Origin of the sequence: Paraclostridium tenue (assembly GCF_039521565.1) — a bacterium.
GTDB lineage: Bacteria > Bacillota > Clostridia > Peptostreptococcales > Peptostreptococcaceae > Paraclostridium > Paraclostridium tenue.
The window spans coordinates 1-57671 of sequence record NZ_BAAACP010000015.1 but is presented as its reverse complement, the minus strand read 5'-3'; the positions used below and the strand labels follow the sequence as shown (position 1 = coordinate 57671).

The 57671-nt window shown below is 25.7% G+C and carries 54 protein-coding genes, 1 pseudogene and 3 riboswitches (1 of these 58 running past the window's edge); of the genes and pseudogenes, 42 read left to right on the top strand and 13 right to left on the bottom strand.

Translation table 11 applies throughout. From position 1 onward, the window contains the following. Together ABFX13_RS11710 and ABFX13_RS11705 are read right to left on the bottom strand one after the other, a co-directional pair. A protein-coding gene (locus ABFX13_RS11710) for a DUF1002 domain-containing protein (protein WP_346046196.1) crosses the window boundary here: on the bottom strand, positions 1–393 show its 5' end (the start). Its footprint begins 843 nt before the window's first position; the window shows 393 of its 1236 coding nt (coding positions 1–393); the start codon lies at positions 391–393; its stop codon lies off the left edge, out of view. A 325-nt stretch (positions 394–718) separates the two neighbouring features. Then, positions 719–1573 carry a CAP domain-containing protein gene (locus ABFX13_RS11705; protein ID WP_346046194.1) on the bottom strand — a complete coding sequence of 285 codons (855 nt, stop codon included), beginning with the start codon at positions 1571–1573 and terminating at the stop codon, positions 719–721. A gap of 343 nt (positions 1574–1916) precedes the next feature. Here ABFX13_RS11705 and ABFX13_RS11700 point away from each other — a divergent pair, with 343 nt between their 5' ends. The 4 genes from ABFX13_RS11700 (at position 1917) to ABFX13_RS11685 (ending at position 7216) form a co-directional block, all read left to right on the top strand. Further along, on the top strand, positions 1917–2429 hold the full coding sequence (locus tag ABFX13_RS11700; protein WP_346046192.1) for a type I restriction enzyme HsdR N-terminal domain-containing protein: 513 nt from the start codon (positions 1917–1919) through the stop codon (positions 2427–2429). 412 nt (positions 2430–2841) lie between these two features. Then, entirely contained in the window at positions 2842–3726 is an 885-nt protein-coding gene (locus tag ABFX13_RS11695) for a sigma-70 family RNA polymerase sigma factor (protein ID WP_346046190.1), read from the top strand. A 144-nt stretch (positions 3727–3870) separates the two neighbouring features. Beyond that, positions 3871–5553 carry a dynamin family protein gene (locus tag ABFX13_RS11690; protein WP_346046188.1) on the top strand — a complete coding sequence of 561 codons (1683 nt, stop codon included), beginning with the start codon at positions 3871–3873 and terminating at the stop codon, positions 5551–5553. Beyond that, positions 5546–7216: a dynamin family protein gene (locus tag ABFX13_RS11685; protein WP_346046186.1), complete on the top strand. Its 1671-nt coding sequence runs from the start codon at positions 5546–5548 to the stop codon at positions 7214–7216. The genes ABFX13_RS11690 and ABFX13_RS11685 overlap by 8 nt, the downstream gene beginning before the upstream one ends. A 41-nt stretch (positions 7217–7257) precedes the next feature. Here ABFX13_RS11685 and ABFX13_RS11680 read toward each other — a convergent pair whose 3' ends face one another. After that, a complete protein-coding gene (locus ABFX13_RS11680; RefSeq protein WP_346046184.1) occupies positions 7258–7476 on the bottom strand; it encodes a hypothetical protein in 219 nt (72 codons plus the stop codon). A gap of 276 nt (positions 7477–7752) precedes the next feature. Between ABFX13_RS11680 and ABFX13_RS11675 the strand changes: the two genes are divergently transcribed. The 17 genes from ABFX13_RS11675 to ABFX13_RS11595 all read left to right on the top strand — a co-directional run bounded on the left by ABFX13_RS11675 (position 7753) and on the right by ABFX13_RS11595 (position 22483). Next, positions 7753–8370, top strand: a complete 618-nt coding sequence (locus tag ABFX13_RS11675; RefSeq protein WP_346046182.1) for a DedA family protein — start codon at positions 7753–7755, stop codon at positions 8368–8370. A gap of 121 nt (positions 8371–8491) precedes the next feature. Further along, entirely contained in the window at positions 8492–9877 is a 1386-nt protein-coding gene (locus ABFX13_RS11670; RefSeq protein WP_346046181.1) for a YfcC family protein, read from the top strand. Between the two features lie 90 nt (positions 9878–9967). Beyond that, positions 9968–11446, top strand: coding sequence for a YjjI family glycine radical enzyme (locus tag ABFX13_RS11665; protein WP_346046179.1), 1479 nt, complete (start codon positions 9968–9970; stop codon positions 11444–11446). Then, positions 11446–12285 carry a YjjW family glycine radical enzyme activase gene (locus tag ABFX13_RS11660; protein WP_346046177.1) on the top strand — a complete coding sequence of 280 codons (840 nt, stop codon included), beginning with the start codon at positions 11446–11448 and terminating at the stop codon, positions 12283–12285. The genes ABFX13_RS11665 and ABFX13_RS11660 overlap by 1 nt, the downstream gene beginning before the upstream one ends. A gap of 144 nt (positions 12286–12429) precedes the next feature. Next, positions 12430–12972 carry a signal peptidase I gene (gene lepB / locus ABFX13_RS11655; RefSeq protein ID WP_428833878.1) on the top strand — a complete coding sequence of 181 codons (543 nt, stop codon included), beginning with the start codon at positions 12430–12432 and terminating at the stop codon, positions 12970–12972. 370 nt (positions 12973–13342) lie between these two features. Next, complete coding sequence (locus tag ABFX13_RS11650) at positions 13343–14743, top strand: oxaloacetate decarboxylase subunit alpha (RefSeq protein WP_346046173.1); 1401 nt, start codon at positions 13343–13345, stop codon at positions 14741–14743. 17 nt (positions 14744–14760) lie between these two features. Next, entirely contained in the window at positions 14761–15060 is a 300-nt protein-coding gene (locus ABFX13_RS11645; protein WP_346046171.1) for an OadG family protein, read from the top strand. A gap of 46 nt (positions 15061–15106) precedes the next feature. Beyond that, positions 15107–15463 carry a biotin/lipoyl-containing protein gene (locus tag ABFX13_RS11640; protein WP_346046169.1) on the top strand — a complete coding sequence of 119 codons (357 nt, stop codon included), beginning with the start codon at positions 15107–15109 and terminating at the stop codon, positions 15461–15463. Between the two features lie 35 nt (positions 15464–15498). Further along, a complete protein-coding gene (locus tag ABFX13_RS11635) occupies positions 15499–16623 on the top strand; it encodes a sodium ion-translocating decarboxylase subunit beta (protein ID WP_346046202.1) in 1125 nt (374 codons plus the stop codon). Between the two features lie 168 nt (positions 16624–16791). Beyond that, on the top strand, positions 16792–17334 hold the full coding sequence (locus ABFX13_RS11630) for a biotin transporter BioY (protein ID WP_346046167.1): 543 nt from the start codon (positions 16792–16794) through the stop codon (positions 17332–17334). Next, a complete protein-coding gene (locus ABFX13_RS11625; protein WP_346046165.1) occupies positions 17328–17714 on the top strand; it encodes a DUF1284 domain-containing protein in 387 nt (128 codons plus the stop codon). Before ABFX13_RS11630 ends, ABFX13_RS11625 begins: the two co-directional genes overlap by 7 nt. Before the next feature lie 20 nt (positions 17715–17734). Then, a complete protein-coding gene (locus ABFX13_RS11620; RefSeq protein WP_346046163.1) occupies positions 17735–18031 on the top strand; it encodes a hypothetical protein in 297 nt (98 codons plus the stop codon). Between the two features lie 134 nt (positions 18032–18165). Further along, the gene (locus ABFX13_RS11615) at positions 18166–18840 is read left to right on the top strand and encodes a response regulator transcription factor (protein WP_147543430.1); all 675 of its coding nucleotides are present in this window, start codon (positions 18166–18168) and stop codon (positions 18838–18840) included. Beyond that, complete coding sequence (locus ABFX13_RS11610) at positions 18827–20059, top strand: sensor histidine kinase (protein ID WP_346046161.1); 1233 nt, start codon at positions 18827–18829, stop codon at positions 20057–20059. Before ABFX13_RS11615 ends, ABFX13_RS11610 begins: the two co-directional genes overlap by 14 nt. Before the next feature lie 134 nt (positions 20060–20193). Continuing rightward, on the top strand, positions 20194–20508 hold the full coding sequence (gene trxA / locus ABFX13_RS11605; protein ID WP_346046159.1) for a thioredoxin: 315 nt from the start codon (positions 20194–20196) through the stop codon (positions 20506–20508). Positions 20509–20592: 84 nt separating this feature from the next. Further along, on the top strand, positions 20593–21471 hold the full coding sequence (locus ABFX13_RS11600) for an NAD(P)/FAD-dependent oxidoreductase (protein ID WP_346046157.1): 879 nt from the start codon (positions 20593–20595) through the stop codon (positions 21469–21471). Between the two features lie 166 nt (positions 21472–21637). Beyond that, the gene (locus ABFX13_RS11595) at positions 21638–22483 is read left to right on the top strand and encodes a DegV family protein (protein ID WP_346046155.1); all 846 of its coding nucleotides are present in this window, start codon (positions 21638–21640) and stop codon (positions 22481–22483) included. Positions 22484–22531: 48 nt separating this feature from the next. Here ABFX13_RS11595 and feoB read toward each other — a convergent pair whose 3' ends face one another. Both feoB and ABFX13_RS11585 read right to left on the bottom strand, forming a co-directional pair. Further along, the gene (gene feoB / locus ABFX13_RS11590; protein ID WP_346046153.1) at positions 22532–24658 is read right to left on the bottom strand and encodes a ferrous iron transport protein B; all 2127 of its coding nucleotides are present in this window, start codon (positions 24656–24658) and stop codon (positions 22532–22534) included. Positions 24659–24678: 20 nt separating this feature from the next. Then, positions 24679–24906, bottom strand: a complete 228-nt coding sequence (locus tag ABFX13_RS11585) for a FeoA family protein (protein WP_346046151.1) — start codon at positions 24904–24906, stop codon at positions 24679–24681. Positions 24907–25074: 168 nt separating this feature from the next. Here ABFX13_RS11585 and ABFX13_RS11580 point away from each other — a divergent pair, with 168 nt between their 5' ends. Both ABFX13_RS11580 and ABFX13_RS11575 read left to right on the top strand, forming a co-directional pair. After that, positions 25075–25527 (top strand): metal-dependent transcriptional regulator, encoded by a 453-nt coding sequence (locus ABFX13_RS11580; protein ID WP_346046144.1) that lies wholly within the window; start codon positions 25075–25077, stop codon positions 25525–25527. Positions 25528–25547: 20 nt separating this feature from the next. Then, entirely contained in the window at positions 25548–25982 is a 435-nt protein-coding gene (locus ABFX13_RS11575; RefSeq protein ID WP_346046142.1) for a hypothetical protein, read from the top strand. 241 nt (positions 25983–26223) lie between these two features. On the opposite strand, the gene ABFX13_RS11570 is transcribed toward ABFX13_RS11575, so the two are convergent. Next, entirely contained in the window at positions 26224–26601 is a 378-nt protein-coding gene (locus ABFX13_RS11570; protein ID WP_346046140.1) for a Fur family transcriptional regulator, read from the bottom strand. A gap of 187 nt (positions 26602–26788) precedes the next feature. Beyond that, positions 26789–27334 (bottom strand): NADH peroxidase, encoded by a 546-nt coding sequence (locus ABFX13_RS11565; protein ID WP_346046138.1) that lies wholly within the window; start codon positions 27332–27334, stop codon positions 26789–26791. 199 nt (positions 27335–27533) lie between these two features. On the opposite strand from ABFX13_RS11565, the gene ABFX13_RS11560 reads away from it, so the two are divergent. Beyond that, positions 27534–29213, top strand: a complete 1680-nt coding sequence (locus ABFX13_RS11560) for a ribonuclease J (RefSeq protein WP_346046136.1) — start codon at positions 27534–27536, stop codon at positions 29211–29213. 50 nt (positions 29214–29263) lie between these two features. Here the strand turns inward: ABFX13_RS11560 and typA are convergent, their stop codons facing one another. From typA to ABFX13_RS11545, 3 genes are all read right to left on the bottom strand, one after another. After that, complete coding sequence (typA, locus tag ABFX13_RS11555) at positions 29264–31090, bottom strand: translational GTPase TypA (RefSeq protein ID WP_346046134.1); 1827 nt, start codon at positions 31088–31090, stop codon at positions 29264–29266. Positions 31091–31291: 201 nt separating this feature from the next. Further along, positions 31292–32713: a spore germination protein gene (locus tag ABFX13_RS11550; protein ID WP_346046131.1), complete on the bottom strand. Its 1422-nt coding sequence runs from the start codon at positions 32711–32713 to the stop codon at positions 31292–31294. A gap of 185 nt (positions 32714–32898) precedes the next feature. After that, complete coding sequence (locus tag ABFX13_RS11545) at positions 32899–33510, bottom strand: acetate uptake transporter (RefSeq protein ID WP_346046129.1); 612 nt, start codon at positions 33508–33510, stop codon at positions 32899–32901. Positions 33511–33764: 254 nt separating this feature from the next. Here ABFX13_RS11545 and ABFX13_RS11540 point away from each other — a divergent pair, with 254 nt between their 5' ends. The 3 genes from ABFX13_RS11540 (at position 33765) to ABFX13_RS11530 (ending at position 36714) form a co-directional block, all read left to right on the top strand. Continuing rightward, positions 33765–33956: a DUF1450 domain-containing protein gene (locus ABFX13_RS11540; RefSeq protein WP_346046127.1), complete on the top strand. Its 192-nt coding sequence runs from the start codon at positions 33765–33767 to the stop codon at positions 33954–33956. 315 nt (positions 33957–34271) lie between these two features. Beyond that, positions 34272–34469 (top strand): hypothetical protein, encoded by a 198-nt coding sequence (locus tag ABFX13_RS11535; RefSeq protein WP_346046125.1) that lies wholly within the window; start codon positions 34272–34274, stop codon positions 34467–34469. A 511-nt stretch (positions 34470–34980) separates the two neighbouring features. Then, on the top strand, positions 34981–36714 hold the full coding sequence (locus ABFX13_RS11530) for a methyl-accepting chemotaxis protein (protein ID WP_346046123.1): 1734 nt from the start codon (positions 34981–34983) through the stop codon (positions 36712–36714). An 84-nt stretch (positions 36715–36798) separates the two neighbouring features. Here ABFX13_RS11530 and ABFX13_RS11525 read toward each other — a convergent pair whose 3' ends face one another. Further along, positions 36799–37323, bottom strand: a complete 525-nt coding sequence (locus ABFX13_RS11525) for a 2'-5' RNA ligase family protein (protein WP_346046120.1) — start codon at positions 37321–37323, stop codon at positions 36799–36801. A 193-nt stretch (positions 37324–37516) separates the two neighbouring features. Here ABFX13_RS11525 and ABFX13_RS11520 point away from each other — a divergent pair, with 193 nt between their 5' ends. The 4 genes from ABFX13_RS11520 to eam all read left to right on the top strand — a co-directional run bounded on the left by ABFX13_RS11520 (position 37517) and on the right by eam (position 40693). Further along, the gene (locus ABFX13_RS11520; protein ID WP_346046118.1) at positions 37517–37705 is read left to right on the top strand and encodes a hypothetical protein; all 189 of its coding nucleotides are present in this window, start codon (positions 37517–37519) and stop codon (positions 37703–37705) included. Between the two features lie 162 nt (positions 37706–37867). After that, positions 37868–38485: a HutD family protein gene (locus ABFX13_RS11515; protein ID WP_346046116.1), complete on the top strand. Its 618-nt coding sequence runs from the start codon at positions 37868–37870 to the stop codon at positions 38483–38485. A 129-nt stretch (positions 38486–38614) separates the two neighbouring features. Then, positions 38615–39253 (top strand): isochorismatase family protein, encoded by a 639-nt coding sequence (locus tag ABFX13_RS11510; protein ID WP_346046114.1) that lies wholly within the window; start codon positions 38615–38617, stop codon positions 39251–39253. 177 nt (positions 39254–39430) lie between these two features. Further along, positions 39431–40693: a glutamate 2,3-aminomutase gene (gene eam / locus ABFX13_RS11505; protein WP_346046111.1), complete on the top strand. Its 1263-nt coding sequence runs from the start codon at positions 39431–39433 to the stop codon at positions 40691–40693. An 85-nt stretch (positions 40694–40778) separates the two neighbouring features. Here the strand turns inward: eam and ABFX13_RS11500 are convergent. Then, positions 40779–42407, bottom strand: a pseudogene (locus ABFX13_RS11500) (Na/Pi cotransporter family protein). A gap of 334 nt (positions 42408–42741) precedes the next feature. On the opposite strand from ABFX13_RS11500, the gene ABFX13_RS11495 reads away from it, so the two are divergent. The 9 genes from ABFX13_RS11495 (at position 42742) to ABFX13_RS11455 (ending at position 52844) form a co-directional block, all read left to right on the top strand. Beyond that, positions 42742–44013: an alkaline phosphatase family protein gene (locus tag ABFX13_RS11495; RefSeq protein WP_346046109.1), complete on the top strand. Its 1272-nt coding sequence runs from the start codon at positions 42742–42744 to the stop codon at positions 44011–44013. A gap of 173 nt (positions 44014–44186) precedes the next feature. Beyond that, complete coding sequence (locus tag ABFX13_RS11490; RefSeq protein WP_346046107.1) at positions 44187–45074, top strand: ABC transporter ATP-binding protein; 888 nt, start codon at positions 44187–44189, stop codon at positions 45072–45074. Positions 45075–45076: 2 nt separating this feature from the next. Beyond that, positions 45077–45823 (top strand): ABC transporter permease, encoded by a 747-nt coding sequence (locus ABFX13_RS11485; protein WP_346046105.1) that lies wholly within the window; start codon positions 45077–45079, stop codon positions 45821–45823. A 33-nt stretch (positions 45824–45856) separates the two neighbouring features. Further along, on the top strand, positions 45857–46882 hold the full coding sequence (locus ABFX13_RS11480) for a hypothetical protein (RefSeq protein WP_346046103.1): 1026 nt from the start codon (positions 45857–45859) through the stop codon (positions 46880–46882). 180 nt (positions 46883–47062) lie between these two features. After that, positions 47063–47785 (top strand): response regulator transcription factor, encoded by a 723-nt coding sequence (locus tag ABFX13_RS11475; RefSeq protein ID WP_346046101.1) that lies wholly within the window; start codon positions 47063–47065, stop codon positions 47783–47785. Between the two features lies 1 nt (position 47786). Beyond that, complete coding sequence (locus ABFX13_RS11470; protein ID WP_346046099.1) at positions 47787–49196, top strand: sensor histidine kinase; 1410 nt, start codon at positions 47787–47789, stop codon at positions 49194–49196. A gap of 222 nt (positions 49197–49418) precedes the next feature. Beyond that, positions 49419–49778 carry a hypothetical protein gene (locus ABFX13_RS11465; protein ID WP_346046097.1) on the top strand — a complete coding sequence of 120 codons (360 nt, stop codon included), beginning with the start codon at positions 49419–49421 and terminating at the stop codon, positions 49776–49778. 90 nt (positions 49779–49868) lie between these two features. Beyond that, on the top strand, positions 49869–50366 hold the full coding sequence (locus ABFX13_RS11460; RefSeq protein ID WP_346046095.1) for a fascin domain-containing protein: 498 nt from the start codon (positions 49869–49871) through the stop codon (positions 50364–50366). Between the two features lie 282 nt (positions 50367–50648). Beyond that, a complete protein-coding gene (locus tag ABFX13_RS11455; RefSeq protein WP_346046093.1) occupies positions 50649–52844 on the top strand; it encodes a bifunctional diguanylate cyclase/phosphodiesterase in 2196 nt (731 codons plus the stop codon). Positions 52845–52891: 47 nt separating this feature from the next. Here the strand turns inward: ABFX13_RS11455 and ABFX13_RS11450 are convergent, their stop codons facing one another. Beyond that, the gene (locus ABFX13_RS11450; RefSeq protein WP_346046091.1) at positions 52892–53221 is read right to left on the bottom strand and encodes a hypothetical protein; all 330 of its coding nucleotides are present in this window, start codon (positions 53219–53221) and stop codon (positions 52892–52894) included. 219 nt (positions 53222–53440) lie between these two features. Here ABFX13_RS11450 and ABFX13_RS11445 point away from each other — a divergent pair, with 219 nt between their 5' ends. Next, positions 53441–54898, top strand: coding sequence for a DEAD/DEAH box helicase (locus ABFX13_RS11445; protein WP_346046088.1), 1458 nt, complete (start codon positions 53441–53443; stop codon positions 54896–54898). 69 nt (positions 54899–54967) lie between these two features. Beyond that, positions 54968–55050: riboswitch (cyclic di-GMP riboswitch) on the top strand. A 33-nt stretch (positions 55051–55083) separates the two neighbouring features. Further along, positions 55084–55167, top strand: a riboswitch (cyclic di-GMP riboswitch). A gap of 33 nt (positions 55168–55200) precedes the next feature. Continuing rightward, a riboswitch (cyclic di-GMP riboswitch) is annotated at positions 55201–55284 on the top strand. 45 nt (positions 55285–55329) lie between these two features. Further along, the coding region (locus ABFX13_RS11440; protein WP_346046084.1) for an MSCRAMM family protein at positions 55330–57671 on the top strand (2342 nt) is incomplete at its 3' end.

Genomic DNA, 57671 nt, shown 5'->3' with positions numbered 1-57671 from the left:
AGCTATAACACAGTTAGCATCAGTTATACCTAAACTTGCAAGAGTACTTGCTATCATAGCTGAAGTAACCCATGTTATATTAGCTGTTTTAACATTTATTCCACTTCCAGCTTTAGTAGGCTCAACATAAGCACATGAATAAGTTTTAGTTCCTATTTGAGAATTAGGTGCTATGCCTTCTAAATATTTTCTTTCTTCTTTATTGTTAACTTCTAATATTACCGCATCGTTTTCATTTACGCCGAAGTATTTTAACATAGTTTTTCTTTGCTCAGGTGATAAATTTGCACCTAATGTAACAACTCTTGCTGTATCAGCAAATACTAAGCTCATACTTCCTAAAATCATAGTACAACATATAACAATGGAAGTTATTTTCTTTTTTAAACTCATAATTAATCTCCTTTAAAACAATTTAAATAGATACTAATATAATAAAGCATTTTATAAATTTTGACGATTACAAAATTATAACATTTTTAAAGTGTTAACTCAAATACTATATTTATATTAAATAATGCTTAGAAAATATAACTTAAAATTTAGTTTATATGATGAGTAAGATTTAGGATAAACAAAAAAATGTTTTTATTAAATATGTTTAAATCAAATTATAAAAAGAAAATAGATTTTTAACTGAGTTTATAATAGTTGATTTAATAATTAATTAAATAAAAAGGTATAGTTTATGACTATACCTTTTTTTAATACAATTACACTATCTTCCTATGAACATTTGAGTCCAATATATAGATGATCCATTTGATGCTATACCTACACCTAATTCAGTGAAATCAGGGTTTAATATGTTTTTTCTATGTCCAGGAGAATTCATCCATGAATTCATTACTTCTTTTGGTGTTTTTTGTCCCATGGCTATATTTTCACCAGCTGCACGATAGCTTATTCCAAATTGCTTCATCATATCAAAAGGAGAACCATAAGTTGGAGATGTATGATCAAAGTAATTTTTATCTATCATATCTTGAGATTTTTTAGTAGCTACGTTTGATAATTCATTATTAAATTTAAGTGGTTGTAAACCTCTGTTAGTTCTTTCTACATTTACTAAATCTAATACTTCTTTTTGGAAGCTTGCAAAATTTCCTGATGGAGTAGAAACTTTATTCTCAGTAGGAGTAGTCTCAGGTTTAGACTCTGGCTTTGCTGATGAAGTATTTGATGATTTATTTTGAAAATTACTAGTATTCACTGTATTAGTAGATGTTTTATTCTCAGTAGAAGTAGTTTTAGAATTAGATTTTTTATTAGAGTATGTAGTATCTTCTACCTTTATATTTGAAGTATTATCTATATTATTAGATAAATTAACTTTACTACATTTTAAATTACCGTTTATTAAATCTTGAATTAAATAGTTTAAAGGCTTTATTGGAGCAGAACAATCTTTTCCTTTAACATATATGCGTATATATTCTTTATGTACAGCTTTCTCGCAATATAGTTTTTTATTGATTGTTTCATTTGATGCTGCATTAACAGGAAGTGTAGCGCAAGCACTTAATACAGATACTACACCTAATGATAATAATGTTTTTAATCTTTTGTTCATATAAGTCACCTCTTTTGAAATATTTATAAATGAATTTTCTAAAAATGTTACTATTTTGTAACCTTAAGGGTATGCTTACCCCTTGGATATTTATTATCATAACACATATACAAATAAATATATAATGTAAAGTTATGTAAACAATATATATAAATTACAATTATGTAATAAAATAGGGTATAAATTAAAAATAAAGAGTAAAAAATATATTGATGGGTATAAGGTTAATAAATCTTAAAAATTAGATAAAATAAGCAAGATATCTAGTTATTTTATTAAAATAGCTAAAAATATGTTATACTATAAAAAGGTAATTATGGTAAAAGCTGAAAGGAGAAAATTTATGTCAAAAGAATTAGTAAAAGACAGAGTTATAAAATACTTAATGGAAGATTTATATGTTCCACAAGAGATGATAGATACAGATGTAGCATTATCAGAGTTTGAAGAAGGTGCAGAAGGTGTTATAGATATAATGGTAAATGTAAAAGATAGCGATGATTTTTATGCACCAGTTATGATAATAAAATGTTTAGATGAAGAGACTCCACTTCAAGGAGAAGAAGCTCAAGAAGCAGTAAATTTCTTAGAAGATGTAGATAATATAACTTTAGCAGGAAGAGCTGTTTTAACTAATGGAAATGAAATGATGTATGCAAATTGGACAGGAGAAGAGTATGATACAGAAGAAGCTCTTCCAGAATATGATGTAATGGTAAAAGAGTTTTTTGATATGGAAGAACAAATAAAAGAACATGAAGCAAGTCATGAATGTGGATGTGGACATGATCATAGTCATGGTGATGATCATGAATGTTGTGGTGGAAGCTGTGGATGTGGACACGATCATAAATAATAAACATTGTCTTAAATTTGTGATGATAAAGGGGATTAGCTTGACTAATCCCTTTTATTAATGGTATTATAAATTTGTTATAATCTCATTAATATTTTACCGTAATATAGGGGCAAGCTATTATTGGATTTATTAATTGGGATTTAACTTTGTCGTTCGAGGATAAAAGACTGCACATTGTGCAGTCTTTTGTTCTTTTTATAGATAAATTCAGTTAATATAATATTATTTTTAAAAAATATAAAAAAAATCAAGGATTTTACAAGGTGAGTGTAGAATAATAGATACAGGAATTTGTTGACAAGTAAAAAGTATTTTTTTTATAGTGCTTACATAAAATTAACATGAGGATGAAACTATAGGAACTTTTTAAACTTGATTAACAAATTATTAGAGATAGAAGGGGTAGATTATGGGGGCTAAAAGAGAAAATACTTATGAAAATTATATTTATAGTGATTCATCAAATTCATCAAATGCTATGAAAATGTACTTAAAAGAGATTGAAGAGTACAAAATGTTGTCTGCAGTAGAAGAAATTGAGTTAGCGAAAAAAATAGATGAATCATTTATAGGAGCTAAAGAAGAATTTATTAATGCAAACTATAGACTAGTTGTTAGTATTGCTAAAAAATATAGAAAAGAAAATATAGATATGCTAGATTTAATTCAAGCAGGAAATATAGGACTTATAAAAGCTGTAGAAAAGTATGATTATAAAAAAGGATATAAGTTTAGTACTTATGCCACATGGTGGATAAAACAAAGTATAACTAGATATATAGACGATTGTGAAAATACTATTAGAATACCTGTTCACCTTCATCAAAGAATTAACTTTGTTAAAAGAAAAAAACAAGAGCTATCGTTAGAACTTCAAAGAGAGCCAAAGATAGAAGAATTAGCAATTGCATGTGATATAGAAGTTGAAAAAATTATAGATTTACTAAAAAGAGACAAAAATATAGTATCGCTAGATACCCCTATAAAAGAAGATGAGGATAGTAGTTTAGTTGAGTTTATACCATCAGATGCATATTTTGAAGATGTAGTTATGCATGAGGTAGAACAACATAATCTACGAGAAAAAATAGATGAATTATTAACAGGCCTTAGTGAACAAGAACAAAAAGTTTTAAGAATGAGGTTTGGATTAGATGATGATATACCTAAAACTTTAGAAGAAATAGGAAAGGTATTTGGAGTTACTAGAGAGAGAATAAGACAAATAGAAGCCAAAGCTATTAGAAAGTTAAGGCATCCAAGCAGATTAAAGCAATTAAAGCATTTTTATTAAAATAAAAAAACATGTATATAATTTAAATTATATACATGTTTTTTTATGCTTAAAATAATTTTTAAATTAAATAAATCATAAAAACTTATATGTCATTAATATAATTATCTATATAAAAGAAACTCATTTTCGAGGATTGATACTATGAATTATTTAAATAGAGATGAAGTTTATGAAGAAATAACTTACAACATTAAATTAATAAATCAAAATATAGAAAATATAAAGATGCAAATTTTTAGTAAATCAAGTTATACATATGAGCTTATAACTATAGTGGAAAAAGAAGTTAAAAAAACTTTTAAAAGCATAAAAGAACTTAAAAATCCATTTTTATTATTTATTATAGGTCCAGGAAAATATGGAAAATCAACCATTATAAATTCCTTATTAGAAGATAATATACTACAAACTAAAGATATTCCCAACACATGGAAATTAGATTCACTTATACATTCAAATGATAGAAAAATTGAAATTATTTATGAGAATGATGATATTGAAAGTTTTGATTATGAAAAAGGCAATGAAATACTAAAAAATGAAGAAAATAAATTTAGAGATTCAAAGATGATTGTAAAAAGTAAGTTTGATAAATATAAAAATGGCAAAAAATTAGGAATTGAACAACTAAAATTATATAAAAAATATCTAGAAGATAAGCATTTATATAAATCAAACATATTAGAAGTCAGACATTATATAAATAAAGAAGGTATATTAAATGATTTTATAATAGTAGACACACCAGGGTTAAATCAAAGTTTATTAAAAAATACAAAAAAACGTATGATAGATTATTATAAACGAGCAGACGGAGTTATTTGGGTTTTAGATAGTCAAAATATAGTCTCAAAATCAACCAATGACCTATTAAATGACCTAAAAGAAAATTATGTAATAGACAATAAAACCAATAACATAATTTGCGTAGTTAATAAAATTGATATTATAAAAAAGCAAGAAAAAGATTTTTTTAAAGTTAAAGATAAAATAAGTCAAATATATTCTAATTACTTTAGAGATATAGTTTTAATATCATCAAAAGAAGCTATAAAAGGATATATAAAAAATGACAAAAATCTTATAGAATCTAGTAACATAGAAACTTTAAAGGATAGTATAAATGTAAACTTTAAACGACATTCTGAAGATATGCAAATAAAATCTAAATTTAAAAATTTAAAGATTATGAGCAAAAAAATAGAAAAAGAGATAGATAATTACAAGCGAAATTTATATTCTGACATATATAAATTTGATGAAGCAAAGAGAATATTAGATGAAGAAATTGATAGAATCAGAAATTACTTATTAAATCATATTAATAAGTTTTTATCTTTTGACAATTTAATATCTAACAATATAAAAATTGAGATGAAAAATTTAGAATATATAATTATAAGTGAAATTACTAAAGTATATAACTACTTAAAAAATATATCTATATTTGATACAGATTATATTGAATACAAGCTAAATTTGCAAGTTAACAAATCTAAAATGAAAGAAATCGTAAATTTAGAGAACTTGATATTAGAGTATAAAATAAATAACAATAAAAATGTTATTGATTTAAATATAATTAATAAACAACGAAATAATGAAAGAAAAGTTTATATAATTAAAAATAACATAAATACATTAAAAATTAGAATAAATGAAAATAAATTGAAAAAAATTATAGAATTAGAACAGATTATAATTAATAACATAAATATATCATTTAGAAGAAAGTATACAGATTATGAATTAATAAAAAATCATTTAATATATATAAATAATATAGATAGTATATTAAAAAAATGGGGGGATGACAATGGATAGTTTAAATAGTTACATTGAAGAAATTAAATATACTTTAATAGAATCTCCAATTAGAAATTATTTATTAAATGAAAGGAATATACCATTTAAAAAAATTATAGCTCATAATCTAGAAGATGTCATGAATAATTTGGATGTACTTTTAGATAAGCCATTTACAACTTTTAAAATAGTTATTATGGGAGAAGTTAAATCGGGCAAATCTACATTAGTAAATTCTATTATAGGAAAAGAAGTTTCGGAAGTAGATGTATTAGAAGCTACATCAAATATAATAAATTTACATTATAATAGTGAATATAGTTACAATATAGATTGTAACTGTGTAAATATAGGTGTTAATTCAAAATTTTTAAAAAATATTAATATAGTCGACACACCAGGGTTAAAAAGCATAACAAAAGAAAATGAAAAAAAATCTATAAAATATATACAAAGTGCAGATTTAATATTATTTATATTTGACTCAACTCATATAGGCCAGGAGGATATTAAAGAAGCTGTTGATTTAATTTCATCTTATGGGAAACCTATAGTAGGTATATTAAATAAAGCAGATTTATTAGAAAGTGATTATGAAGAAATTTTAAATTATATTAATGATGAATATAGTGTATATATAGATAAATTTTTTATAATATCATCTTACCTAGAATATCAACATACCATAAGTAAAAATGCTACAGTCAAAGAAAATGATATAGTAATAGATTATCCTAAGATATTAAAAGATAACTTTAGTAAACTTTTAGAATTTTTAAATGAAGTTAGTAATAAAAATGATAGTTTAAAAATAGAAAGTGTAAAATCTTCAATAGAGGCTTTAAAATATAAGGAAAAAATTTATCACTATGATTATTTAAAATCATTAGAAATGCTAGAATCTGAAATAATAAATCATAAAAAATTGCTTGAAGATAAATTTGATTATATACAATCTAAAATGGAATTTGAAGTAAATGAGTGGATAAATAAAGTATTTTTATCTGAAGAAATAAATAAAATAAATAAAAGTATGGATATAGCTAATGATTATATAAATGATAATTATATAAATAGTGTTATAAATAATAAAAAGTTAGAATTAGATGAATTATTTTTTAAGGAATGGGATGAATGTATAAAAGAAGTAAATTATATAACAAATAAGAATATAAGGGAATTTATAGATACTATAGATTATAAAAATTACAATATAGAATTACCAAAAGTAATATTAAATGAAGAAAATATAAATATAAATGAAATGTTAGCTACCATAGGAACCGGAGCTATACTTGGAGCTACATCAGGTAGTGCCTTAGCAATGTATGCGGCAGTCGTAGGAACATCGGCACAGAGTTTAACTGTAGGAGCTGCAATGCTTACTTATTGTCCACCTTTACTTTTAGCAGGTACTTTAACAGGTGGAATAGGTAAAGTTATATATGATAAATTGAAGAAAGAACAGTTAAGCAATGAAATAATAAAAGATATAGAAAATTTTAAAGAAAGTATAAAAGATGATATAAAAGATAGGTTACTACAAATTTATAGTGAAGCTAGTAAAGAAATAATAAAAGCAAATCAAGGTATATTTGAAAATTCTAAAGAGATATATATAAGTGAATATGAGATAGAAGAATTAAAAAATAAATTAAGTGAATATATAAATCAATTATAAAAAATATAAAGCGTTAATTAATAATTAACGCTTTATATTTTTTAACATTTATTATATATTTTGTATAAAGAAAAAGCTATATTACTTGTAAGTTTATTAAAATTATTATCATAACTTAGCATGTACTTTCTTATGTAAAATGAACTAAAATCAAGTTTACTTTTTATAGCTAAATTTGAAATATAGCTATATCTTATGCAAACTGTAGATAAAAAATAAATTAAAAACAACATAAATAAAATTAAAATGAATATAGACATATATACCCCCCAAAAAGTTTTATAAATACATATTCCTATAATTAAATTGTACAACCAATAATATAAAAATTCAAAACATTATGAAAGACAATATCTGACTAAAATTTATATAAAATTTAATTAAACAACATAAAAAACGAAATGAAAGGATTTTGAAAATTTTATATAAGTAAATAAGTATATTGATGCGTTTATCGTTATTATGGTATTATAATAAAATATAGTACTGTTTAAAACATAGTAGTATATAAATTTAATTAATAAGAGGTGAAGGAGATGAATTTAAAGTTATTAATAGAAGAGTTTATTATAAATTATGGTCTAATAAGTATTTTTATAATAGTAGCTTTAGAATATGCAAATCTTCCTCTGCCTAGTGAATTAGTTTTACCATTAATAGGTATATTTGCATTTGAGTATGATATGAATTTTATACAAGTTTTAACTGCATCTGTATTAGGAGGACTTAGTGGTTCTATAATAAACTATTACTTAGGATTAAAATTAGGTAAACCATTAGTAGATATGTTGGCTACTAGGTTTCCAAGTACTAAAAGATCTATTAGAGCATCCTATTCATGGATAAAAAAATATGATAAATCGTCAATTATGATATCTAGGTTAATACCAGTTGCTAGAACTTTTATTTCAATAATTGCAGGTGTTATAAAAATGAACATAATAGCTTTTATAATATATTCGACTATAGGAATAAGCTTATGGAATTTAATACTAATATCAGCAGGATATATATTAAGTGATAAATTGCATATAATAATATCTATATTAAAGAAGTACTCTTTATTTGTAATTTTTTTGATAATTATTATTTTAGGCTTTTATATATTAAAGAATAAATTAAATAATAAAAATAATAAAAAAAAGACACGATAGTGTCTTTTTTATAAAGATAAATTTGGTTGTATAATAGCTATTTAAATAATAATTTAATACATTACAAATTATATTAAAAATTCCACATTTAATTAAATATTTTTAAATAGGAGATATTATTATGCATAAGTTTAAAATTAAAATACCACATACCTTTACTATAATATTTTTACTTATAATAATAGTAGCAATTCTAACGTACATTATTCCTAGTGGAGAGTTTAAAAGGATTGATTTAGGTGGAAGGATAGTAGTAAAGTCTGGAACATACCATAGGGTAGATTCTAATCCTCAAGGAATAAAAGATATATTTATGGCCCCTATTAATGGTTTTGTAGATGCAGCAGAGGTTGTTGGATTTGTATTATTGGTAGGAGGGGCTTTTGGGATAGTAAACAAAACTGGAGCTGTAGAATCAGGTATAAACCAAATCGTAAGTAAACTTAAAGGATGGAAGGTTTTGATAATACCTGTATCTATGATACTATTTGGATTAGGTGGTTCTACATTCGGGATGAATGAGGAAACACTTCCTTTTTATATGATATTTATACCAATTATGATAAATTTAGGGTACGATTCATTAACTGGAATAAGTACAGTATTTTTAGGTTCAGGAACTGGAATTATAGCATCCACTATAAATCCATTTTCAGTAGGAATAGCTCAGGCATTAGCTAATGTAGTGCCAGGATCAGGTATATTTTATAGAATTATTATCTTTATAGTACTCATGACTATATCTATAACATTTTTGATGATTTATGCTAATAAAATTAAAAAAGATCCAAAAAAATCACTAGTATATGAATATGATACAAACAATAAAAAAGATTTTATACTAGATGAATCAGATATAAAGCCATTTACTCTAAAAGAAGGGATTGTTTTAACGATATTTATTAGTGGGATGATTATCATGGTTTATGGAGTCTTAAATATGGACTGGTATATACCTGAAATAGCTATGATATTTTGTATAATAGGTGTTTTTTCCGGAATACTTGGAGGACTTAAGCAAAAAGAAATAATAGATTCATTTTTAGCAGGAGTTTCAGCTTTACTCTCTGCAGCACTTGTTATAGCATTAGCTCGTGGAATTGTTATAGTAGCACAAAATGGACATATAATAGATACATTATTAAATTATTCTGCCAATGCTTTAAGTAAATTGCCAAAGTTTATATTTATAATTTTATCTTTTTTACTTGAATCATCATTAGCATTTTTAATACCATCATCTTCAGGCTTAGCATCGCTTACTATTCCAGTATTAGCACCACTTTCTGATTTAGTGGGAGTTTCTAGTCAATTAATAATAATGGCTTATCAATTTGGTGCAGGGCTTATAAATTTAATAACTCCAACATCTGGAGTATTAATGGGTGCATTGGCTTTTGCGAAAATACCATGGTCTAAGTGGGTAAGATTTTTAGTCCCTTTATTTGGGATTATGATAATAGTATGTATTATATTTTTAACTATTGGATTGTATATAGGATTTTAAAATATATTTAATAAATGTTTATTAGTATTAACAAAAGCTTAATAGTATGGTAGAATTAGTACAATAAATATAAAAATGGGGGATTAAGTAATGAATAGTATAGAACAAATATTACATTCTATGGATATGCAATATCATGAGAAGAGAGCAAATTTAGCAAGATTAGCAGAAGACTCTTTATCTCCTTTAAAAATAAGTGATGAAACTAAATCGTATTTAGATAGAAAAATATTATGTGATATGAATGAAGGAACAAGACCTTATAGACCAAGGTACATATTACCGGATTATGTTAAGTTTATGAAACAGGGTAGTGAATATTTAGATATAAAACCACCAACGGATTTATATGAAGCAGTTGATGCATTAATAATAATTTATAGATATGTTCCTTCTATAACAGGATATCCAGTATATGTTGGTCAAATAGATGATGTACTTGAACCGTTTATGGATACTGTAAGTGAAAAAGAAGCATATAATTTAATAAAGATGTTGCTTATAAATATAGATAGAACTTTACCAGATGCTTTTGTGCATATGAATATAGGACCAAAAGATACTAGAGTTGGTAGATTAGTAATACAAATAGAAAGAGAACTTAAAAAAACTATACCTAATGTTACTTTAAAATGTAGCGAAGAAACTCCAGATGATCTTATAAAATATGGAATAGAATCAGCTCTTGAAAATATAAAACCATATTTTGTAAATCACAGATTAATGACTAATGATTTAGGGGAAGATTATGGAGTTGTTAGTTGCTATAATTCATTAAGAATAGGTGGAGGAGCACATACTTTAACAAGACTTAATTTAAAAGCTTTAGCTATGGAAAGTGAAAATTATGAAGATTTTATGGATGACAAACTTCCAAAAGCAGTAAAAGCATTATGTGAGCTTACTAATGCAAGAATAAAATATTTAGTAGAAGATGTAAAATTCTTTGAAAGTTCATTTTTAGCAAAAGAAGGGCTAATAGATTTAAATAAATTTACATCAATGCCAGCTATATATGGAACATTTGAATGTGTTGAAATATTCACAGGAAAACAAATGGGACATGATGAAAAAGCTAATGATGTAGCTGAAGAAATATGTAAAAAATTTGCTGAATTAGCAAAAAATGAAGAAGCTATTTATTGTGGAGGAACTAATGGTAAGCATGGAGTACATGCACAAGGGGGACTAGAATCCGATACTGATACAACACCAGCTGTAAGAATAAAATACGGATGTGAACCTAATATATTTGATCATATAAATTTATCAGCAAGACTTCATAAGTATTTTGATACAGGATGTAGTGATATATATTTATTTGATGAAACAGCTAAAAATAATATAGATGGAATGTTAAGAGTTGTAAAAGGTGCTCTTGAAAGTGGTATAAGAGTTTTATCTATAAATAGTGATTCTTCAGAGTTTGTTAGAATAACTGGATATCTAGTAAAAAAGAGTGATATAAAGAAATTTAATGAAGGTGAAAACTTAAGAGAAGATTCTGTTTTATTAGGAGCGTTAACTATGAAAAATGGAATAGAGGATAGAAAGGTTAGAAATATTTAATGAAAGCTCCTGTAAATAAAATTATTAACATGAGTTTTATAGATGGTCCAGGATGTAGAATAAGTGTATTTTTACAAGGTTGCAATATGAAATGTATATATTGTCATAACCCAGAGACTCAAAATATATGTATTTCTTGTAAAAAATGCTTAGATGTGTGTAAGGTAGGAGCTATTAAGTTTAATGATAAAATTATTTATGATAAAGATATTTGTATAAATTGTGATGAGTGCATAGGGATATGTAAAAGTTATGCATCACCTAAAATTACTTATTATACACCAAATGAACTTTTTGATTATATAAATAAGTATAAAAATTTTATAGACGGAATAACTTTCTCTGGAGGAGAATGTACTTTGTATAGTGATTTTATAATAGAATTTACTAATATAGTACATAAAAAAACTAACCTTAATGTATTTGTAGATACTAATGGATATATAAATGAAAATGATATTAATAATCTTTTAGATTGTGTAGATGGATTTATGTTTGACTTGAAAGCATTTGATAGTGATACACATATAAAAGTTACAGGTGTAGAAAATAACTTAGTTTTAAATAATATAAATAAATGTTCTAAATCTAATAAACTTTATGAAATAAGAACTGTTTTATTAGAAAATATAAACGATAATGAAAATATATTTTCAAAAGAACTTAATTATATAAAAAACTTAAATAACTATACTAAATTTAAATTAATACCGTTTAGAAGATATGGAGTTAGAGGGGAACTTTCTAATTTTAGAGATTATCCGAAAGAAAAATACATGAAATACTATGAGAAAGCGAAAGAAGTATTAAAAGATAGAATGCTAAATCCTATAATTTAATAAAATAAGTATATATGTAACCCTAGGTAACAAAATGTTAGCTAGGGTTTTTTTATGCAAGAATATAGAGTACGAAAGCTAGAAAATATCAAAGGACATATATTTATAAAAATAGAAAGCTAAATACATAAATAAATATATGGGGTGATTATATTGAAAGCTAAAATTATAAATAAAACTGTTGAATGGATAAAAGTTATAACATTAGCTATATGTATGGGGCTTATAGTAACTTATTTTATTGTACCAACTGTAGTTAGTGGAGAATCCATGTATCCAACATTAAATACCGAAGATTATTTAATAATAAATAAATTTGCTTATAAAAAAAATATGCCAAATAGAGGGGATATAGTAGTTTTTAAAACTGAATTAAAAGATAATAAAGGTAGCAAAAAAAGTTTGATTAAAAGAATTATAGGCTTACCTAAAGAACATTTGATTATAAAAAATGGAAAAGTCTATATAAATGATAAATTAATTGATGAACCTTATATAAATGATGATTATACTTGTGGTGATGTAGATGTTGTTATACCTGATGACTGTTATTTTGCTATGGGAGATAATAGATTATTAAGCAAAGATAGTAGAGATAAAGACGTTGGACTGGTAAATAAAAGTGATATTATAGGGAAAGTTGGAGTTAGATTATTTCCATTTAAAGAAGTTGGGATAGTAAATTAAAATTAAATATTTAATTTTCTTTATAGGGTATTCAAGTGAGTATCCTATATTTTTTATTAAGCTAAAGTTTTTAATTTTAAAGATGAGATTAAAATAAAGTTTAAAAAATTGATAAAAAATAATATTATTTAAATAATACTAAAATATATGAAAAGTTAAATTAATTTTATCATTTAAAATAGTTTGTTAATATATATAAATAAAAAAGATACGTCAAATACTTAACAAAAAATAACCTTTAAAAAAAATATGCTAAAAAAATATAAAAAAATACTAAAAATGCTTTAGAAATTAAATAAAGCAGTATATAATATAAGCGAGGTAAAATTTATATTGGGTATATATTTTTATTTAGGAGTGTGAGGATATAGTGAGTCAGTTAAAAATAACTGAAACAGCATTAAGAGATGGGCATCAGTCTTTAATTGCTACAAGGTTAACTACAGAAGAAATACTACCTATATTAGAAACTATGGATAAGGTAGGATATCACTCTATGGAAGTTTGGGGTGGAGCGACATTTGATGCATGCATACGTTTTTTAAACGAAGATCCATGGGAAAGATTAAGAGAAATAAAAAAAAGAGTTAAAAATACTAAATTACAAATGCTTTTAAGGGGACAAAATCTTTTAGGATATAGAAACTATGCCGATGATTTAGTTGATAAGTTTATTAAACTTTCTTTGGAAAACGGTATCGACATAATAAGAGTATTTGATGCTTTAAATGATGTAAGAAATATAGAAGCATCTATGAAAGCTATAAAAAAATATGGTGGACATTGTCAATGTGCAATATCATATACAACAAGTGATGTTCATACTACAGAGTATTATTTAAAATTATTAAAAACTATGGAATCTATGGGGGCTGATTCTATATGCATAAAAGATATGGCTGGGGTTTTAACACCATATAATGCTTATGATTTAGTAAAAAAAATGAAAGAGATAACTAATTTACCTATAGAACTACATACGCACTGTACAAGTGGTATAGCTGATATGATATATATGAAGGCCGTAGAAGCTGGAGTTGATATAATAGATACTGCAATATCTCCATTTTCAGGAGGTACATCTCAACCTCCAACTGAGTCTTTAGCAGTAACATTTAGTGAAATGGATAGAAATCCAAATTTAAATATGGAAGCTTTATTAGAGGTTGCAGAGTATTTTAAACCTATAAGAGATAAGTATATGGAAAACGGTACTTTAAACCCTAAAGTATTGTTGACAGAACCTCAAACGTTAAACTACAAGGTTCCAGGTGGTATGTTATCAAACTTACTATCTCAATTAAAACAACAAAATGCAACAGAAAAATATGAAGATGTTTTAAGAGAAGTTCCAAGAGTGAGAGCAGATCTTGGATATCCACCATTAGTTACACCTATGAGTCAAATGGTAGGAACTCAAGCATTATTTAATGTATTAACTGGAGAAAGATATAAATTAGTACCAAAAGAAATTAAAGATTATGTAAAAGGACAATATGGAAAAGCACCAGCACCTATTGATGAAGAAATAAAGAAAAAGATAATAGGTGAAGAAGAAGTTATAACTATAAGACCTGCAGATCTTTTAGAACCAGAATTTGAAAAGATAAAGTTAGAAGCTGGAGAATTAGTTAAATGTGATGAAGATGTATTAACATATGCATTATTCCCACAAGTAGCACCAAATTTTTTAGAAAATAAGTATAATCCAAAAAAAGAAGAAGTATTAAGTGAAGAAAATAAAATTCACTATATAACAGTAACTATGTAGAAAATGGGTGATAATTAATGTTTGGTAATGAAATAAGTATAATGGAAGCCATTAATATAACTATATCAAGTATGACTATAGTATTTTTGACTTTGATATTGATATCTCTTGTACTATCTTCATTTAAATATATATTTAAAACAAAACCAAAAGTTAAAGAAGAATTAGTAAAAAGAGATTTACCAGTGAGTCAAGATAGTACTTACTACGATGATGAAGAAGATAGAATAGTAGTTGCACTTGCAGCATCTATAATGGCAGGAGAGGGGAAAATAAATCCTAATCTTCATGTAAAGAAAATAACTAGAATAAAATAAATTATTTATATAAATATATAATAAAATATTTGAGGGAGAGATAAAAATGAGCGCTAAGACATATCATATAAAATTAAATGGAAAAGTTTATGAAGTTGAAATAGAAGAAGTTCAAAAGGGACAAAATCCAGAGCCTACAGTTCAAAAGACACCACAACAACCTAAAAAAGAAGTAGCGTCTAATGGTTTAGGAGAATCAATAGATGCACCAATGCCAGGAACTATAGTAAATATAATGGTTAAAAATGGGGAGTCAGTTAAGAAAGGTCAAGTAGTAGCTATACTGGAAGCTATGAAGATGGAAAATGAAATAGTAGCTCCGATAGATGGAACAGTTGTTTCTGTTGATGTAGAAAAGGGTCAGAATGTAAACCTTGGAGATAGCTTAGTACAAATAGGATAATCGTATAATAAATAGGGGGCGTTGATGTGTTAGAAATGTTACAGACTTTCTTTGCAAATACGGGATTTGCAATGGTAGATTATAGACAAATAATAATGATTTTAATAGCTTGTATATTTTTATACTTAGCTATAGCTAAAGGATATGAACCATATCTTTTAATACCAATATCTATAGGTATGTTACTTGCTAATATGCCAGGTGTTGATTTAATGAAAGCAGCTACAGACTCTGAAAATGGAGGGTTATTATATTACTTATATCAAGGAACTAAACTAGGAATATATCCGCCACTAATATTTTTATGTATAGGGGCTAGTACAGATTTTGGACCAATAATTGCAAATCCTAAAACACTTTTATTAGGGGCTGCAGCTCAATTTGGAGTATTTTTTGCATTTATGGGAGCTATACTTTTAAAATTTACAGGGCCAGAAGCTGCATCTATAGGAATAATAGGTGGAGCAGATGGACCGACAGCAATATTTTTAACAGGAAAATTAGCTCCACATTTATTAGGAACAATAGCATTAGCAGCTTATTCATATATGGCATTAGTTCCAGTTATACAACCACCTATAATAAGAGCTTTAACTACTAAAGAAGAGCGTATGGTTAAAATGGAACAATTAAGACCAGTTTCTAAAACTGAAAAAATAGTATTTCCTATAGTTATAATGATTTTAGTTATAGGGTTACTACCAACTGCAGCACCACTTATAGGAATGCTTATGTTTGGAAACTTAATAAAAGAAAGTGGAGTAGTTCCAAAATTAGTTGAAACTGCTACAGGACCATTATTATATATAATAACTATAATACTTGGTTTAACAGTTGGAGCTACAGCTAATGCAAAAACTTTCTTAACGCCTCAAACATTAGGAGTAACAGCTATGGGACTTGTTGCGTTTTCAGTAGGGACAGCAGCAGGCGTATTATTTGGGAAAATAATGTATAAGGTTACTAAAGGTAAGGTTAACCCGATGATAGGTGCAGCAGGGGTTTCTGCAGTTCCTATGGCAGCTAGAGTAGTTCAAAAGGTAGGACAAGAAGAGAATCCTTCAAATTTCTTACTTATGCATGCTATGGGACCAAATGTTGCTGGAGTTATAGGTTCAGCAGTAGCAGCAGGAGTTCTTTTACAATTATTTGTTAAATAGAAATTTATAAAGCTATTTCAAATTAAACTGATTATTATTTAAAGTTTATTTGAAATAGCTTTTTTAGTTAACTTTATAAATAAAAAAGTTGACATTTGAAAGGATTAATCGTTACAATTAAAATGTAAACTAACAATATGAAAAAGGTTAACTAAGGGGGGATAAGTAATGAAACTAAGTACTAGAGATTTAATAATTTGTGCAATATTTGCAAGTATAACTGCTATTTTAGCTCAAATTTCTATACCACTTCCATTTTCCACAGTTCCACTTACAATGCAAGTTTTTGCAGTAACTATAAGCGGTATAATATTAGGAGCTAAGAAAGGGTTTATATCACAATTGATATATGTTATATTAGGAGCTATAGGAATGCCTGTATTTGCAGGCATGAGTGGAGGAATGGGCGTAGTTTTTGGGTATACTGGAGGCTTTATAATTTCATTTCCAATAATGGCATTAGTTATAGGTTATGTAAGTGAAAGAAATGATAAAGTTTATTGGATAATTATTTCTATGATTTTAGCATTAGTTATAAATTATTCAATAGGAACTTTATGGTATTCATTTGTAGCAGGTGTTGGAATTATACAAGGATTTACAGTTTGTGTAGTACCATTTTTAATTGCAGATATAATAAAGATATGTTTAGCTACTACTATAGGCATAAGTGTTAAAAGTAGAATAAAAAAAGAGGTATATTCATGTTAAAAATAAGACCACATCACTTTTTATGCATGAAAGCTTTTATAGGAAGAGGATATAGTAAAGATTTTACAGAAAATATGATAGATACGATAAATAATCTAAAAGAAAATAAAAATCAAAAGATAGAGGTTGTAGTTGATTTAGATAAGTTATGTTCAAAATGTCCTAACAATATTAAAAATAAAATATGTAATACTAATGAAAGTGTAGTTCAAATGGATAAAAAGGTGATGAAATACTTTAATATAAAAACAGGAGTATATGAATATGAAGAAATTATAAATTTAATATATAATAATATAAATGAAGATATAATAAAAGATATATGTGGAAATTGTAGTTGGTATAAAGTAACAAACTGCAAAGATTTGATATTATTATAATTAAAGGAGTAATTTAGCAAATGACAAGTAATATATTTGATATAAGTGATATAATATCTATAGTTATGGCAATGATTGAAGATATTAAAAATGAAGAGCTTTATGGAGTTGAAAATGATGATTTAAATTTACCTTTAAACATAAGTAATAAGATAGATTATTTAAATGAAGACGAGTGTGAAGAGTTTTTCAATTTAATAGAAGAAGTAACTAATAAAGTATATAATCTTAAAAACGGAGAACTTCATGAATTAAATCTTCTACATAAAGAAATAATAAAATTTTCAAATGAAAATCTTAAAAAATATTTAGCATAGTAATTAAGTATAAAAATAGACTATCTAGGACTTTAGATAGTCTATTTTTATATACATATAGTAAAGTTTTTATATTGGTAAATATTTATATTTTATACTAAAATAATAGATATAAATATAAAGGAGGAGTATTTATGAAAATCCTTGTAGTAGAAGATAATATAAGTTTGCTTAAAAGTATAACAAAAGAGTTAGAAAATCACTTTCAAGTTGAAAGTACAAGTAATGGAGAAGAAGCTTATTATCTTATAAATCAAAATATATATGATCTTGTTGTACTAGATTTAATGATTCCAGGTATGAATGGAATAGAGGTATTAGAAAATGTAAGAAAAAATAATGAAGACATATTAGTTTTAATACTTACAGCTAAAGAAAGTTTAGATGACAAAGTAAAGGCATTTATGATAGGGGCTAATGATTATTTAACTAAACCATTTTATATGGAAGAGTTAGTAGCTAGAATATATGCTATGCTAAGAACAAAAGGAAAGATAGATAATAAAAATATATTAGAATTTAAAGATTTAAAGCTTGATTTAAATAAAAAAAGTGCAACTATAAATGGACAAGAATTAGACCTTCCTAATAAGCAATTTAATTTATTAGAATATCTGATTTTAAATAAAGGAACTATATTATTAAAAGAACAAATATTTGATAGAATTTGGGGAATGGATAGTGATTCTACAATAGATATAGTTGAAGTATATATAAGCAATATAAGAAAAAAATTAAGTAAATACGATTATCAAAAGTACATAGTTACCAAAAGAAGAGTGGGGTATATGTTTGATGATAAACAATGATATTTTAATAAAAACGAAGAAAAACTTAATTAAAATAAACATAGCAGTTGTTGGCAGTTTTTTAATAATATTTTCGTTTTGTATATATGGTTATTTTAAAGCCCAAACTTATAAAAATGTAGATAGTTATTTAAAAGAAGAATTAGAGTATATTGGAATACAGTTAGAAAGAAATCATTTGTATGTAGCTCCTAAATTATTAGATCCTCAAAATATTATATATATATATAAAGACAATCAAGTAAAATATTTTACTCCTAATGGATACTTTAAAGATTTTATACCATATAATAATAGTAAGGATTTAGGGTTTAGTACTTATAAAGAAAATGGCTACACATTTAGAGAAATTAAGTTTAATATTTCAGGATATACTATACAGATAATAAGAAATATAGATTCAGAAATGGTATTATTAAATAGGTTAATGGCTATTTTTTTTGTTGGAATAATTTTTGCAATAATCATTACTTACTTTATTGCTTTATATCTTACAAAAAAAGCATTAGTACCTATTGAAACAACTTGGAATAATCAAGTTAAGTTTATTCAAGATGCATCACATGAACTTAGAACTCCTATAGCTATAATTTCTTCTAAGTTAGAAAGTATTTTAAAACATCCTCAAAATTCTATAAGTGATGAAGTAGAAACTATAGCTGATGCTATGAAAGAAAATAGAAGATTAAAAAAGATGGTAAATGATTTACTACATTTAACTAAAGAAGAAAGTATTACAAGTTTACAAATAGAAGAATTTGATATAAATAATCTTATAAAAGATATAAGTGATGATTATATAGAAATAGCTGATATGTATGATAAACAATTTAGTTATGACTTTTGTAAAAATAGTAATATTATAATTACTGATAAAGCTAAATTAAGACAGCTTATATTAATATTTATAGATAATGCATTTAAATATACTAATAAAGGTGATTCTATAAATATAAGTGTAAATGATAGAGAGAATAATTTTATCATATCTATAAAGGATAGTGGCATAGGTATAAGTAATGATGAAATTAATTTAATATTTGATAGGTTTTTTAGAAGTAAAAATGTTAGAAATAAAGATATTGATGGATCTGGAATTGGGCTTAGTATAGCCAAAATGATTGTAAATAGTTTAAAAGGAAATATAAATGTATATTCTAAAGAAAATAAAGGCACAACATTTGATATAGTTTTGCCTAAAAAGATAAAAAATAATTGATTTGAAGTATATCACTTGGGTATAATTAAAACATAGCAATAAATGGTATATAACTTACAAAAATATAGTAATATACGTTATTGCATATAATAAAGAATGTAAATTTAATTAATATATATTAGGAGGATAATACTATGGCTAAAATAGTAAATACAGGAAGTTTTAGAGGAGCAGTAGAAGAAAATAAAGGGGTAGTAGTTGTAGACTTTTTTGCAACTTGGTGTGGACCTTGTAAAATGCTAGCTCCAGTATTTGAAAGTGTTTCAGAAGAATTAAATGATGCTAAATTTGTTAAAGTTGATATAGATGAAAGTTTAGAATTAGCTCAAAAATACGGAATATCAACAGTTCCAACTATGATGATATTTAAAGACGGTAAAGTTGTAGATACTTTAGTAGGATTTATGCCAAAAGATAGTTTAAAAGCTAAAGTAGAAGCTCATTTATAAGAAATTTTATTTAGGGTGCTAAATTATTAGCACCCTAAATTACATATACTTTGATTTATAAATAAATAAAGAAGGTGAATAAATATGAGATATGATATAGCTATAATAGGTAGTGGACCAGCAGGTATATCGGCTGCTATAAATGCGACTATAAGAAATAAAAAAATAATATTATTTGGAAATGATGATTTAAGTGCAAAATTAGTCAAAGCACCATCAATAGATAATTATTTAGGTTTTTATGATATAAGCGGAAAAGATTTAAAAGATAAGTTTAAAACTCATTTAGATGAAATGAAAATAGAAATAACTAAAGCCAAAATAAATAATGTGTATTCAATGGGCGATTACTTTAGTTTAATGGCAGGGGATGAGATTTTTGAATCCAGTGCAGTTATAATAGCTACAGGTGTAGAATATGGTAAGCCTATAAAAGGAGAAGAAGAATTTTTAGGTAAAGGTGTCGGATATTGTGCAACTTGTGATGCTCCTTTATACAGAGATAAAAAAGTTGCAGTAATAGGTTATAACCATGAAGCAGAAGAAGATGCAAACTTTTTAAGTGAAATAGCATCTAAAACTTATTTCATACCTATGCATAAAAATGAACTTAATTTAAATGAAAATATAGAAGTTATAAAAGATTTTCCACTTGAAATAAAAGGGGATAAACTAGTTAATAAATTACAATTAAGAAGTCAAGATTTAGATGTTGATGGCGTTTTTGTTATGAAGGATAGTGCATCACCAAAAGCTTTAGTTCCGGGAATTGAAACAGAAGGGGTTCACATAAAAGTTAATATAAATATGGAAACTAATATACCAGGATGTTTTGCATGTGGTGATTGTGCTGGTAAGCCATATCAGTATTTAAAATCAGCAGGTCAAGGACAAATAGCAGCACTTAATGCTGTTAGTTACTTAGATAAGAAAAAAATAGAAGAGAAAATGAAAAATAAATAAGTATGTAAAAAAGTTATTTTTAATAATAATTTATTATTAAAAATAACTTTTTTTATTTTTATAAACAATAAAATATAGAAAGTAAATAAAAAATTAAATATAGTATTAGTATCAGGTAATAATAATTAATGATAAAAATATTATAAAAATCAATACGGAGGATTGGATGAATAATATAAAGTTAATATGTGATAGTTTATCAGATATACCTAAGGAGCTAATAGATAAATATGATATACATGTAATACCATTAACAGTTATATTTGGTGGTAAAGAATATATAGATGGTATAGATTTAAGTAAGCAAGAATTTTACAAAATGTTAAGAAATAGTGAAGATATGCCAAAGACATCTCAATGTACATATATACAATTTAGAGATGTTTTTAAAAGATATCTAAATAAAGGAAATGATATATTATATATAGGGGGATCTTCTGTTGCATCAGGGACTTTTCAAAGTGCTATGATGGCTAAAAATGATTTAGATGGGAATATATATATGATAGATACTCAAAATCTATCTATAGGTAGTGGATGTCTTTTATTATCAGCAGCTGAAATGTTAGAAAGAAAAGTAGATATAAAAGATATATTAAATCATTTAGAGAATTTAAAAGAAAGTGTTAAAGTATTATTTACAGTAGATACACTAGAGTACTTACAAAAAGGTGGTAGAATATCTCTTGCTAAAGCAACTATCGGGAATATGTTGAATATAAAACCAATACTTGCTATAGAAGAAGGGCTTGTTAAACCTATAAATCAAGTAAGAGGTAAAAAACAAGTTGTAAGTAAAATATTATCATTAATCAAAGAAAATTTTGGAGAAGATTTAACTAATAAAAGACTTATATTTGGGTTTGGAGATAATGATAAAGAATTTAATTCTTTTGTAGAAAGATTAAAAGAAGAATTTAAAGTAGGTGAAATTATAAGTGTTAATGTAAGCACTTGTATATGTGCACATTCAGGTCCTGGAATAATAGGAATAGCTTGTTGTGATAAATAAAAATAGACTGTCTTAAATTTAAGACAGTCTATTTTTATTTATTAGATATTAAGCTATTCCAAATAATTTAAATATACAAGTAGTTCCAAAGCAAACTATAAATGCTATAGCTGTAGGCATTAAAAATCCAACAGCAGTCCATTTATTACTACCAGTTTCTTTTTTTATAGTTAGTAAAGTTGTAGCACAAGGCCAGTGAAGTAAACTAAATAACATAGTATTTATAGCTGTTAAATAAGTCCATCCATTATCTTTTAAAACTTCACCTAGAGCAGATAAACTATCAAATTCAATCATAGAGCCAGTTGCTAGGTAAGACATTAAAAGTATTGGTATTACTATTTCATTTGCAGGGAATCCTAGTATAAATGCAAGTAATATAAATCCATCAAGCCCTATAAATTTTGCTATTGGATCTAAAAATCCTGCAACGTGTGATAATACACTAGTATCCCCAACGTATATATTTGCAAATATCCATGTTATAACACCTGCTGGAATTGCAACAACAATTGCACGACATAAAACAAATATAGTTCTATCAATTATAGAAGTATATATAACTCTACCAATTTTAGGAGTTCTATATGGTGGAAGTTCTAGTGTGAAAGTTGAAGGAACTCCTTTTAACATAGTTTTAGATAGTATATAAGATACTACTAGTGTAGTTAAAATACCAAACACTATAGTCAAAGCTATACAAAGAGCAACTACAATATTACTAGCAAAGGAATTTTGTATAAAATATGTGAAAAATATTGTAGCTATAGCTATTAGTGTTGGAAAACGACCATTACAAGGAACGAAGTTATTAGTAAGAATAGCTATTAATCTTTCTCTTGGTGAATCTATTATTCTACAACCTATAACACCAGCTGCGTTACAACCAAATCCCATGCACATAGTTAAACATTGTTTACCATGACAACAAGCTTTTTTAAACATATGATCTAAATTAAAAGCTACTCTAGGAAGATATCCTAAATCTTCAAGAAGAGTAAATAGAGGGAAAAATATTGCCATAGGAGGAAGCATAACAGATACAACCCATGCAAGTGTTCTATACATTCCGTAACTAATCATTTCATTTAACCATAAAGGACAATTTAAATTTGTTAAAAAGTCATATAAAATAGGTTCAAATTTAAATAGAAAATCAGATAACATTCCAGATGGTACATTAGCACCTTCTATAGTAATCCAAAGTATCATGCATAACATTAATAACATTAATGGTAAACCAAACTTTTTAGAAGTTAATACTTTATCTATTTTTTCATCTCTATTAAATTTATTTTTATTTTGAATTGTAACACTTTTATCATATAATTCTTTGGCATAAGAATATATTGACATATTCATACTATCTCGAATATTAGTTTTATTTATATCTAAAGGTAATTTTAACTTAACTTTATCTACAGCTTTTTTATAATCACTGCCTATATACTTATTCATAGATTCATATATACTTTCATCACCATCTATAAGTCTAAGACCCAACCATCTAGATTTTATATAAGGTATATTTTTAGATAAATCCGGTTCTATTGTACTAAGTAGTTGTTCTATATTATTATCATACTTTATAATTTTATTTTGGTAATTATATGATTTAGATACAACTAAATCTAATGTATCAAGTAGTTCATTCATACCTTCACCATTTCTAGCTGCTGTTAATACTACTGGTATTCCTAATTCTTTTTCTATTAAGTCTTTATCTATAGATATACATTTTTTTCTAGCTTCGTCAATTAAATTTATACAAAGTATAACATTATCTGTAAGTTCCATAATTTGAAATACTAAATTTAAGTTTCTTTCTAAAGATGTAGCATCAGCAACTACTACAACTGCATCAGGTCTACCGAAGCAGGCAAAATCACGAGCTACCAATTCTTCTTGAGAAGCTGCAAACAAAGAATAAGTTCCAGGTAAATCTATAAGAGTAAAATCTTTATTATTATGCTTAAAATCTCCCCTAGCGGTACAAACAGTTTTACCAGGCCAGTTTCCAGTATGTTGTCTAAGTCCTGTAAGATAATTAAATACAGTACTTTTACCGGTATTTGGATTTCCTGCAAGAGCTATAACAAATTGATCGTCTTTTTTATCGATATTAAACATATCTTTTAATGATTTAATTTTAGTAGAATCATAAGTTAACCCCATAAATGTCCCCCCATTTAATGCTATAGATATGAAACTATTATTTTTTCACTTTCTTCTTTTCTAAGTGCTATCATTGCACCTCTTATGTTATAAACTGTAAGATTATCTTTAGGTCCACGGCGTAAAACATCTATTAAAGCACCATTAGTTAAACCTAAGGCTAACATTCTTTCTCTTAGATAACCATCTGATAAAAGTCCTTCTACCTTTACGGTGCTACATATATCTACATCAGCAAGTTTAACCATGAAAAATACCTCCAATTTTTTATATTACAAGGTAAGTTTTAGCTTAAGCTAAATTTCTTACAATAGATACTATGAAAAAAATTATATATTTGTTACATAAAATTAGAATATATAAGATAAAAATAAAATATATTAAATATAAGAGGTTATTAGGGGGGAGGCGATTTATTGAAAAATCTTAATCAGTTTTATACATTTAATGAATATATGAAAAGCAACAATTTAAGCCCCAATGAAGAAGATTATATAGAGATGATTTATAGACTATATAGCGATACAAAAGATGTTAAGATTAGTGATTTATCTAAGGCTTTGAATATAAAGCCTTCATCAGTAAGTAATATGGTGAAAAAATTAAAACAAAAGAATATATTAAAACATGAAAAGTATGGATCTATAATTTTAAGTAATATAGGAGAAGCAATAGGAGAGAGATTATTGTATAGACATAATATAGTTGAAGAATTTTTAGATTTAATAGGTGTAAAAGATTGTTTACATGAAGAAACTGAAAAAATAGAACATACTATAAGTGTAGAAACTTTAGTTAAAATTAGTAATTTAATAAATTTTTTCAAAGAAAATGATGAAGTAAAATACAAGTTAAAAGAGTATAAATAATTAAATTGGGGGATTTATATATGAAGACAAAGTATAAAGTATTAATTAAAACCTCTATAATATGTATATTATTTTTAATATTTACAACTCCAAATAACATTTTTAAAGAAAAATTTTATGTAAATAAAGTTGATTCTAGTGAATTGATTTATAAAAAATATTTAAATATGAGTAAAAATTTTGAAGGAATTAGTATAGTTAACAACAATAGTGATAAAAATAAATTAATGAAAAATGAATGTGCATATGTAATTTTAAAAAATCATGATGGTAAATATTACAATAATGTAACTATAAAGGAAGAAAATAATGGTATAATTATCACATATCAAGAAGCTAATGAAAATGATAATTATAAAAATGAAATATACAATAGTAAAGTAGATAAAATGATGGTTCTAAGAATCAAATCTAATGAAGAAATAAGTGATTTAAAGTTATTAAATCATCAATAAAAAGTCACAGTAAAGTCATACAAAATTCATATGAAAAAACTACAATTAGAGTTAAGAAGGAAGTGATTAAATATGGCTATAGTTTTAATAACTGCAGCTTTAGTAGCTGTAATGTATGGGTTATATGTAGCTGCGTATATATCTGAAAATTCAACTGAGGACAACATGATTTATGAAAAATAATATATAGATATAAAAATAAAGGAACTATCTCAATCCAGAGACTAGTTCCTTTTTTAATTTAATTACTTTTACATTTTTTACAAATTCCGTGAAGTATAATATTACAAGATGTGATTTTTATATCAAGCTCATTTGAAATATTATTAGGAATATCTTTAAGTATATTAGAATGAATATCTTGTATACTTCCACAAACATCACAAATAAGATGATTGTGCTCAACTATATTAGCATCAAATCTATCAGGAAACCCAGGTATGCTAACCTTTTGAATATATCCATGGCTTACAAGTTGAGATAAATTTCTATATACAGTTCCTAAGCTTAAATTAGGATTATCTTTTTTTAAATATTCATATATAAAATCTGCAGTAGGATGAACGGTATTATCTTTTACAGCATTTAATATAAGTTCTCTTTGTTTTGAAAATTTCAAAATACCACCTCCTATTAAAACTTTTTTATAATAAATATACCCAAAACAGCATATCTATAATCAAATTATATTATAAGTTATACGTTTAAATCAAATTTAACTTTAAATTTAATTTTAAAAAGTTATGAATATAAAAACAGAGTAGCCTATAAAAGTAGACTACTCTTTATTTTAAAAGTATTAAAAATTACTTAGTAAAATGTCTTTCTAATAATCCTAGGAATGCTTTACCATGTCTAGCTTCATCTTTACACATTTCATGAACTGTATCATGTATAGCATCTAATCCTAAATCTTTAGCTCTTTTAGCTAATTTTAATTTTCCATCAGTTGCTCCATACTCAGCTTCAACTCTAGCTTTTAAGTTAGCTTGAGTATCAGCAGCAACAACTTCACCTAATAATTCAGCAAATTTAGCAGCATGTTCAGCTTCTTCAAATGCTATTCTCTTATAAGCTTCTGCTACTTCTGGATAACCTTCTCTATCAGCTTGACGACTCATAGCTAAGTACATTCCTACTTCTGTACATTCACCAACAAAGTTAGCTCTTAATCCTTCAACAACTTCAGGATCAACATCTTTTGCAATACCTATTCTATGCTCATCAGCCCAAACCATTTCACCTTTTAACTCATCGAATTTGTCAGCCCCAACTTTACATACTGGACAAATTTCTGGAGCAGTTTCTCCTTCGTGTATATACCCACATACTGTACAAACAAACTTTTTCATATTCATATCCTCCTAAAATAAAACTAGTAATCATTACTATTATTGATACAACTTAATAATATACTAAAAACATTGTCATGTCAATAATTAAATTAATTAAAAGTCATTTTAATATTATTAAAATGACTAGATTAATATAACAAAAATAAATTAATAATAAACATAATGGAGATAATATAGTTTGAAAAGGAGTGATTGTGTGGAAACTTCAAAAAGTTCAAGTACAAATAAGGTAAAAGTTATTCCATTAGGAGGACTAGGAGAAATAGGAAAAAACATAACAGCAATAGAATATAATGACGAGATAATAGTAATAGATGGAGGTTTATCTTTTCCAGATGAAGATATGTATGGAGTAGATTTATTAATTCCTGATATAACTTATTTATTAGATAATAAGGATAAAGTTAAAGGTATGTTTGTTACCCATGGACATGAAGATCATATAGGAGCTATACCATATATATTAAAGCAATTAAATATACCTGTTTATGGAACTAAACTTACTATAGGTTTAATTGAGAATAAGTTAAAAGAACACAATATACTAGATATATGTAATTTAAAATCAGTAGAGGATAAACAAGCAGTTCAGCTAGATAATATAAAAGTAGAATTTATAAGTGTTACCCATAGTATAGCAGATGCTTGTGCATTAGCGATACATACACCTATGGGAATAATTTTGCATACAGGAGATTTTAAAGTAGATTATACTCCTATAGATGGAAGAAGAATGGATTTAGAAACTATATCAAAATTAGGGAAAAAAGGAATTTTATTATTATTAGCAGATAGTACAAATGTAGAAAGAAAGGGGCATTCTTTATCTGAAAAAACAATAGGAGAGACATTAGATAGAGTTTTTACAGGACGAAAAGGTAGGATTATAGTAGCTACGTTTGCTTCTAATATACATAGGATGCAACAAATTGTTAATGCTTCAGTAACTAATAATAGAAAAGTTGTATTTAGTGGTCGTAGTATGGAAAATGTATCGAGTGTAGCTATAGAACTTGGATATTTAAATATACCTGATGGATATAAGATAAGCATAGATGAAATGGAAAACTTTAATAATGATGAGATAACTATAATAACCACAGGAAGTCAAGGTGAAGCTATGGCTGGACTTGCTAGAATTGCTTTTGATACACATAAAAAAATTAAAATACAAAACAATGATTTATTTATAATATCAGCATCTCCAATACCAGGAAATGATAAGCTTATATCTAGAGTTATAAATCAATTGTATAAAAAAGGTGCAGATGTTATTTATAAAGATTTAGAAGCTATACATGTTTCAGGTCATGCATATCAAGAGGAATTAAAACTACTACACACATTAGTTCATCCTAAGTTTTTTATGCCTGTCCATGGAGAGTATAGACATTTAGTACATCATAAAAATCTTGCAGTCAAAATTGGAATGAATAAAGAAAATATATTTATCTTAGAAAATGGAGAAGTTTTAGAACTAACTAAAAAAGAAGCTAAGAAAGATGGAAAAGTCAGAGTAGGTACTGTATATGTTGATGGTATAGGAGTAGGGGATGTAGGTAATATAGTTTTGAGGGATAGAAAATACTTAGCAGAAAATGGAATGATGACAATAGTAATAGCTATTGATAAAATAAGTTTTAGCATAGTTGCAGGACCAGATATCATAACCAGAGGATTTATATATGCAAGAGAAGCTACAGATTTAATAGATGAAGTTAAAGATATTGTAACTTATGAAGTAGAAAATTGTTTAGATAGAAATATATTAGAATGGAGTGTTATAAAATCTAGAGTTAAAAAATCTGTAGATAGATATTTATATAATAAATTAAAAAGAGGTACTAGTATATTCCCTATAATAGTAGAAGTTTAAAGGGCTAAAAATAATAAAGGAAGTCGAACTTATCGACTTCCTTTAAAAATTTATTTATTAGCTTGTCTTGATTTATTATATTTTAATCTATCATGCTCATTTAAGAATTTCTTTCTAAGTCTTATAGAATCTGGAGTTATTTCAACTAACTCATCATCATCTATAAATTCTAAGGCTTCTTCTAAAGTAAATGTTCTAGCAGCTTGTAATTTAACTGCATCATCAGTACCAGAAGCACGAACGTTAGTTAATTTCTTGTTTTTACAAGGGTTAACTACCATATCATCTTTTCTTGAGTTCATACCAATTATCATACCTTCATAAACTTCAACACCTGGATCAACGAACATTTGAGCTCTTTCACTTAAAGCATTAAGTGCATAAGCCATTGTAGTACCAGCTCCTTGAGCTATTAAAACTCCATTAGTTCTTGATGGTATTTCACCTTTGTGTTCTTCGTATCTTTCAAATGATCTAACTAAAGATCCTTCTCCACGAGTATCATTTATGAACTCACTTCTGTATCCTAATAAACCTCTAGTAGGAGCTATGAATGTTATTTTAACATAATCTCCTTCTATTTCCATAGCTTCCATCATAGCTTTTCTTAAGTTTAATTTATTTATAACAGTTCCTGAGTAAGTTTCTGGACAGTTAACTATAACTCTTTCCATAGGTTCCATTAATTTTCCGTTTTCTCTTATAAATAAAACTTCTGGTTTAGAAACTCCAACTTCGTATCCTTCACGTCTCATGTTTTCAAGAAGTATAGATAAGTGAAGTTCTCCACGTCCAGATACTTTAAATCCATCAGTAGTATCCATTGGCTCAACTTTAAGTCCAACGTTAACTTCTAGTTCTTTGTCTAATCTATCTTTTATATGTCTAGTTGTAACAAATTTACCACTCTTACCAGCAAATGGTGAATCATTAACTAAGAAGTTCATAGATAAAGTAGGTTCTTCTATGTGTATAAGTTCCATTGGTAATGGATTATCTAAGTCACATATAGTTTCTCCTATAGATATATCAGGCATACCAGCTACAACTACTATATCACCAGCATAAGCTTCATCTTTTTCAACTTGACGAAGGCCTTCATAAGCTGTAAGCTTAGATATTCTTCCTTTAGCTACAGTTCCATCTGCTTTACATACAGATACTTGAGCTCCATTTTTAACTGTTCCTTTGTAAACTCTACCTATTCCAAGTCTACCTACATAATCATCATATGCAAGAGCAGAAACTTGAAGTTGTAAAGGCTCAGATGCATAGTCAGGATAAGCTTCAACGTGATTTACTATTGTTTCGAATAATGGAGATAAATCAGCACTTTCATCATCCATTTCACGCTTAGCTATACCTTGTTTAGCTATACCATATATTATTGGGAATTCACATTGTTCATCAGTTGCATTTAAGTCAACGAATAAATCAAATACTTCATCAACAACTTCTTCAGCTCTTTGGTCTTGCTTGTCTATTTTATTTATGAAAAGTATTGGTCTAAGTCCAGCTTCTAAAGATTTTTGTAAAACGAATCTAGTTTGAGGCATCGGACCTTCACTAGCATCTACTAATAATATAACTGTATCAACAGTTTTTATAACACGCTCAACCTCAGAAGAGAAATCACTATGTCCTGGTGTATCTACTATATTTATTTTATAGTCTTTATAGTTTATAGCACAGTTTTTAGAGTATATTGTTATACCTCTTTCTTTTTCTAAGTCGTTGCTATCCATTACACAATCTTTAACTACTTCGTTCTCTCTGAAAACTCCAGATTGAGATAAGAAAGCATCAACTAATGTTGATTTACCAGCATCGACGTGGGCGATAACGGCAATATTAACGATTTTATTCTTAGTTGTCATATCGATAATCTCCTTTTTTTAAAATAACTTATTAATTATACCACACCACTTTTAAATTGTAAAATGAATTAAATATATTCAATCTTATTATGTCAAAATTTATATTATTAATTTAAAAAAAGTATATAATAATGTAAGGAAGATAATTCAAGTTAATTAAACATAAAAATGATACCTTAATAGGTATCATTTTTATATTTATCATTTACCTTCATTTTTAGTATCAAGTTTAACCCTAAATATTAGTCGCTTTAATGCACTATATTCAAACGGGATAAGAGGATATAAATAACTTTTGCCAGTAATAGTTTTATTCGTAGCAACAAGTATAAATGAAATTATTAAACCTGCTATAAATCCCCATAAGTTAAATATAGCTGTTAGAATTAACAATAAAATTCTAATAAGTTTTATTGAATATCCTAGATCAACACTTGGTTGTGAAAAACTTCCAAGGGCTACTATAGCCATATACAATATTGTATGAGGTATAAACCATCCAGTTTGAACAGCAAAGTCTCCTAATATTAAAGCGCCAATAACAGATAATGACATTCCTAGTGACCCTGGAGTATTAAGTGATGCTAATTGTAGAGCATCAACTGAAAATTCTAAAATTAAAAATTGAAGAAATATAGGTACATTATATGTATCTTTTGGGATTATAAACTCTAGCCATAAAGGAAGATGAGAAGCGTATTTAATAGCCAAAGTATACAGTGGTGTTATAAATAACGTTGAAAGCAGTGTAAAATTTCTAATTAATCGCAAATAATTACCTATAATTACTGGTTGATAAAAATCATCTACATCTTGTAAAAAATCAAATATAGTAGTAGGTAATATAATAGCATTAGGTGAATTGTCTATAATTAACAATATTTTACCTTCTAAAACGTGAGCAGCTGCTACATCCGGCCTTTCTGTATATCTAGCTTTTGGGAAAGGATTATACCATTTAGATTGTACTAGGGCTTCAACTATACTTTGCTCACTCATTACCAATGATTTAACTTTTATTTCTTCAATAGATTTTTTTAGGTTTTTTAGAGTTTTTTTATCTACTAATCCATCTATGTACCCAATAACCATATCAGTATTAGATCTTTTACCAACATTAAACATCTCAAATATTAAATCTGGATCTTTTACTCTTCTTCTTACTAATGCAGTATTAAAAACGATAGTTTCAACAAAACCATCCTTAGCTCCTTTTAAAGATTTTTCTTTTTCAGGTTCTCCTATTCCTCTAACTGGGTAGGTTCTAACATCTAAAATTATTGCTTCATCAAATCCATCTATAATTATAGCCATTGGACCTGATAATACTTCTTTAGCAATATTTTTTAGATTATTTTCCTTAGATACTTCTATATAAGGTATATATTTATGGATAAAATCCTTTAACTCATGAATTGACTTAAAATCCTCACTAGTTATTTTGAAAAAACCAGAAAGAATTCTTTCCATTACTTCATCTTTTATAAAGCCATCTATAAAAAATAAGTAACAACTTTTTTCACCTATTATAACTTCCCTTTGAATTACATCAAAACTTTTATCTAAAGGGAGATGATTTTTCATAAGTTCTACATTTTTTTTTATGTTTTTAGTTAAAATCATAAAAACACCCTTTCTAAATTAATCAACCAATAATAGTATTTACAAAAGCTTTAAATTTATGATTAATATAAATAGAAAGAGAATAAAAATAGAGTATGTCTAAAGACATACTCTATTAAATGAATCTATATTAAATATATTTAGGAAAAGTCATAAATATTATGACAGCTCCCCCCTACAAAAAATTACTTTTTAAATATTCCAAATGGTTTTCCAACTGGTAAGAACTCTTTTCCAAAATGTCCGTTTAGTACAGCAGCTGCAGAACCATAGAATGAGAATATAGCTATTCCTAATTCAGAATATGCTGCAAATTGATGCGTAGCATGTTCCATTACTCCAAATGTAGAAAGAGTTAATCCTAAGAATAAACAATCTATAAGTACAAATATTATAAATAATACTTTATGAGCTTCCATTGCACCAATAGTCATATATAATGTGAATATTAAGTATCCTAAAAATGCGAATCCTAATTGCTTAGGATCAGCTGAAGCAGCTAATTTTTCACCAAATACTCCATTTTGTATTAACCAAGATAATCCCATTGCATACCAGAAAAATGCATAACCACCAAATGCAGTAGCACCAAACACATTATTGTGCTTGAAGTCATTTATACAAGCAAATAATTGAGCAGTAGCTCCTAAGAATATTGCCCATGGTAAAACTAATGATACATTTGAAGTTAATCCAAGTTTTTGAGATGAAGCAACTAATGTTATCATTGCTAATCCGAAAAGTCCTAATGCTGAAGGATCAGCAGTTACAACTTTAACTTTTGTTTCGTTTGACATTTTAAATCCTCCTATAATTACAAATGCTAAATTATTATATAATTTATAAAAACGTATTTTGCATACAAATATGCAATACTTATATATAATATCATCTTTTTTTCAATAAGTATACAAAAAATTTAAAAATTAAAATAAATTTGAATAAAATGATTTGTTAAATAGTTTAGAAAATATAAGGACCGATTATGTTTATATATAAGTCCTGTGGGTATATTGTATAATACAAAAATGATTTACAGGAGGAATTTTAAATGATAAGAATATGTCCATTTTGTTCAAATGTTGATGTTAATAAAGTAAAAGAAATAGTTGGAGAAGAGAATGTTAAAACTGGCTGCATAGGGCAATGTAGAGCTTTCAAAAAGGAAGCTGTTGGTTTTATAGATGGAGAATTAGTTATAAAAGAAAATGAAGAACTATTCTTAAAAGAATTAGAAAAGTAAATTTTAAAATAGGCTAGGTTTATACCTAGCCTATTTTATTAAATAAATATATTGTAAAAAAGAGTGTTATTATTAATTATTTAAATAATAAAAATAATATAGAATATAAAATATGTTATATTTAAAAAATAAAATATAGATAAACTAGGGTTATCATTAAGAGATACATTAAAAAATGCTAGCTATTTAAAAATATTACTATTTGTAGTATATTTTATATTAAATTAAGTTATTTTTAGGTGGATTTTTATTTATGCTATATTAAAATAGAGTTAAGTATTAAAAATAAATATCATATAAATGGAGGTAAATATAATGAGCACAATGTATTGTCCTAAATGTATAATTGAAGTTATGGATTTAGTTAAGCATGAAGAAGGAACTGATATTGAGATAATAAATGAAGGATTAGAAAATGAAACTAGAGAAGAATATGAATATTTTGTAGATACATACAAATGTCCTGTATGTGGACATGAAGTTGAAGATTATATGGAATATGAAGAAGATTAATACTAGGTTGGTTTAAAATTAAAAATTTACAGCTAATAAATAATATAACTGAGCTCTTATTTTTAAATGAGTTTTCAGTTATATTATTTTTTTATTTTTAAATCTAAGAAAATATTAAATATAAAGTATATATATTTTTATCCGTATAAATATGTTGGATAAAATACAATTTAATTTATTATTTAAATAAAATTGTTAAAATCTAACGTAAATTATAACAAGGTAATGTATTTTGTTAACTATGTTCTACAATATTTAAAAAAATTATATAGAGTCTTTATTTACAATTTAATATAACACTTTCAATATAATTAAAGATGTTGCTAAAATTTTTAAAGATAGGGAAAACTTTTTCTATGATTGGGTGTATAAAGTAAAATTTATATCCTTATTTTATTATCAGTTATGATAACGTTTTACAACGCATGATAATTTGTTTGTAAACTATATTAATTATAAATTAAATTTGAATAAGTTAACAAAATATATATAGTTATGGGGAGGAGTATATATGAAAGATTTAAAAATAGGTAAAAAATTAGGAATAGCATTTATTGTTTTACTAATGATTACGGCATTTTCAAGTTTTTATGTATTACTTAATTTAAAAAAAGCAAGTAAACAAAGTCATGAATTATTTAAAGGGCCTTATCAAGTAACAAATCAATCTATGGCAATTAGAAGAGATATAGTATCTATTGATCAAAATGTTATGAATTCAATTGCAGGGAACAAGCCAAAAGAACATGAAATTTCAGCTCAAAAAGATTTTGATAGTATCGATAAAAGTATTAAAGTATTACGTGAAAATTCAACAGGAAATAAGAAATTAATTGATGACCTTGAAAATTCTATTGCAAATTTAAAGCAACAAAATGGACAAATATATGCATTTATAGATAAAGGAGACAATAATGGGGCACAACAACTTGCAATAACAGAAGGTAGTGGATATTATCAAGCATATGTTGAAAGTGTAAAAAATGCAAAAGCTATTTATGAAGATGAAGCTGCAAGAGGTATTATATTTGATAAAGAAATAGAAAATACAACATCAACAGCAATGATTACATCTACAACAATTTGTATTGCTTCCATAGTAGCAGGAATATTTATATGTATATATATTACAAAGAGCTTAAAAAAACCAATTGAAGAAATAGAAATTGCTGCAAATAAAATTGCAGTTGGTGATTATGATATTAATATTGAATATGAATCAAAAGATGAATTAGGTTCTTTATCAGAGAGTATGCGTAAAATGAGCAACAAAACTAAAGATATTATAAATGACACAGTTCGTGTTTTAGGAGAAGTTGCATTAGGTAATTTTAACGTTGAACCTGAAGTTGAGTATATGGGAGTATTTAAAAATATTGAGAAATCAGTGATTAGAATAACTGATGATTTAAGTGAAACAATGGCACAAATAAATGTAGCATCAGAAGAAGTAGGAGCTGCATCAAATCAAGTTGCTAGTGGATCACAAATGCTATCACAAGGTGCTACTGAACAAGCAAGTGCAATTCAAGAGTTATCTGCGACTATAATGGAAATATCAGAAAAGATTAAAGTTACTGCAGATAATGCTAAAGAAGCTAATGATTTAACATTAAATTCAGGACATCAAGTTAAAGATGGTAATGATAAAATGAAACAAATGGTTAATGCAATGAATGAAATTTCATTTACTTCTAATGAAATTAGTAGAATTATAAAAACAATAGATGATATAGCTTTTCAAACAAATATACTTGCTTTAAATGCTGCAGTAGAAGCTGCCCGAGCAGGAACTGCAGGAAAAGGATTTGCTGTTGTTGCGGATGAAGTAAGAAATCTTGCTGCTAAATCAGCAGAAGCTGCTAAAAATACAGCTACTCTTATTGAAAATTCAATAGAAGCAGTTGAAAAAGGAACAGAAATTGTAGATAATACAGCTAAGTCACTTCAAAAAATAATTGAAACAACTAATGAAACTATTTTAATAGTTGATGAGATAGCTAAAGCATCTGAGGAAGAAGCTAGTGCTATTAATCAAGTAAAATTAGGAATAGAGCAAATTTCAGAGGTAGTACAAACTAATTCTGCGACATCAGAAGAAAGTGCTGCTGCTAGTGAAGAATTAAGTGGACAAGCACAGATGCTTAAATCACTTATTGAAAACTTTAAATTAAAAGATATAAGCGCTTCTAGTAAGACAATAGATTTTAATAGTGATGATATAAATTATTTTGAAATAAATTAAATTTAGTAATAAAAATAATAGATTTACAAAAATAGAAATAGAAATATTAAAATTTCTATTTCTATTTTTAAACTTAAAAAATAATTATTTAAGTAAATACTCTTTATGTAAAACCCAAGTGTTATTTTCCCATTTAAAAACCGAAATATTATCAAAAAAACAATCAAACTCACATGGAATACTTTTAACATATTTATATACATCAGAAAATATTTTTTGTATTTTTTTAGAAGTTATAGTAATATGAAATATTTTATCTTTTCCATCATGATTAGAAAATTTTATATAATTTATTTTAGACATTTCATCTATTAAATTATTATGAACAGCTTGTCCTTGTTTACTCATAAAAACTTTCATGTATATAACCCTGTCATCAAAATGGTCATAACCTTTTATTTTATAAGGAGTAATTTTATTATTTTTACAAAAGTTTTCCAATATATTATCAAGTTTAGAAATATCATCAGTTTCAAATGGTGACTTTATAGTAAAATGAGCTGGCAACTTTGATGATTTAGCAGAAAAATTTTCATACACTTCTTTTCTAAGATTGTTATTAAAATTTCCTGCTTTTCCTTTAGTTACTGATACTACTACATATCTCATAATATCCTCCTAAAAATATTTTTTATTAATAAGTATATCAAAATATAAAAAATATATTTAAATTAAACAAAATATTTTAAGGTAAAACATGAAAATATTACTCAGTATTTAAAATTAAAATAAGAGCAATATAATTATAAAGCTATTAAATTAATAACTTTAAACAAATATTTTTAGTTATAGGAGGATTAATATGAAAAAAGGCATGGTACCAATAGTTTTAGGAGCAGCAGTTACAACAGCAGGTATTGCTTTGGATATTAAACAAAATAAATATAATAAATTTAATAAAAATGATTATAAAAATATGGCAGGAGCACTTTTATTAGGAGCTGGAGTTGCTCATATAGCTCTTGGAGGAATAGAAAGAGCTAGACATTAATTTTTTTATATAAAAAAATAATATATTGATTAGCTGTAGGTAAATTTTATTTTTAAAGTTTACCTACAGTTTTTTGTTTGGAATATATTAATTTAAATTAATATATAATTAAGTATATTAATATATATAGATAACTAGTGAAATTAATAGGAGGGGGATATTTTGACTTGTAGCGTTAAAATTATAAAAAAGCAAGGTCAAAAAATTAGCAAATGGTCTGGGGGAGAAACAACTCAGTTATACATATACCCTGAAAATTCATCATATGAAGATAAGAACTTTAAATGGAGAATAAGTTCAGCTAATGTAGAAATGGAAGAATCTACGTTTACTAAATTACCTAATATACAAAGAAAATTAATGGTGATTGATGGAGATTTAATTTTAAAACATAAAAATAACAATAAAGTAAAATTAAATAAATTTGATGTAACTAGTTTTAGTGGTGATTGGGATACTGTAAGCTATGGAAAAGCTATTGATTTTAATTTGATGACTAATCAAGATTGTAAAGGAGAACTAGAATATATTAAAATTAAATCCTATATAGATATAAAAGCTAAAGAAATATTAAATGAAAATAATTATAGATACGAAGCTAAAGTTTTTTATAGTTTGAATGAAGAATTTGATATAATTTTAGAATCAGGAAAAGTATTAACTGTGGAAAAAGGAGATTTAGCTATAATAAAATTTAAAAAAAATTCAAAAGAGAAAGTTAAACTAATAAATAAACTAGAAAAAGAATTAGAAATTGTAAAAAGTACAGTATATTATTAAAAAAAATAGTAGTTATAAGAAAATAAAATTATCTTATAACTACTATTTTTATTTTGAATAACTATTTCAATTGAAGTTGTAAAAATATTTTGATATTATGAAATAGAAAGTTAAAAAAGGGGTGGATATATGGAAAATTTAATAAAAGATTTTAAATACTTAAAGGATACTTTAAATAATTTAAATAGTAAAAATATAAATGAACTAGATCTAGAAAAAACTATGCTTTTTATAGTAGATATGAATAATGGATTTGCTAAAAAAGGAGCATTATATTCTGATAGAGTAGAAGCATTAATTAATCCAATAGCTAACATAGCAAAAGTTTTAGCTAATAAAAATTGTGATATAATAGCATTTACTGATAGTCATACAAATGATTCTATAGAACTTAGCAGTTATCCTAAACACTGCTTAGATGATGACATTGAAAGTGATATTGTTGATGAAATTAAAAATATAAATGGAATAAAAATAATACCTAAAAATTCTACTAATGGTTTTTTCTGCTTAGAAGATAAAAACTTTAATGGCATTGAAAATATTATAGTTGTTGGGGATTGCACAGATATTTGTATATATCAATTTGTAGTTACATTAAAAGCATATTTTAATCAAAATAATATTGATAAAAATATTATAGTTCCTATTGAATTAGTAGACACATATAATATTGATAAATTACATAATGCTGAGATTATGAACACTGTATTTTTAAATAGTATGATTCAAAATGGAATAGAAGTTGTAAAAAATATTGAAATATAAAAAGTTTGATAACACCTCTAAATAATCAAAGTTTAGTTATTTAGAGGTGTTTATATATAAATTTCAGAATTTATTGATAAATAAAAATAAACATGATAGAATAAATTCAAATAAAACATTTTGAGAAGCTTAAGTTTCAATAAATATATAAGATTCAAAGGTGAAAGGGGAGCGCTTATGAATGATAATAATAGAATTTCTTTAGAAAGAGCAGAAGAATTAAAGTTGAGAATAGAAGATTATTTAAAAATAAAAGATAGCATACCAAAAGGTCTTGAAAAATCAGATGAAATAGAAGAAAGAAAAAAACATATATTAAAAGTATTAAATGCAAGTGAAGAAAATTGGAATGATTATAAATGGCAGTTATCCAATCGAATAACAGATGCAGAAACTTTATCCAAGATACTTAAATTAACTCAAAAAGAAATAGAAAAAATAAAAGCAATTCAAATTCAATTCAGATGGGCAATATCACCATATTATTTAAGTTTAATAGATCCTAAAAATCCATATGATGCAATAAAGTTAATGTCAGTTCCATCATATATAGAATTAGATAATTCAGTAAGCGATTTAGATCCAATGGGAGAAGAGTTCACAAATCCAGCAGGAAGCATAACAAGAAGATATCCAGATAGACTAATAATAAATGTAACTAATGAGTGTGCTATGTACTGTAGGCACTGCCAAAGAAGAAGAAATATAGGACAAAAAGACTGTCAAAAGAGCAGAGAAGTTATAAAAGAATCTATAGATTATATAAAAAATAATAAAGAGATAAGAGATGTTCTTATAACAGGAGGAGACCCTCTGACTTTAAATGATGAGACTTTAGAATGGATAATAAGTGAGATAAGAAGTATAAATCATGTAGATTATATACGAATTGGAAGCAGAACATTGGTTACAATGCCACAAAGAATAACTGATGAATTTTGTAATATGATAAAAAAATATCACCCAATATATATAAATACTCATTTTAATCATCCAATGGAAATAACTAGAGAAACAAAGAAAGCTTGTGAGAAATTAGCAAATAGTGGTGTCCCTCTTGGAAATCAAGCTGTGCTTTTAAATGGTGTTAATAATGATAAATTTTTAATGAGATGTTTAAATCATGAGTTATTAAAAATAAGAGTTAAGCCATATTACATATTCCATAGTAAGCACGTAAAAGGAACTACTCATTTTAATACATCAATAGATGAAGGAATGGAGATTATGGAATATTTAAGAGGATATACTTCTGGAATGGCAATTCCTACTTATATAATAAATGCTCCAAAAGGAAAAGGGAAAACACCATTATTACCGCAATATTTAATATCTAAAGGAACTGATTATATAATGATAAGAACTTGGGAAGGTGAAGTTGTTAAAGTTGAAGATAAAAAATCAGTAGATATAAAAGAAATTATAAATAAAAGTCTATGATAAAAAAGTAGGTAATTTATTAGCCTATAAGTTGCCTACTTTTTTATCTTATTTTAAAATTGTATATACTTAATTTATTTTATATTTAAGCTGTTTGATTAATTTTTATAACTCTTTTAGCTATGCTTGCAGAGTGGTCAGATATTCTTTCTAAATTAGTTAACAAATCTAAGTACATAATACCTGAATCTATACTGCATGAATGTCTATTTAATCTATTCATATGTTTAGCTCTATATAATTTATCTAGTGCATCTACCTCATCTTCTATTCTTAAAACATCATTTGCAAATTTAACACTATTTTGTTTCATAGCATCTAGTGATAATGTATATGCATCTAGTACTTTATTATATATATCTATTATTTCAGACTTAGCACTTTCTGATACTTTAGTTTTCTTATCTATAGTTGACTCAGCTAATTCTGCTATATTTTCAGAAAGGTCTCCAACTCTTTCTATATCATTGACAGTATGGAATAATAAATCTAGAGAAAGTCTCATTTTATCATCTAAAGTTTTATTAGATAATTTAATTAGATAATCTAATACTTTTCTTTGTTGTTCATTTAGTAATTTTTCTTTTTCAAAAGTTTTATTTGCATCTTCTTGAGATTTTTCAAGTAAAGCATTCATTGAACAAGTAAAACTTTTTTTAGCTTTGTTACCCATTCTAAGTATTTCTCTTATTGTATTTCCAAATGCTATAGATGGAGTTTCTAACATTCTTTCATCTAAGTATTTTGTTATGCGACTATCATATTCTTATTCACCTTGTTTGTCAGGTATAAGTAGCATAACTAATTTAACTATATACTTAGAAAATGGTAATAATAGTATAACATTAATTACATTAAATAATGAATGAGCATTTGCTATTTGTCTAGCAGTATCTGTTGGGTCTAAATGTGTAACTATCATTGATATTGGTTTATTAAGAACTAACATAAATAGTATAGTACCAATTACGTTAAAGCATAGATGCATTAAAGCTGCTCTTTTAGCATTTTTATTAGCTCCTACACTTGATAAAAGTGATGTAGTACAACTACCAATATTATCTCCATATAATATAGGTAGTGCTCCAGCTAAAGGCATTAATCCTTGAGATGATAAAGCTATTAATATACCCATAGATGCACTTGAACTTTGAAGACAAGTAGTCATTGCAAAACCAGCAAGTAATGCTAATAATGGATGACTAGCAAGACCAGCTAATATACTTCTAAATCCTTCATACTGAGATAAAGGAGCAACTGCATCTTTCATAAATTCCATACCTATAAATAAGATACCAAAACCTATAAGTATTTCTGATATATTTTTAAGATTTGGTTTAGATTTTGAACCAACCATATATAAAACAATACCTATTCCAAGCGCTATTGACGAGAATATGCTAGCATCAAATGATACTAACTGAGCTGTTACTGTAGTACCAATATTTGCTCCCATTATAACACCAATCGCTTGGTATAGTGACATTATTCCTGCGTTAACAAATCCAACTACCATTACTGTAGTGGCACCACTACTTTGTATGATTCCTGTAACAACAGCTCCTACTAAAACCCCCATTACTACATTACTAGTTAAAAGTTCTATAGCTTTTTCAAGCTTAGGACCTGTTGACTTTTGAAGACCTTCACCCATTAGGTTCATTCCGTAAAGGAAAAGTCCAAGACCTCCAATAAGACTTATCAATATAGACAAAATTGTCGCCTCCTCATAAAAAAGTTAAATTTATTATCGTGATTTTTCTTACTTTTTATGTACGATAACATATTAACAGAAAATTCGACAGTTTTTGTTAAAAACATGTTAAATTTAATTTGGTATTTATATAGAAATCATTAATTAATATGATTAAACCTATGATAACTATAAATTTTTGAAATATTTATGCTATCATTAGTATTAACAAACAATAGATAAATTAATAGGGAAAGCGATTATAGTGAAATTTAATTTGAATATACAATATTAAAAAATTATAGTTTAATATATTATAAAGACAGTTAATAAAAATTATTAGGAGATGGTAAAGTTGAATAAGGTTGTAGTAATATCGATAGATTCACTATTTACTAGAGATATAAAATATTTAGAAGAATTACCTAACTTTAAAAAAATATTAGATGGATCATCTATAGTAAAAGATATAAATTGTATATATCCAACACTAACATATCCATGTCATACAACTATAGTAACTGGGGTGTATCCAGATAAGCATAATATAAGTCATAATGAAAAGTTAGAATTAAATGTAAAAATGCCAGAGTGGTATTGGTATAGTAAAGATATAAAATGTGATTCTATAATAGATATAGCTAAGAAAAATAATATAACAACTTCTACTATATTGTGGCCAGTTACAGGAGGATGTAATTCAGATCACAATATAGCTGAAATATGGACTAAAAATGAAGGAGAAGACCCAATAGAAGTTTATATAAATAGTTGTAGTAAACACCTTATGGAAAAAATATATCCTAAATACTCTCATATTATAAATTGGAATAAAGAACCTTACTTAGATGAATTTGGAGTTTGTTGTGCAGAAGATATAATAAAAGAATATAAGCCAGATTTAATTCTTATACATTTAGCTTACTTAGATCATACAAGACATCAATATGGACTTTATCATGAGAACGTTATTAATTCATTTAAGACTTATGATAAGTGGCTAGGAAGAATTATAAATTCTTTAAAAGAAGCAAGTGTATATGATAAAACAAATTTTATAATACTTGGAGACCATGGCCAATTAGAAGTTAAAAAATTAATAAGTCCAAACATAGTATTTAAAGATAAAGGATTAATAAGTGTAGATAAAGATGGAAATATAACTGATTATAAAGCTATATTTAAGTCAGCTGGAATATCTAGTCATGTTATAGTAAAAGACACAACTTACATAGATAAAGTTAAAAATATACTTAAAGATATGAAAGATGATGAAACTTTTGGTATAGAAAGTATATTTGATAAAAATGAATTAAAAAATAATCACAGATTAGATTGTGATGCAGACTTTGTTATAGAGGGAAAAGAAGGTATAGCCTTTAGTAATGATGTAACTGGAGAAATAACAAAAGAAACTGATAATAGTAATTACAAGTATTGTTTAGCCACTCATGGGCATCTTCCTCACAAGGGAGATAAGCCACCATTTATAGCTAAAGGACCTAATATAAAAGAAAATATAACTATAAATGGTGGAAATTTAGTAGATGAAGCTCCAACTATAATGAAGATATTTGATATAGATATGAAAAATATAGATGGATGTGCATTTAATATAGTTAAATAATATAATAAAAAGCTGTATAAGTACTTGGGAAAATCCAATATTTATACAGCTTTTTATTATATTAACAATATTATTAAGTTATTTAAGGATTATTTAAGATTGAGTTTATAATAAAGTAAGATTACATCCATATAATTTAGTCATAACAACGAGGAAAACAAATGGAGGTAATTATGAATAAGCTAGAAATTATAAACTTAACAAAATCATATAAGCATAAAAATGCGAATGAAAATATAAATTTAACATTAGAAAGTGGAGTATATGGGTTGCTTGGTCCTAATGGAGCAGGAAAAACTACTTTAATGAAGCAAATAGCAACTTTAAAGCAGCCAACAAGCGGAAAAATATTATATAACGGGAAAGATATAAATTCATTAGATGATGAATATAGAGCAGTTGTCGGATATTTACCACAAGATTTTGATGCTTATAAAAACTTTAGCGCAAAAGATTTTTTATTATATATAGGAGCACTAAAAGGAATGAGCAAAAGTGAAGCTAAGGAAAAAACTGAAAAATTATTAAAATTAGTAGGGCTTCAAGAAGTTAAAAATAAATATATATCAAAGTTTTCAGGTGGTATGAAAAGAAGAGTTGGTATAGCACAAGCACTTTTAAATGACCCTAAAGTACTTATATTAGATGAGCCAACAGCAGGATTAGACCCTCAAGAAAGAGCTAGGTTTAGAAATTTATTATCTCAAATAGGTAAGGAAACTATAGTTATATTATCAACTCATATAATATCAGATATAGAATCTGTAGCTAAAGAAACTATAATGATTAAAGATGGTAAGGTATTATTACAAGGAACTCATAGGGAAATTTTAAATGATATGAGTGGAAAAGTATATAGTATAACAGTTAAAGATGAAAGAGAAGTATTTAATATACAAAATAAATATAAGGTTGTTAGTATACAACGTGGTGTAGAGGATATAGAACTTAGAGTTATAAGTGATAAAGAAATAAAAGACTTTAATGCAAAAAATATAGAACCTAGATTTGAAGATGTTTATATGTTTTATTTTGATTTAGAGGATTCTAGGGAGGTATAAAAATGACAAATATTATAAATTTAGAATTAAAAAAAATATTTAATAAAAAAGGATTAATTATATCTTGGGTATTTGCTTTATTCTTAGGATATGTAAGCGTTAGAAACTTTACGGTAGCAGATAGCTATGCAGATTTATTTATTAAATATTATGGACTAGCTCCTTTAATGGGAATATTAATGTTTAGTATGTTTTCAGGAAGTTTTGTTTTAGAGTATAGTTCTAATATGGATTCTATAATAAAGTCTACTAAAAATGGTAAGAATAGGTTAGTTTTAGCAAAATCTATAGCATATACAATAGCTACAAGTATAGTAAATTTATCTATATTAATTGTTATGAGTTTTAAGATAATATCAGGAAATAATTTTAAAGGATTAGATATGGCTATAAAAAATATCGGATACTTTGGAAATAGTGGTTCAAATATAACTGTTTTACAGATGTTAATGATAACTTGTTTAACTGTTATACTAGGGTCTTTCTTCTTTGCACAGCTTGGACTTTGGTTATCATCTGTAAGTAATAAAGCTGTAGTACCATTTTTTGTAGGTGGATTAATAATGGGTATACCATATTTTATTCACAGCAAAATAGGTGGATTTACTCCTTTATGGGGAATGTATAGTTCAGAAATTATAAGATACAAAGTAGGTATATTAGGATTTGTAGTATTCATAATTTTAAGTACTGTAGGAAGTTTTGTTCTTTATAAGCTTGCAGATAAAGGCTTTTCAAAAGAAAGATAGATAATTTTATGCAAGCTATTTAGGAGGAAAAAGATGATTAGATGGGAAATTAAAAAACTATTTAAAAATAAATCAATAATAATATCAAGTATAATACTTATACTTTTATGTTCTGTAATGAGTTTTTTCAAGCCAGATTTAGAAACAGAAAATAATTATTTTGATAAAAATGGGAATTATGTTCAAGATAATAGAGCAAAAGATGTAATAGCTAATGAAAAACTAGAAAATAAAGTTACAGAACTTAAAACTTTAGATAGAGCTAATAAAAGCGATAAATTAGATGATACGAGTAAAAAAATGGCAAACATGGCCAGTGAAAAGCTTAAAAAAGATAATGGAAAAAATTATAAAGATATAAGTTTTTACAAAGTATTTAACTTTAGAATAAATAATGCTTTTTCAGGGTTTGTTATAGTTGGTATCTGTATATATATATTTTCTAATATTTACACAGATGAAAAATTATCTAATGTAGATTCTATAATATTATCAGGCAAGAATAAATATAAAGCATTGTTTTCGAAGTTAACTTTATCTATTATAGCGCCTATAGTTATATATTTAGTTTATATTTTAGGAATTGGAGTTATAACTAGTATACAATATGGTCAGCCAATTAATGGGGATTTACAAGCATATAGAATAGTCGATACATTTAGTTTATTAAAACCTATAACTATATATGCATACACTATGGTAAATATATTAACTATGATGATTGTATTTGTTAGTGTCGGAGTATTTGCAAGTTTATTTTCTTTTATAACAAATAATTCAGTAGAATCTATAGTATCTGTAACTGTATTTATAGTAATAGGTAAGATAATAGCATCACTTAAATTTTTACCAAAAAACTTATTATCAGTAGTTGGATGTTCAAATTATATAGATATAATTATGAATCCTCAAATGTTTATAGGAAATTATCTTGGAGATATAAATATATTTGGAAAAAGTATAGGTGTAGTAAATGCAGGATATATAGGATTAATAGTTATACTTATAATAGGTATTGTTTCAAATATATATGTATTTAAAAAAGTTTTAAATAAATAATTAAACAAAAACGAATGTTTTATAGTTAAATGTTTTTACAATTTACTATGTTTCATTCGTTTTTTTGTATAGCTTATTATAATGTAATTTGTAAAAAATTTATATTTTGGATACAATATTAGCTATAAATTTAAAATGAAAATTATCGACTAAGTATATTAGTAAAGATAGGAGATCAATATGGAAAATACGATAAAAGAAAAAAATATATTATTAGTAGATGATGAAGCAGATATATTAAAGTTATTAAGTACAGTACTGAAAAAAGAAGGATTTAAAAATATATATACAGCAGAAACAGGAAATGAAGCTTTAAAAATATTTAAAGATAAAGAAATAGATATTGTAGTATTAGACATAATGTTACCAGATAAAGAAGGTTACGATGTATTTAAAGAAATAAGACAAATATCTCAAGTACCAGTTTTATTTTTATCAGCTAAAACTGAGGAAATGGATAGAGTTTTAGGATTAGCATTAGGAGCAGATGATTATATCACTAAACCGTTTAGCCCAAAAGAAGTAGCGCTTAGAATTAAGTTGAACTTAAAGAAAAACATAATATTAAATTCTGTAAAGGAAGAGCCTAAAAGTGATAAATTAGTTTTTGGGCCATTTGAAATAGATGAAGAGCGTATAGAAGTTAAAAAAAATGGAGAAACTATAGCACTTAAAGCGAAAGAATTTAAAATGTTTTTATATATGGCAAAACATTTAGAACAAATAATAAGTAAGGAAAAGTTTTGTGATGAAGTATGGGGAGAAGATTTTATAGGATTTGATAATACTATAATGGTACATATAAGAAGACTTAGAGAAAAGATAGAAGATAATCCATCAAAGCCTAAGTATATAAAAAATATTAAAGGATTAGGGTACAAACTAACTTTAAAGGAAGGTTAATATGAAGTGGAAAATAACTTTTAAATATATAGTAAGTATTATATGTGTAGTTATGATAGTTACTATATTAAATATATCTGGGATAATAAGTGTGATTATTTTTAATAAAATGAACGATATAAAAAAACCAGAAGATAATTTTACCAGAGATTTTAGTAAGTATATATATGAAGATAATAATAAAATCTTAGTAGATAAAGAAGGGAAAAATATACTAGACAAAAAACATATATGGATACAAATATTAGATGAAAACTCAAATGAATTATATAGGTATAATGCACCAGAGAAACTTGATAAAAAGCATACTCCAGCACAACTTATAAATGGATATAAATATGCCGGAGGTTTTAAAGATATAGGTACAGATAATATATTAGTATCTAGTAAACTTATAAATAATAAAGAGTACACTTACATATTAGGGTTTAGCAAAAATGACTTACAAAAATATATATTTACATTTAATTCAATGGATTTAGCAAATACAGCTATAAAAATAATATGGATTATATTATGTATAGATTTAATAATAGCGTTAATATTTGGATATTTATTTAGCAAAAGACTTACAAAACCTATGAAAAGTATAATAGAAGGTGTCGAGAATTTAGAAGAAGGAAAATATGATGTATATTATAAAGAAAAAGGACTGTATCAAAGTGTATATAATAAGTTAAATAAGTTAGCAGATACTTTAAAAAGTAATGAAGCTCAAAGAAATAAATTAGATAAATTAAAACAGGAATGGATAGCAAATATATCACATGATATAAAAACACCTTTATCATCTATAAAAGGATATGCAGAACTTTTAAGTGATAATGATTATGAAATAGACAGTGAAGAGGTTAAAGATTATGGACTAATAATAAATCAGAAATCAGAATATATTAAAGAATTAGTTGATGATTTAAATTTAACGATGAAACTAAAAAGTAGTGATAGATTTTTAAATAAAAGTGAAGATAATATAGTGAGAATAGTTAAAGATTCTATAATACAAATTCTTAACGATCCTAAATACGCACATAGAAATATTGAATTTACAACAAATAAAAATATTATAAAAAAACAAGTTGATTCTAATCTTTTTAAAAGAGTTATAAATAATCTTGTTTATAATGCTTTGATACATAACAATGAAGATGTTAGTATAATAGTAAGTATAAATTACAAAACTGATAATGAAATTATCATATCTGTTAAAGATAATGGTAAAGGAATTAGTAAGGATGATTTAGAGTGTATATTTGATAGATATTATAGAGGTACAAATACAGGAGAAATTCATAAAGGGTCAGGACTTGGAATGGCAATAGCTAAGGAAATTATCATAGCTCACGGATTTGATATAGGTATAACTAGTAAACTTGGAATTGGAACTACAGTTTTTATAAATATAAATTAATTTAGAGTATGTAATAATTATAAAAGGGTATGTCTTAAAATTTAGGATATACCCTTAAAATATATCTACAAAAAGAGTAAAGAAATTATCTATTATTTATAAAAATAAGGAAGTGAATAAAAAAATTGACAAAATATATAAAATGGTGTCAAAAAAGGTATTAAGTGCATAAGTTAATGTATGGATATTAAAATCCATAAATAATATAAGGGAGTTGGTTTTATGGGATGTAATAATCATAAATCCTGTAATAAATCAAATAGCAATATAAAATGTTGTCATTGCCATTTTCACTGTAATTGTAATAATAATTCAGTGAATGAATGTAGAAAGTTTCCTACTTGTCCAGATAGAAGAAATAGAGATAACATATATAGATATTTAGGTAAGTATTTATATAATTTATTAGAAGAAATAGATTTACCATGTGGACATCCTGGATTAGAAGAGAGTATACGAACATTAGCTGAAGGTGGATGTTTACCATGTGGGCATCCAACTTTAGAAGAGTTAATATTAATTGCTTTGTTTGATAATAAAGAAAATTTTTGTGAATATTGCTTTAAAAAATGTTGTAGATAGTAAAAATATTATGGAAGTATGAACCATTAACCTCCTATTGTCGTAATATATATTAAAGTTTAAAATTTAATTGACAATAGGAGGTTTATAATGAATAAAAATTTTGACATAAATAGAGATCAAAATGGGGTTATAGTATATCCACCATGGATGGAGGAGTTTATAAAGTATTATTTTCCACAAAACCCAGATAAACAAGAGGAAGACAATAATAAATTAAAAGTTAATATAAAATCTATAGTAGAAGACGAGTTTGTAGTAGTTGGAGATGATGATTACCTTTATGCAACAGGTAGAAGGGTTAATCAAAATGGAATATTTAGAATAATAATGCTAGATGATAATGAAGTTAAAATACGACAAGCAGGTGGAGATTTTATAAGAGTTGATAATAGAGATTTCTTAGTTGCAGATACTGATAGAAAAGGAGCAACTAAGTTTAAAATGTATAAAATAGATGAAAAAGAATATGTATTAAAAGCACCTAATGGGTATTATGTAAGAGTAAGAGATAATGACAAGAGACTTGTTGCTAGAGCTGAAAACCCTGGAAAAAGAACTAGATTTAAGTTTAGAGAAGTTAAATAATTAAAAAAAGCAAATCCTAGAAATAGGATTTGTTTTTTTATGAAAAAATTACTTTATAAATTTGGTTATATGGGTATTAAATAATAAAAAGGAAAAATTTTACTATAAATTCGAAATATTGACACTTATACAAATAATATGATAATTTAAGGTATATTTATTTGAATATTAACTAATTGACACTTTTTAAAAAATTTTGTGAAAAGATTTAGATTTAAAGATTAATAAAAAATATCAAAATTTAAAATCAAAAAGCTAGCAATAAAGACAGAAGGGTGTAAAATGATTAAAAATTTAAATGAAAATATTATTGAAAGTTTAAAAAGTACAATAATAATAGGATTTATAAGTATCAGTTTTATTTTGATTGTAGATAAAAACTTAAAAGAAGAAATTGCAATTAATATATCAGAAGTAAACACACAAGTAGAGGCAAGAATTGCTACCTATATAAACAATAATATGTCTAAATTAGAAAGTTTTAATTCTTATATAAACTATGATATAGATAAATATGGTAAGGAAAAAGCAAAACAAATATTTTTAGATACTTTTAATAAATCAAATATTTCGAATTCATTTAAAGGTATTGGAATTGTAAATAAAGAAGGTTATTTAAATTATGGAAATGGAGATATATATGTAGGTAATAGCACTTATTTTAAAGAAAGCATTAAGGGGAAGAATTATGTAAGTGAGCCAACAAAAAGTATAATTGATGGTAAAGATAGTATAATATATTCTATTCCACTTAAAATTAACGATAAAATAGAGGGAGTCTTAGTTGGATTTTCCCATTATGAAGGTATAGCTTTAAGCTTAAAACAAAGTATATATTCATATAAAGGAAGTTTATATATAGTAGATAAATATGGGAATATAATTATTGGTGATGAAAGGAATAGAGAAGGTCTAAAAATATTATATAACAAAAGTAAAAACCTAGAAGGTAAAACAAATATCGCAAGTTGCAAGAAGCCAAAACTAGGTGTTTTTAATAATGAGCGAATTTATTTATATTATAATTATATAGAAAATACTGATGGTTGGTATTTAGTATCAATAACACCTATAAATAAAGTTTTTTCAAGTTTGACTAATATAATAAATATATCGTTATTTACAATACTTATACTTACCTTACTTTATGTTGTTAATAATTATAAAAAGTATATTAAAAACAAAAAAGCTTTAAGAAAAGCTACTTATATAGATAGTTTAACTAACATAAGTAATCAAAAAAAGTTTAAAATAGATTGTAAAGAAAAACTAAAAAATGCTAAAAGTGACGATAAATATGTTTTAGTATCAATTGATATAAATAGATTAAAATTTATAAATGATGTGTTTGGGTATGAAGAGGGCGATAATCTTATAAAGTATATAAGTAAAAAATTAACTATTTTAAAATTTGAAAATATACATGGAAGAATTTCTAATAATATATTTGCTTTGATGTTTAAATTAGATAAAGAATTAGATTTGGAAAAGTTTTTAATGAAACTACATGATTATCTAAATATTGTTTGCTCAAATAATAGTGATTTAAATTTAAAATTAAACATGGGAGCTTATATAATAGAAAATGCTAATGAAGAAATTGATAAAATTATAGACAATGCAAATATAGCTAGGATAGAATCAAAAAAGATTAAAAATAAACCATATTATATATATGATGAAGCTTTAAAAAATAGAATCAATCAAGAAATTATAGTTGAAAGTGAATTAAAAAAAGGCCTAGAATCAGGAGAATTTAAAGTTGTATATCAGCCTAAGGTAGATATACATAATGAAAAGATAGTTGGGGCAGAGGCATTAATAAGATGGAATCATAATAAAAAAGGATTTATAAGTCCAAATGTATTTATACCAATAGCAGAGAAAAATGGAAACATAAATTTAATAGGAAAATGGGTACTTGAAGAAGTTTGTAAAGATATAAAAAAATGTAAATTAAAAGGTGAAAAAGTAGTTCCAATATCTGTGAATTTATCAAGAGTAGAACTATACAGAGCTGATTTGATTCAATCTATTAAACAAACTATTAAAAAATATGATGTAGAACCTGAATTAATAGAAATTGAAATTACAGAAACAGCAGCACTAAATGATATTGAATATATAAATAATAAAATATATCAAATTAAAAAATTAGGAATAAAAGTTTCTATGGATGATTTTGGAACAGGCACTTCTACATTATCAAATTTAAAATTAATAGATATAGATATATTAAAATTGGATAGAAGCATGATAATAGATTTAGAGGAAAATAAAAAAACTTTTATATTTGTAAAAACCATAATTAGATTAGCTAAAAAGTTTAATTTTAAAGTAGTTTGTGAAGGTGTAGAAAATAATAAGCAAGTAAATATATTAAAACAATTTAATTGTGATATGATACAAGGATATGTGTATTTTAAACCACTTGAATTTTTTGAGTTTAAAAATATATTAAAAAAACAATATCAATAAATTTAATAATAAAAAAGATGACTAGTTTATATTAGTCATCTTTTTTATTATCTATTTTCATGGATTAATAATAAATATGAAGCTCCAGCTAAGTAAGGAGATAATGTTTTAGGATATTTAATTTTTCCAACTAAATCATTGTTTTTATATATAAATCCATTGTCTAAAACTTTTCCTATAGGATTTGAGTCTAGGTTAGAATATATAAGTCCATTTTCATCAACTTTTCCAACTACATTATTATAATTATCATAAATAAGATTTGCAGATACCTTTCCCATAGGGCAATTGTGGTATAAGTGATTGTGAATAATGTTATCTAAGTCCAATCTAGCTATAGATCTATTATTATAAGTGTGTTTTATCATTTCAAACATAATTTTAATTCTCCTTTAAAATAATAAAATTTTTAATATAAAATAATAACTTATATTAAATTTTATTAAGTAAAGTTGTTTTTTATGAATATATAATATTATGAAATTAAATATTTAAGAGATAATAAGTTTAATATATTAAAAAAGATTTATTACTTTAAAGATATGATATAATAAATAGCTATAAAAATTTTAATTTAGATAAGTAAGGTGGTAGTAATGATTAATAATTTTAAAGATTTTAATTTAGATAAAGATATAATAAAAGCCATTTATAATCTTGAGTATAATATTCCGTCTAAAGTTCAATGTGAATCAATTCCAAAACTTTTAAATAAAGAAAATATAGTTGTTAAATCAAAAACTGGTAGTGGGAAAACTGCAAGTTTTGGAATACCAATATGTGAAAAAATAGATATTAACAATAAAAATCTACAAGCATTGATAATTGTACCAACAAGAGAATTAGCTATACAAGTAAAAGAAGAAATATCTAATATTGGAAGACTAAAAAAAATTAGATGTAGTGCAATATTTGGAAGACAACCTATAAAAGAGCAAATAAATGAACTAAAACAAAGAGTTCATGTAGTAGTTGCTACACCTGGAAGAGTAATAGATCATATAAATAGAGGTAGTATAAACTTAGATAATATAAATTATTTTATAATAGATGAAGCTGATAAAATGCTTAATAAAGGATTTATAGATGATATGGAGTTTATATTTAATAACATACCTAAAGAGACTGCCATAGGATTATTTTCAGCAACTATAGATAAAGATATATCATATATATACAATAAATATATGATAAATCACAGTATGATAGAAATTGAAAATGATGAAGAACTAGATAAAAAACAAATAGAAGAAAAGCTAGTTTATTTAAAAGAAGAAGAAAAATATAATTCATTAAAAAATATAATATATTATCATAATCCCAAAACTACTATAGTATTTTTAAATACTAAAGATAGAGTAACTAAATTATACAACAAGATGAAAAAAGACAACTTTTTAGTTGAACAACTTCATGGAGATATGTCTCAAGAAAAGCGTATATTTGTAATCAAAGATTTTAAAGAAGGTAAGTATAATATTTTAGTTAGTACAGATGTAGCAAGTAGAGGAATACATATAGATGATGTATCTTTAGTTATAAATTACGATGTTCCTACAGATAAAGAAAATTATATACATAGAATAGGAAGAACAGGAAGAAAAGATAAGTATGGAAAAGCTATAACTATGGTTAATGAAAAAGATAAAAAATATATAGATGAGATAATAAAATATACTGGTCATGAAATAAACATTATTAATGAATTAAGTAGTGAAGATATAACAAAAGGAAAAGCTAAGTTTGAGAAAGCTTCAAGTATATTATTAAATAACAAGAAGGTAAAAAAGAAAGATAAAAAAGTTCATAGTGAAGTAACTAGAATATACTTAAATGCAGGTAAAAAGAAGAAAATAAGAGTTTTAGATATTGTTGGGACTTTTAGTAATATTGAAGGCATAAATAATGAAGATATAGGTGTTATAGAAGTTTGTGACTTATGCTCTTATGTTGACTTATTAAATCATAAAGGTGAAATGTTTTTAAAAAAATATAAAGAAATAAGTATAAAGAAAAAATTAGTTAAAGTAAGAAGAGATAATTCTAATTGTTAGATTTATAAGTAAATTAATAATAATATTGAAAATAGTGTCGAAATTTGATAAACTATTTTAGTAAAATTAAATAAATAAGAAATGAAGAAGTATATTCTGTATGTGGGCATCTGGAATATATGGAGTTAGTGATGCAACCGGCTATATTTACAAATTGTAGATATAGCTTTTTTTGTTCTAAAATTTAACAAATAAGAAACGAAGAAGTATATTCTGTATGTGGGCATCTGGAATATATGGAGTTAGTGATGCAACCGGCTATATTTACAAACTGTAGGTATAGCCTTTTTTGTTCTAAAATTTAATAAACAAGAAACGAAGAAGTATATTCTGTATGTGGGCATCTGGGATATATGGAGTTAGTGATGCAACCGGCTATATTTACAAACATGTAAGTATAGCTTTTTTTATTGAAAAAAAGAGGTGATCATTTGAGAAAAGGAAAAAATAAGGCAATATTAAGTTTAGTGTTTGTGTTTAGTATGATTTTAAATCTTATTTCACCAGGGATAATGGTATATGCTGAAGATGTATCTAATAGTCCTTCAGTTGAAATAACAAGTGCAACATTTGATGATTATACTGTAAGAGCAGGTATGATTAAAACTTTCAGAATTGATTATAAAATTAAAGATCCAAGCAAAATTACCCCAGGAGATAGTATTACTATAACACTGCCTAAGATCTTTAGAGATGTTAACCCAGTATGTTCAGATAAGCATTTTTCAGGGCAAGAATATAATCCTAATACTGGAGTATTAAAGTTAATATTTAATGATAATATAAAAAATGCATTAGAGGGATATTTAAGTGTAACAATGGTTGGTGATAAAAATATTAAAGATGGAGAATACCCTATTGTTATAAATACTAATGGAGATACAGAAACTGTTACATTAACAGGTGAAGGTAGAGAAGAATCAACAGGTGGAGGATCAAATCCACTTATGTACAAAGGTTCATATTTACCACGAGACTCTAAGGGAGAAGGGCTTATAACAGATATAAATAAACCAGTTAGATACTATGTAGAAATAAATAGAGATCAAAACGGACAAATGGGTGATGCTTACTTTGAGGACCAAATTCCAGAGGGAATGGTTTTAGATAAAAATAGTATAAGTATAATTCAACATGACTATGAAAGTGGAGTAGATAGAGATATAACTAATGATCTTTTAAAATTTGGAAAACTTATAGCTGAAAAAGATTCTCTAAAAATAGATCTTGGGGATATATATAATGATAGCTATTCTGTTAATTATAATACTTTGATATTACCAAATCCTCCAAAAGACATTAGATATGTAAATAAAGCAAAATTAACATATAATGGGAAAAATAATGATTCTAGTGCTACAGTTAAGTTAGCAGCAGGAGCAGGGGCTATAAATGTCTATAAAACTGTAAATAAAACTAATATAACTAATGATGAAAAGGATCAAAACATAGAATATAAAATAGCATTTGATTCAGCAGGACACTTTTTAAAGAATACAATGCATGTGAAAGACAAATTAGATTCGAGGCTGACTGATATTAAGATAGATCAAACAGGGCAGTTTACTGTTACATATAATGATCAAACAAAAGAATTAAATGCAGTTAATGATAAGGCGGATATAAATCCAGGAGATGATGCATATATTACTATTCAAGCTAATATGAAAGAAGTTGGAACAGGAGAGGCAGTTTCAAATACTGCTTACGTAAATGGAAATCCAACTGATGAAGTTGTAACTATAAAGAGTCCAAGAGTTGAAATAATAAAAATTGAAAAAGGTGACAAGACTCAAAAAATGTTATCAGGTGCAGTTTACTCACTTACTGATTCAAATGGTAATCCAGTAAAGGATGTTTATGGACAAGTTGTTAAAGATATCATTACTTCATCAAATAGTCCTGTAGAGTTAGAACTACCTTATGGTAATTATAAATTAGTTGAAAAGGTAGCACCTAAAGGTTATAAACTTGATAGTACACCTATAACATTTGAGGTTACAGAAAATAGTAAAATAGTTAAAGTTGTTGCAGAGGATGAACTTATGGTAACGACAGGAAAAGTTGTAATAAACAAAACAAATGAAGATGGAAAAGTTTTAGAAGGTGCAAGATTCAACTTAGTACAAAATGGAAAAGTAGTAGATACAAAAACTACAAATTCTCAAGGGATAGCAATATTTGATAATGTTAAGCAAGGTGATTATCAAGTAGTTGAAGTTAAAGCTCCAGAAGGATACAATTTAGCTAAAAATCAGAATATAGTAGTTGAATCAGAAAAAACTAATACAGTAAAAGTAGTAGATACAAAGATAAAAGGAAGTATACAAATAACAAAAGTAGATTCAAAAGATGCTAAGAAAGTATTAGAAGGAACAGAATTTACAATATTTGATTCAAATAAAAAAGAAGTATCAAAAGCAGTAACAAATAAAGATGGTAAAGTAGTGTTTAACAACTTAAGATATGGAAATTACTATTATCAAGAAACAAAAGCACCAGAAGGATATACGATAGATAACAAGATGTATACATTTGAAATAGCTACAAATAATCAAGTAATAGAAAAAACTGCAGTTAATGATAAGATAGTTGGAAGTATAGAAATAACGAAGGTAGATTCAAAGGATGCTAAGAAAGTATTAGAAGGAACAGAATTTACAATATTTGATTTAAATAAAAAAGAAGTAGCAAAGGCAGTAACAGGTAAAGATGGTAAAGTAGTATTCAATAATTTAGCATATGGAAATTACTATTACCAAGAAACAAAAGC

What these genes read in the sequence shown, in the direction of transcription:
- ABFX13_RS11680 (WP_346046184.1), bottom strand. Translation starts at nt 7,476, where the DNA reads ATGTCTATATTCATTTTAATTTTATTTATGTTGTTTTTAATTTATTTT.
- ABFX13_RS11550 (WP_346046131.1), bottom strand. Translation starts at nt 32,713, where the DNA reads ATGATTTTAACTAAAAACATAAAAAAAAATGTAGAACTTATGAAAAAT.
- ABFX13_RS11490 (WP_346046107.1), top strand. Translation starts at nt 44,187, where the DNA reads ATGAATAAGCTAGAAATTATAAACTTAACAAAATCATATAAGCATAAA.
- ABFX13_RS11630 (WP_346046167.1), top strand. Translation starts at nt 16,792, where the DNA reads ATGAAACTAAGTACTAGAGATTTAATAATTTGTGCAATATTTGCAAGT.
- typA (WP_346046134.1), bottom strand. Translation starts at nt 31,090, where the DNA reads ATGACAACTAAGAATAAAATCGTTAATATTGCCGTTATCGCCCACGTC.
- ABFX13_RS11535 (WP_346046125.1), top strand. Translation starts at nt 34,272, where the DNA reads ATGAGCACAATGTATTGTCCTAAATGTATAATTGAAGTTATGGATTTA.
- ABFX13_RS11445 (WP_346046088.1), top strand. Translation starts at nt 53,441, where the DNA reads ATGATTAATAATTTTAAAGATTTTAATTTAGATAAAGATATAATAAAA.
- ABFX13_RS11705 (WP_346046194.1), bottom strand. Translation starts at nt 1,573, where the DNA reads ATGAACAAAAGATTAAAAACATTATTATCATTAGGTGTAGTATCTGTA.
- ABFX13_RS11475 (WP_346046101.1), top strand. Translation starts at nt 47,063, where the DNA reads ATGGAAAATACGATAAAAGAAAAAAATATATTATTAGTAGATGATGAA.
- ABFX13_RS11600 (WP_346046157.1), top strand. Translation starts at nt 20,593, where the DNA reads ATGAGATATGATATAGCTATAATAGGTAGTGGACCAGCAGGTATATCG.
- ABFX13_RS11595 (WP_346046155.1), top strand. Translation starts at nt 21,638, where the DNA reads ATGAATAATATAAAGTTAATATGTGATAGTTTATCAGATATACCTAAG.
- ABFX13_RS11585 (WP_346046151.1), bottom strand. Translation starts at nt 24,906, where the DNA reads ATGGTTAAACTTGCTGATGTAGATATATGTAGCACCGTAAAGGTAGAA.
- ABFX13_RS11485 (WP_346046105.1), top strand. Translation starts at nt 45,077, where the DNA reads ATGACAAATATTATAAATTTAGAATTAAAAAAAATATTTAATAAAAAA.
- ABFX13_RS11510 (WP_346046114.1), top strand. Translation starts at nt 38,615, where the DNA reads ATGGAAAATTTAATAAAAGATTTTAAATACTTAAAGGATACTTTAAAT.
- ABFX13_RS11455 (WP_346046093.1), top strand. Translation starts at nt 50,649, where the DNA reads ATGATTAAAAATTTAAATGAAAATATTATTGAAAGTTTAAAAAGTACA.
- ABFX13_RS11635 (WP_346046202.1), top strand. Translation starts at nt 15,499, where the DNA reads ATGTTACAGACTTTCTTTGCAAATACGGGATTTGCAATGGTAGATTAT.
- ABFX13_RS11465 (WP_346046097.1), top strand. Translation starts at nt 49,419, where the DNA reads ATGGGATGTAATAATCATAAATCCTGTAATAAATCAAATAGCAATATA.
- ABFX13_RS11540 (WP_346046127.1), top strand. Translation starts at nt 33,765, where the DNA reads ATGATAAGAATATGTCCATTTTGTTCAAATGTTGATGTTAATAAAGTA.
- ABFX13_RS11460 (WP_346046095.1), top strand. Translation starts at nt 49,869, where the DNA reads ATGAATAAAAATTTTGACATAAATAGAGATCAAAATGGGGTTATAGTA.
- ABFX13_RS11695 (WP_346046190.1), top strand. Translation starts at nt 2,842, where the DNA reads ATGGGGGCTAAAAGAGAAAATACTTATGAAAATTATATTTATAGTGAT.
- ABFX13_RS11665 (WP_346046179.1), top strand. Translation starts at nt 9,968, where the DNA reads ATGAATAGTATAGAACAAATATTACATTCTATGGATATGCAATATCAT.
- ABFX13_RS11450 (WP_346046091.1), bottom strand. Translation starts at nt 53,221, where the DNA reads ATGTTTGAAATGATAAAACACACTTATAATAATAGATCTATAGCTAGA.
- ABFX13_RS11625 (WP_346046165.1), top strand. Translation starts at nt 17,328, where the DNA reads ATGTTAAAAATAAGACCACATCACTTTTTATGCATGAAAGCTTTTATA.
- ABFX13_RS11525 (WP_346046120.1), bottom strand. Translation starts at nt 37,323, where the DNA reads ATGAGATATGTAGTAGTATCAGTAACTAAAGGAAAAGCAGGAAATTTT.
- ABFX13_RS11640 (WP_346046169.1), top strand. Translation starts at nt 15,107, where the DNA reads ATGAGCGCTAAGACATATCATATAAAATTAAATGGAAAAGTTTATGAA.
- eam (WP_346046111.1), top strand. Translation starts at nt 39,431, where the DNA reads ATGAATGATAATAATAGAATTTCTTTAGAAAGAGCAGAAGAATTAAAG.
- ABFX13_RS11645 (WP_346046171.1), top strand. Translation starts at nt 14,761, where the DNA reads ATGTTTGGTAATGAAATAAGTATAATGGAAGCCATTAATATAACTATA.
- ABFX13_RS11615 (WP_147543430.1), top strand. Translation starts at nt 18,166, where the DNA reads ATGAAAATCCTTGTAGTAGAAGATAATATAAGTTTGCTTAAAAGTATA.
- ABFX13_RS11545 (WP_346046129.1), bottom strand. Translation starts at nt 33,510, where the DNA reads ATGTCAAACGAAACAAAAGTTAAAGTTGTAACTGCTGATCCTTCAGCA.
- ABFX13_RS11565 (WP_346046138.1), bottom strand. Translation starts at nt 27,334, where the DNA reads ATGAAAAAGTTTGTTTGTACAGTATGTGGGTATATACACGAAGGAGAA.
- ABFX13_RS11520 (WP_346046118.1), top strand. Translation starts at nt 37,517, where the DNA reads ATGAAAAAAGGCATGGTACCAATAGTTTTAGGAGCAGCAGTTACAACA.
- ABFX13_RS11660 (WP_346046177.1), top strand. Translation starts at nt 11,446, where the DNA reads ATGAAAGCTCCTGTAAATAAAATTATTAACATGAGTTTTATAGATGGT.
- ABFX13_RS11690 (WP_346046188.1), top strand. Translation starts at nt 3,871, where the DNA reads ATGAATTATTTAAATAGAGATGAAGTTTATGAAGAAATAACTTACAAC.
- ABFX13_RS11675 (WP_346046182.1), top strand. Translation starts at nt 7,753, where the DNA reads ATGAATTTAAAGTTATTAATAGAAGAGTTTATTATAAATTATGGTCTA.
- ABFX13_RS11530 (WP_346046123.1), top strand. Translation starts at nt 34,981, where the DNA reads ATGAAAGATTTAAAAATAGGTAAAAAATTAGGAATAGCATTTATTGTT.
- ABFX13_RS11670 (WP_346046181.1), top strand. Translation starts at nt 8,492, where the DNA reads ATGCATAAGTTTAAAATTAAAATACCACATACCTTTACTATAATATTT.
- ABFX13_RS11470 (WP_346046099.1), top strand. Translation starts at nt 47,787, where the DNA reads ATGAAGTGGAAAATAACTTTTAAATATATAGTAAGTATTATATGTGTA.
- ABFX13_RS11480 (WP_346046103.1), top strand. Translation starts at nt 45,857, where the DNA reads ATGATTAGATGGGAAATTAAAAAACTATTTAAAAATAAATCAATAATA.
- ABFX13_RS11620 (WP_346046163.1), top strand. Translation starts at nt 17,735, where the DNA reads ATGACAAGTAATATATTTGATATAAGTGATATAATATCTATAGTTATG.
- ABFX13_RS11610 (WP_346046161.1), top strand. Translation starts at nt 18,827, where the DNA reads ATGATAAACAATGATATTTTAATAAAAACGAAGAAAAACTTAATTAAA.
- ABFX13_RS11685 (WP_346046186.1), top strand. Translation starts at nt 5,546, where the DNA reads ATGGATAGTTTAAATAGTTACATTGAAGAAATTAAATATACTTTAATA.
- trxA (WP_346046159.1), top strand. Translation starts at nt 20,194, where the DNA reads ATGGCTAAAATAGTAAATACAGGAAGTTTTAGAGGAGCAGTAGAAGAA.
- feoB (WP_346046153.1), bottom strand. Translation starts at nt 24,658, where the DNA reads ATGGGGTTAACTTATGATTCTACTAAAATTAAATCATTAAAAGATATG.
- ABFX13_RS11575 (WP_346046142.1), top strand. Translation starts at nt 25,548, where the DNA reads ATGAAGACAAAGTATAAAGTATTAATTAAAACCTCTATAATATGTATA.
- ABFX13_RS11700 (WP_346046192.1), top strand. Translation starts at nt 1,917, where the DNA reads ATGTCAAAAGAATTAGTAAAAGACAGAGTTATAAAATACTTAATGGAA.